The following is a 57,671-nucleotide window of genomic DNA, read 5'->3' as shown; positions in this document are numbered from 1 at the left end:
TAGCACAGGCAAGATGCCTGTGCCACGGGATTTGGTGATTCCATTGGGGGTGAGAGCAGGTTTGTTTCCTCAGAGATTGCGGGAATCAGAAGTGCCAATCATCTTATTTATGTCGCGAATTGAACCTAAAAAAGGGCTTAATTTGTTAATTCCAGCATTAGAAAGTATTTTGGCATCGGGCATAGAGTTTCACTTTATTTTAGCTGGTTCAAATCCCCAAGATGCTGATTATGAAACACAAATTAAAGTACAAATTCATAATTCAAGCTTAGCAAAATACACAAGAATAACTGGCTTTGTGAGCGGTGATTTAAAACTTGAACTGTTGACAAAAGCCGACTTATTTGTATTGCCTTCTTATTACGAAAACTTTGGCATTGCTGTAGCAGAAGCGATGGCCGCTGGTGTACCTGTCGCCATTTCCGATCGCATACATATTGCGGAAGACATACAGCAAGCAGAAGCTGGTTGGGTGGGGCCTTTGGAAGTAGGGGCGATCGCCAATTCAATCAAATCAGCACTTCTGAATCCACAGGAACGTCAACGCCGGGGATTGAACGGCCAAGAGTATGCAAGAAAGCATTATAACTGGGAGGCGATCGCCCAACAAACCATCGATGCTTACCAGGAGATTTTGTCATCTATAGCAGAAGGAAGAAGGAAGAAGGAAGAAGGAAGAGGGAAGAAGCAGTAAAATCTATCGTTTCAGCCATTAACAACGTCCTAACTGTCTTGACGGTTGCTATATTGACTAATGTGACTGGGGTTTACCTTTTACTTCTTCTCCTGCTGCGAGTTCTTGTACTGCTGCTATCAGAATTTGCAGGCGAGATTTTTTCAACGCTGCTACTTTAGGTGCAATACTTGTCAACAAAACTCTGCAATCCTGCCTGATATCCTGCTCCTACCGCTTGAAATCTCCACTCTCCATTCTTTCTATACAAGCGACCAAATTCTACAGCAGTCTCTCGCGAAAAATTATCTTTTAATTCATAACGAACAAGTTCGTTTCCTGTATCCAAATTTCTAATTTTGATAAAAGCATTTTTTATATTGCTAAAATTTCCATTAATTTTATCGGCTTCGTGAATAGTCACAACAAAAGTTATTTCCTCAATTTCAGGATTAACTCTTTTTAAAATAACGCCGTAAATCGTTTTATTCTCTTGACTTCTGTTGTTTTTATCTCGAATCACTTGCAGTACCGAACTGTCACCGGATTGCAGATTATTGTAAAATATCAAATATTTATCGTTAGGGATTTTGCCGTCAGCACCTAGCATAAAGGCAGAGACATCAATCTCGTAGCTTTGTCCTGCCTCTGTCACCTGCCAACCGAGGGCGATCGCCATTTTTTTCAAACCGGGCGCTTCTTTAGATATATTAAATCTCTCACCCTTACTTAATTGCATTACCATCTGCTTATTTGTTAAACATCAAACTTTATAGCGTTCATGTTAATATTAAGTGGGACAATAACTTTTCTTCTTTAAGAAAACTTAATATTTTCTCTCTAATAGCGGGTCTCATTAAAAATATGTGCTATTGCTCTCCGAATTTATTGAGATTTACTGAGAGAGGATTACGTAAGCAAAAACCGGGCTTTCTAAAAAACCCGGTTTCAACACGTGAACTTAATTTGACTCTAATTTTGAACATTTTCAGAACTAGGTGGCAGGGTAACAAAATTACCAAAAGCTCCAACCGTTTGATAGCTTTTTTTACCTAATTCAGTTGTGTAAATACTGGCAACGCCTAAATTCTGACGCTGCGTTGTATTGTCGAGCAAGCTTTCGATCGTGTCGCGCTGCGAAGTCAGCAAATTCTTGCAACTGCCGATCAAAGTATCTGTAATGCCGCTCAAAGCTTTCGGAACGCGAGAATCTTTACACACAGTGCTTTCCAACTCGGTTTGTAGCACCCCGGAAGCATAAGTTAGGTATTTGTCTCTCCCAGGATTTGTAAATGCCATACCGGCAGCTAGAAGAGTCAGCGCGATCGCAACTTTTCCCACATTGCCGAAAAAACTAGAAGTTGGTTGGTTAGTATTCATTGCGTTATCAATATTCATTTTTTTTAGCCCCGTTGATTTATAAGCTTCTCTTGATTTAAACTACACCTCCTCAGAAACAGATTTCCGAAAGGAGGGGACAGTTTTTAGATTGGAGGCCAGTTGTGAGTAAGTCTCTCACTGGTTTACCTTCCTTTTACGTTTCCCCCTCCCTCAAATCCGGTAAATCTTCAACAAACATTTAGCTGGTTCCCAGGCAGAGCCTGGGGACGAGGAAACTTAGTTTCGCTTTGATTTTTGCCTCTCGATCTCCCGCTGCAACTCTTCAATCTGACGGCGCAAAGCCTCCGTCTCACTGTTAGGCGTTTGCGACTTGACATCAACCGCGCCCTCGGATACAGCCCGCTTGTAGTTCCCCAGCTTAATTTGGCGGTATTCCTCGGAACTGGCCCAGTCTCGCAAATACCTCAGCCTTTCCACGGGGAAAGGGTGACTCAGCATCACGCCTTGGCCCCCGTTGTAAAGTAAAAATTTATACACTTGGTTGAGATTGTCTCGATCGAGCTCTTGATAGTTGTCAGACTGGCGGATAAATTCTTGCAAACTGCATTGGTCAGCATATTTACTGCTAACTCCCGCAAGTTTCATCATCGTCTTCATCACACTGTTCAAGTCATCCGTCACCAACAAAGCCGCCCGGTCTGCCGACAATTCAGCCTTGCGCCGCCACTCGTAAAAAGCGAAAATTAAACCGCTACCGACCATATTTCCCAAACCGAAAGTCATCTCGCCAATTGTCGAGGCAACGCTCATCGCCCACATCGCCATTTGATTTAAAGTTGGATGGCCGCATTTAATGTGTCCCAACTCGTGAGCCAAGACTACCCGCAGTTCCGCCTCGTCCAACAAGTCTAAAAGACCAGTGTTTAATTCTACATAAGGCTGGTTTTTTCCCAGGGCATAGCTGTTAACTGAGGGATTCTGAGAAACAAACAAACCCGGTTCTGGAAAAACATCTAAAGCCTGCACGCACTCGCGAAATATATGATAAATGCTGGCATATTGGCGCGGGCCGACTTGAATGCTATTTCCCATTAGGTAAACGAATTGTGGTCGTTCGTAGACAAATTCTACAAATTTGCTGGCAATTAAGTCAAATCCAGGCACACTGCGTAACGCTTCCTCAGCTTGGCGATCAAGGGGATGCTGAAATGCTTCACTAGAAATTCCCGTATAAGTAGGCATAGTTGTTGCAAAAGTTACATTTAAGATATCAGGATTGCCGATCGCTGCTGGTGCTAGCTGGCGCCTGACTTATCAATGTTATCGCGACAAATATTGAACTGTTGTGGAACAGGGCGGAAAGCCTGTTCAAATTAGCGTTAAAATTGTGAATCTGGTACAGGCGCGATCGACAAACATCTTTCACAGTGCCTGTGTATCGCCTCACCCAAAAATTGGAACGTGCAAAAATGGCTATCCTGCAACTCGAAAACGGTACAACCTACACTCAACAAAACGACATTACCCGCGAACTCGCTTCCTTAAACATTCAACTCAACCGCTGGCCCGTGGGTGACAGCGCTGAAATTCAAAATTTGTTAGCTAAAGATGCTCTTGACGACAATCAAAAAGAGCAAGTGCTGCAAGCCCTCGACGGCTACTTTCAACAATTATCGGAAAGTGCAGGCTATCAGTCGCGAGACTTAATCGTACTGCACCCAGACATTCCCAACCTGGACACCATGCTGTCCAAATTCAACAAGTGCCACATCCACGCCGATGATGAAGTCCGCTATATCGTAGCAGGCGAGGGCATTTTCGGCTTCGTGCGGCCCGACGGCAGCCAAGTCGAACTCACAGTGCAGCCGGAAGAATTTATCAACGTGCCGGCGAATACAGAACACTGGTTTTATTTGACAGCAGCCCGGAAAATTAAAGCGGTGCGCTATTTTACCACCACAGAAGGCTGGACGCCGGAGTACACGGATACGGAAATTCGATCGCGTTTAGCTGCTGTTTGAACACTTGACAGTTGACGGTTGACAGTTGACGGTTGAGGGCAATCTTCAAATCATCTAAAAATCCTCAAATCCAGCCTCAAATTTTGTGGTTTGAAGATTGCAAAATACTCAAAGCAACCGCCTCCGCCACCTTAATCCCATCAATCCCAGCCGACAGGATTCCACCCGCATATCCTGCACCTTCCCCAGCAGGATAAAGACCTTCTGTATTCAAACTCTGATAATCTTCCTTGCGTTTAATCCGAATTGGTGAAGAAGTGCGCGTTTCCACCCCAGTCAAAACCGCATCATCCATCGCAAATCCTTTAATCTGTTTGTCAAAAGCCGGAAGTGCTTCGCGGATAGCTGCGATCGCATAATCTGGCAAACTTTCGCTCAAATCAGTCATCACAACTCCCGGCGTATAAGACGGCTGCACACTGCCTAGCGCCGTGGAAGGACGATTCGCCAAAAAATCACCCACAAGCTGCCCAGGGGCGTTGTAAGTGCCACCTCCTAACTCAAACGCCCGTTCTTCTAAGCGACGTTGAAACTCAATTCCGGCTAAGGGATGACCCGGATAATCCTCCGGCGTGATACCCACCACAATCCCGCTGTTAGCATTCCGTTCATTGCGAGAATATTGACTCATCCCATTAGTGACAAGTCGCCCCGGTTCTGACGCAGCCGCCACTACCAAACCACCGGGACACATACAGAAACTATACACAGAACGATTGTTTTGGCAATGGTGAACCAGTTTGTAATCGGCGGCACCCAAAAGCTTATGGCCCGCGCGATCGCCAAAACGACAGCGATCGATAATAGTTTGGGGATGTTCCACCCGAAAACCAATAGAAAAAGGTTTAGCCTCGATGTAAACCCCGCGCGAAAACAACATTTCAAAAGTATCGCGGGCGCTGTGTCCCACCGCCAGAACTATATAATTACTAGCAATATATTCTCCGCTAGCGAGGGTAAGTCCCTGCACTTTTCCATTTTCGATGTGGATATCTTCTACACGACTTTGAAACCGAATTTCTCCGCCTAATGTTTCAATTTGGGCGCGTAGGCTTTGGACAATTCCCACCAGTTTGAACGTGCCAATATGCGGTTTATTAATATATAAAATTTCCGGTGAAGCTCCTGCATTCACAAGTTCCGTCAACACCTTGCGTCCATAATGCTGAGGATCTTTAACTTGGCTGTAGAGCTTGCCATCGGAAAAAGTACCCGCACCACCTTCGCCAAACTGGGCGTTAGATTCTGGGTTGAATTCTGTTTTTTTCTTCCAAAATCCAAAGGTGTCAGCCGTGCGATCGCGCACTGCTTTTCCGCGTTCTAAAAGGATGGGGCGAAACCCCATTTGTGCCAGCATCAGACCTGCAAACATCCCGCACGGCCCTGTACCAATCACAATGGGGCGAATCGTCAAATTGCTGGGGGCTTTGGCTACATAGCGATAACTCGTGTCTGGTGTCACCATTACATGAGGATCTTTTTTGAAGCGCGCCAAAAGTTGCTTTTCCTGTGTCGTTTCTACATCCACAATATAGACAAGGAGGATTTCTGCTTTTTTACGAGCATCATAGCTGCGCTTGAAGATGGAATAGCTGAGCAATTCTTCGGGGGGAATTTGCAGCTTTTTGAGAATGGCGCTGGCGATCGCATCTTGAGGATGATCGAGGGGGAGTTTTATTTCGGTTATTCGTAACATATAGTGGAAGGAAGTTCGGCAACGGATTATGTAACGGATGTAACGGATGTAACGGATGTAACGGATGTCAGGAAGAAGGAAGAAGGAAGAAGGAAGGAAGAAGGAAGAATAAAAATCCCGAACAGAAGTATTATAACTATTTAACCGGGCATCCTATGGGCGATCGTCATTGGGCGATCAATTTTTAATTTTTGAGTGGATAATTGCAGAAGCGTTATAATAAACAAAAAATTAAGTTTTGTAAAGACCCTTGACTGCAACATTCACCCCCAAAAACAGCCGCACCTGGCACGCTCTCAACCCCCTGTGGCAAGGAGCCGAAGACGCAGTACAGAAGGGTTTGCCCCACACCAAGCTCGCACCGGCGTGGCAAATACTGCTCTTGGGCGACGGTTCCCCCACCCGTCACCTGCAACTGCTGACAGGGGAACCAACAGAAGTAGATGTGATCGATATGTCTTTAGTGGGTGAAGACGCAGACGGCGCGCCCCAGCAAATTGTCGCGGTTCCGGGGCCGCGCCTGCGCCGACAAGTGTGGCTGCGGACTGCTTCGGGACAGCGCTTAGCCTATGCAACTTCTTGGTGGGAAGCGAGCCACGTAGACGAATATTTACAAAATAAATCTTTGCCAATTTGGGCTAGTTTAGCGAGACTGCGGACAGAATTGTATCGCGATGTGCAGGGCATTTATTGCGGTAATTCGGCTGCTTTGGAATCAGCGTTTGAAGAGTCGGGGCCTTTTTGGGGGCGACACTATTTGTTTTGGCATCACGGGAAGCCATTGACTCTGATTTATGAGGTTTTTTCTCCTTATTTAACTAAGTATTTGGGGCCGATGCAATTGGATGTTGATTGAGGCTGAGATCTTGCACCATTATCAATCAGGCTTTCAGGGCGGGCTCGCGTGCCCAACCCTTACTCCCCACAATAAAATTCATCTCTTGTGGAACAGGCATCTTGCCTGTTCTTAAGAATAGTTCCGCCGAAATTTTACTCGCAAACCATCGCGGGGATGGGGAGTCGGTACTCGGATTAAATTCAAATCCTGATCCGGTAAAAGCTCCCATTCAAACTCCCGAACAATCTTTGCCGCAAACAACTTCATTTCTAACCTGGCAAATTCTTTGCCCAAACATTCTCGCAAACCTCCACCAAATGGCACGTAACTGAACGGTTTAGCCGATCGCTCGGAGTTAAATCGATCGGGATCGAAGCGATCGGGTTCAGGATAAAGTTGACTATCCTGATGGGTTTGATTTATCTGAGAAAGCACAGTCCAGCCCTTGGGAATTTCATAGCCGCCGAACTCACAAGCATTAATGACTGTCCGAAAAATACCTCCCACCGGTGGAACTAAACGCAGCACTTCTTGCAGCACCTGTTCTAAATAGGTCATTTGTTTGAGTTGCTCCAATGTTAGGGGTTCCGTAGCGGGGAACTGCTGCTGTTCGGTGCGGACTTTTGCCATCACATCGGGATGTTGAGCTAGGAGAAGGCAAAAAGAGGCGATCGCCGAAGTTAAAGTTTCGTGTCCCGCAAACAGCAGCAACAGCACTTGATCTTTTAACTCATCCAAACTCAAACTATTTCCCTCGTCATCGCGAGCCGAAATCAGCAAACTCAAAGCATCATTGCCACTAGGGGTTCCTTGCTGGCGATCGCGAATAATCTTTTCAAGTTCTGCCAACAGCAGCTTTCGGCACTTTTTAGCTTTACCAAACTGACTCCACGGCACATCTAAAGGAATTGAAAATAAACCATTGCACCAAGTTTCAAAATAATGTCCCAGCGCCGTTTCCGAACCATTTTCAATCCCTACTAACAACTTACCCGCCACATCAAAAGTATAATTTCTCAGTTCGGGATACCAAGTTATGGTTTCCATTTTAGCCCATTTTTCCAAATAGCGCTGAGTGATATCTTCCATCCCGCCGATGTAGCCCGCCAGCGCTCGCGGCTGAAACGCTTGGTACAGCAACTTGCGCCGATTTTGGTGGTTAGCACCCGTTTGCAGTGCCAAGGAAAGCGACCCTAAAAGCGCTCTCGTGCTGGCAGGCCAAGTCACAACAAAATATCGGTTGTCATTGCTTAAAACAAACAAACTAGCCTCTTGGCCACGCATAAACACGGTAGGCTGTCCGAAAAGGCTGGTTTTGAAAATGGGCCCGTACTGCTGGTGGCGTTTTTTGGCAAATTGGGAATCTCGCAAAAAGTTGAGGCTATCGCCAATTAGGGGTAAACCGAAACTGCCGGGAGGTAATGCCATTTTAGATTTTAGATTTTAGATTTTAGATTTTTAATATCATATCAATTTTAGTTGGAGGGTGGGCAATACGCACCGACAAATTTCTGGTAAAATAAGTTTTCTCTGTTGGTAGCCTGTAGGGTGAGTCTTGAGATTTTAGATTTTAAATTTTAGATTTTAGATTTTTAATATCATATCCATTTTAGTTGTCTCGTGCATATTGTCAACCCGACAAATTTCTGGTCAAATAACTTTTCTCGGTTGGTAGCCTGTAGGGTGCGTCAGTCTTAAGGTTAGTAAAAAAAAATCCGGTTTTGCCAACTGATGTACCTTCGTATTTTTGCCGACAAACCAATTTAATTTTCTGTTCTTTTAATCGGAATCTCGATTATAAATTCCGTGCCTTTCCCCACCACCGAGAAACACTTAATTTCACCTTTATGTTTTTCGACAATAATTGAATGGGAAATCGCTAAACCCATCCCCGTTCCCGAACCGATACGTTTGGTAGTATAGAAGGGATCAAATATCCGTTGCTTGACTTGATCGGTCATCCCTGCACCATTATCAAAAATTTTAATCACAGCGAGAGTACCTTCTACCTCTGTACGAATGCGGATAATTCCCGGATTTTCGCGCGGTTCTTGTAACACGTCAATAGCGTTAGCAATAATATTCATAAACACCTGATTTAAGAGTCCGGCGTAGCACTCCACCAGTGGCAATTGTCCGTATTCTTTAACGAGTTGAATTGCGGGGCGCTCAGGCTGAACTTTCAGACGGTGTTCTAAAATCATCAATGTGCTGTCGATGCCTTCGTGAATGTTAACCTTTTTCATGTCAGATTCATCGAGGCGAGAGAAATTCCGCAAACTCCTCACGATATCCCGGATGCGAGTTGCTCCCACCTGCATAGAAGACAGCATTTTCGGCAAGTCGTCTAGCACAAAATCCAGCTCTAAAACTTCTATTTCCTCCTGAATCGCTGGAGAAGGTTCCGGGTATTCATCTCGATACATTTGCAGCAGTTTCATCAGGGTTCTGGTGTATTCTTCTGTGTAGGTAAGATTGCCGAAAATAAAGCTGACCGGGTTATTGATTTCGTGGGCAATTCCTGCTACCATCTGACCGAGACTCGACATTTTTTCTGCCTGCACGAGCTGAGTTTGAGCTTGCTGGAGTTCGCACAGAGTTACTTCGAGTTTGGCAGCTTGTTCTTGCGCTATCCGGGCTGAATCGACGCTTTTAGTGTAGAGTTCGGATTGACTGATGGCGATCGACAATTGATCGCAAATTGCCGATAGCAACTCCACTTCGTCTTTTGTCCACCTGTGCACCTCGCGGCAAGAAGTGCAGCCAACAACTCCAGTTAAACCCCCTGCACTCTTAACCGGCAAATCCAAGACAGACTTGTAACCCACCTGCAAAAAGAATTCCCTTTCTACTGGATCGCTGAAAGTTGTAACATCATCTATTTGATAGATTTCCAAATTAGCTATCTTTTGCGCCAGCGTCCCCGTTACCTCAGCAGGGTAATAACCCAAAAGCGACAGCAAGTCATCATTTTTAGCTTCGTGGATGATATCCCAAGCGGGCGTCTCGGCCTCGGGCGTATACCACATAAATAGACAGCGATCGAGTTGCAGCAAGTCGCGAATTTGCCGCACAGTTGTTGCCAAGATAGTATCTAAATCAAGAGAAGCGCGGATTTGACTGCCTAGCTGGTTGAGCAATTTTTGCTGCATTGCTGCTGCTTTTGATTCGGCGGCGGCGAGGCGAGATTTTTCGTAAAGTTCGGCTTGATTAATGGCGATCGCCAATTGAGTTCCTACTGCCATTAACAGTTCCACTTCTTCGTCTCTCCACAGCCGCACCCCGCTGCAAGAACCGCAGAGGATCGCGCCAATTTGACCCGACGGTGTTTGAAGGGGAATGTCCAGCAGAGAATTAAGCCCTACAGACATTAAAAATTCCCGTTCGGCTGGATCGGTTAATGCCTCAACATCGTCGATCTGAATTATTTCCAAATTGGCAATCCGCTCACCGATAGAAGCAGTTGGCTCGACAGGATATAAACCCAAACGCGAGGGCAAATCGGCATTCTTTGCCTCGTATCTCACATTCCAAACCGGCGGCGAAGCGTCGGGTAAATACCAGATAAACTGACAGCGATCGAGCAGGAGCAACTCGCGAATTTGCTGCACAGTTGTCGCCAAAATAGTATCTAAATCCAGAGATTGGCGGATATTGCTAGCTAGCTGGTTCAGCAGCGCTTCCTGCTCAGCTAATTTGCGGAATCTCGCTTCCGACTTTTGCAACTGTCTTTGAGCTTCTTTTTGTTTTGTAACGTCCAAACCCAAACCGATTAAGCCGATCGCGTTACCACAATCATCTTTGACCTTAGTTTTAATTGTGTCAAACTGGTGATAGTCACCATCAGTAAGCTCTATAATTTCTTCCGTATAACATGGAATATCTTGGCTCCACGCTTGCGCGTCAGATGCCATGCAGTTCGCAGATTGTTCTAAGCCCAAAACTTCGGAATAGTGAGAGGCTGCTAAAAATCTTGATTCAGGTATACCCACATCTTCGCAGAAAGTTTTGTTAACTAATAACATCCGCCCGCTAGCATTTGCCATCCACACCCAAATCGGAGCGTTGTCAATAATTGCCCTCAAAGTTTGCTTTTGTCTGGCGAGAGCTTCTTCTGTTTGTTTGCGCTTAATTCCCAGGGCGATCGCATCGGCACTTAACGCTAAAGCAACCAGCGTTGATTCGTTCAACTCCTGGCGAGCAAACATCGCGATTACTCCCAGCAACTGATTGTCAACAATTAGCGGATATCCAGCAAAAGCAACCATTCCTTCTCGTGAGGCCCATTCTTTGTCCTTGATTCGGGGATCTTCTTGCACAGAATTAGTGATGTGAGGTTGTCGCTCCAGGGCGATTAAACCAATCTTGAACTCACCGACAGGAATGCGGCTGTGAGCGCCGTCAATATGAGTATATATCCCCGCGCTTGCTTGCAGTTGCAATACATTTCCCTCTTCATTCAGCGTCCAAATCCGAGCAAAGGCAACATCCAAATGGCGCACAACTGCATCGGCGCAATATTGCAAAGTTGCAAGCAAAGTCTGGTTTTGAGTTAGAGCAATTCCCACATCTGCTGTGAATAGAGAAAGTTTCAATTGTTCTGCTAAAGCTTGTTCTGCTATTTTGCGCTCTGTAATGTCCGTAGCAGCACCGAGACGCTGCTTAATTGTTCCCTCCTCGGTTCTGCTAAATACAATATTCCGGCTGACTAACCAGTGCCAAGAATTTTGTCGATCGCGCACCCGATATTCGTACTCAATAACTTCGCCGTCGGGAGCATTTTCTAATTGCTGAAAATAGCCGGGAAATTTAGCTAAGTCGTCAGGGTGGATGATGGTGGGCAGTAGATTGCTGCCCATGTTTTCAACTTCTTCGGCGGTGTAGCCGAGGGTATCAGTGATTTCGCGGTTGCTGTAGACATTTCGCTGCTCGGTTTCGTCGTAAACAAAGAGAAGATTCGGACTGGTATTGGCAATTCGCTCAACAAAATGCTGACTCTCTTGCAGTGCTGCTTCTGCTTGTTTGCTATCGGTAATGTCGCGGCCAACACCATAGATCAATTCTTCCTCGCAGAAACGGGTAGCAGTCCAGGCTATCCACTTGTAATAACCGTTTCGACAGCGCCAGCGGTTTTCAAACCCAACGGTATTATTCCCCGCAGCAATACTTTCAGCTTCTTTTAAAGTAATTTCGCGATCGTCTGGATGCACGAATTCAATGAAGAGTTGGCCAATCATTTCTCCTGGGGAATAGCCGAGGATTTTTTCTGCTGCTGGGTTGATGAGTGTTATATAACCGTCAAAACTAAGGACGCACAGCATATCTAGCGAGAGGCTAAAAAAGCGATCGCCCCCGTTGGGTTCGCTGGATGGGCGATCGTTTTGGGCTACGACAGCAGATGCGTTTGAGCGCGCCGATACTGCCAAAAAGACAATATTTGCTATTGCCAAAAATCCCAGGGCGAGTTGGCTATCGTAGAAATTATCACCGCTGCCAGCTACGAGCCACCCGTTTAAGACAAGCAGTACAATTATCAAAATTGAGAATACACTGCCAGGGGCGATCGTCCCTAAGCTGATTTTTTTTTCATACTGCTTTCTGCCTTCTGCCTTTTCTATTCGGGTGACTGCTGCGGTAATTTTTATCAACAACAGTTGCAGTAGGTTCGATAGTTTAGTGCTTTTCGATTCTTCAATACGAACAGAAGATTTCATTTTTTTACTCTTGATTGCGTTTTACTTGCAGTGATTCAAAATAACCATAAAAATATTTAAATATTATAAAATTTTTCTAACTTGCAAAATCTAGCCTTTTAAAATTTGCGTAAATTTACGCAACCCGGCTAAACAATTAAGTGTCTTTACGGAAGTAGCAATCAATCTCTTTTTAGCTGGGGTAGGCATTTTCTAATTTTTCCGACTCAGAGAAAGAGAGTTTACATATAATACTACGCGACATATTGTTGTTAGTCATTGGACATTTGGCCTAATTTAGCTAGTCCTGGACGCAGAAACTCGCACTCCTGGGTGCATAACCTAATTATGTAGGCTAAGCCTGAAGCTGCTTACTGTGTTAGAGTAGCGTGTTATACCCCACTTTTTGCGTCTAGAAATAACAGGGTTTGATGTAGGAAAATACTGCGTGGAGTTCCCTGGCTGTGGCTTGAACAACCCGGAATGTTAGTCAAGTTCCAGCAGGTAGAATTTCACCAGAAATTATGAAGTTAAAATCAAGATAAACTGCTAATTTGGGAAGATAAAATGAAAAAAAATTTCGTAGCAGTTTTTGGTAGCCCGATATGTTCGCGCGTAATGGCTAATTAGTAATTGGTAATTGATACGAGTTTAAAACACTAAATATCAATTTTGTTCTGATTCATCTGCAGGCGACGGGGGCCACGCAGCTTGGCGACCTAGTTGCTGTTGCCGAATTCGCTCCAAATTCCCTGCTGGAATAGAAGCTATAAGTTGTCGCGTGTAAGCTTGCTGCGGTTGGCGGTAAATGCGCTCGGCAGTTCCAATTTCCTCGATTTTACCTTTGTTCATGACGATCGCGCGATCGCTCATAAACTTGACCACGCTCAAATCGTGAGAAATAAAAATATAAGTCAGTCCAAACTCTGTTTGCAACTCCTTCAGCAAATTTAAAACTTGCGCCTGCACCGACACATCTAAGGCCGAAACCGACTCATCGCAAATAATAAACTTAGGATTCAAAGCCAAAGCTCTAGCAATACAAATTCGCTGCCGCTGTCCCCCGGAAAACTCGTGAGGGTAGCGCCGCATAAAATCGGGATTTAAACCCACTCTATCCAACAAATAAGCCCCGCGATCGCGCTGTTCTTTCTGGTTCTTACCAAAGCGGTGAATCACCATCGGTTCCATCACCGCATCCCCAACATTTAGGCGTGGATCGAGAGAACTAAAAGGGTCTTGAAAAATAATTTGCATATCGCGCCGCAGCCAGCGCAATTTGCGATCGTACTCTTTTTTCATCCGATAATTAGCCATCCACTGCGATGCCGAACTACTTTTCGTAGGAGGCGTAATTTCTTGACCTTCAAAAAACACTTTACCGCTGGCGATCGGAATTAATTGCAGCAAGGCTCTCGCCAAAGTTGATTTGCCGCAGCCCGACTCGCCCACCAAACCCAAAGTCTCGCCCGGGTAAACCTCAAAAGAAATATCATTTACCGCCATAAACAAGCGTTGAGTTTCGCCAAATATCCCCTGCACCGGAAAACCGACGCGCAAGTTATTAACAGCTAGCAAAGGGCCGGAAATATGCGGCAGCCGAGGCGGTTTTCCTGTGACAAAAGCGGGATTTCCCCCGCTGTTGTCGCCGTCTAAATCGGCATTTTTCTCGACAATTACTAATTCGCCGCTAGCATTTGTGGTGACATCCATAAAATCGGAAACTGTCGGCAAGCGGCGCAGTTGCCGATCGAGAGTTGGGCGGCAAGCTAACAGACCTTTTGTGTAAGGATGTTGGGGATTGCTGAAAATTTGTTCGATCGCACCGCACTCAACAATCTTGCCTCGGTACATCACCGCCACCGTATCGCCAATTTCAGCAATGACGCCCAAATCGTGGGTAATAAAAATCATTGCCATGCCTCTAGAGTCGCGCAACTCGCGCAGCAAAGCTAAGATTGTTGCCTGCACGGTTACGTCCAAAGCCGTGGTAGGTTCATCAGCAATTAATAAAGTTGGATTGCAAGAAATGGCCATTGCAATCATCACGCGCTGGATTTGGCCGCCTGAGAGTTCGTGGGGATAGCGATCGAGCATAGCTTGTTTTTGACCGTTGACGAGCTGCATCAAATCGCGATCGTCCTCCATAAGTGCTTGATTCCCCGCAGCAGTCCGGGAATGCTCTTGCCGCAAAGCCAAACACCGCTGCCTGATCTCATCGTCGGCCGGTAGCAGCTTCACTTCTTGCAGCAGAGAAGCAGCTTGGCGCCGCGCTTCTGTCTGCGACACCTGTTGGTGCAAACAAATGGCTTCTGTGAGTTGAAATCCGATCGTATAAACGGGATTTAGCGAACTCATCGGCTCTTGAAAAATCGTCGCAATCTGGCTGCCCCGGTATGTTTGTTTTTCCCTGTCCGGCATTTCCAGCAGATTCACAGGCCCATTGCTAGCGCCGTCTTTTGTCGAATAAAACCAAATTTCGCCGTCGATTTTCGTTGACGAACTCGACAGCAAACCCATAACAGCGAGGGATGTTACCGATTTTCCCGATCCCGACTCTCCCACGATGCCCAGAGTTTGCCCTCGCTTGACCTCAAAGGAAATGCCGTCAACCGCTTTGACGGTTGCAGACGCATCGCCTGCGTCCGCAGATTGAAATTGAACCCGCAGGTTGCGAACTTCTAGGACGGTTTCACTCATGGAAGTCTATGGCAAAAATTAAAGGGAGATTAAGTGGATTGTAGCAGGGCCTGTTCAAGGCAGAAGGCACGGGGAAAGTTTTAAGATTGCTTCGTTCCTCGCGAAGCGTGGCAATCAGAAAACTCAGAGCTAGTTATAGCGGATCTCAACCAGGTGAGGTACTCGCCGGCTGTCTTAGCAATTTCGCAATTTCGCAATTTCGCAATCGAAAATCGAAAATCCCAATCAGTACCTCACTCAATTGACAATTGCCATAAGTGCCTTCTGCCTGCAATTTTCCTCAAAAACCGATGATTTGAGTGTCAGCAGGAAGTGCAGTGGCTTCGGAGACCTTTTTAAACACGGTTGCCTGTTCGTTTAAGGCATTAGGTCTCGCCTGTCCGGGATTGGTGCCTTGCAACTGAAGGCGCATTTGACCTTCAGCAGTCAACTCAAAAACAGTCTCAACGGTTTGTGTGCTGCTGAGGCCGACATCAAGGTGCATCGGTTTTTCACCGAGATTAACTTTGTACCTCATTTCTTGGGCGCGGACAGCTCCGTCGGGGCCTTTAGCCATGAGGAACAATTTGCCTTCTGGGGCAAAGATGAAGGTGAAAGACTGACCTGAGGCTGTGCCTTGCCATTGGCCTAGAAGTTGCGTGTCGATGTTGCTGGTGGCCGGGGCTGTAGCTTCAGCAATTGTTGGTGTTGCTGCTGATGCGGGGCCGAGTGAGGCGTTGAAGCTAATGAGGATGCCCAAGCAAAGGCTACCTGCGATCGCTTTACCAATCATTTTTGAATTAGACATGAGACAGATCTAAAAATTGGTTATTTGTTTTGTACACTGTAGCGGTAAAACCGTACATTAGTTTAGTTTAAATCCCTTTTAGGGACAGATATAGGTTGAGGTTCAAACCTGCAACGCAGTTGTCATCGCCGGACTAAAGCTTTTCCTGAGCTTGTTGAAGGGTCATTCGATTTTAGATTTTAGATTTTAGATTTTGGATTGACCCCACGGATAAATTTGGGGGCTTGAGGATTTTAGATTTTAGATTGTGGATTGATTCCACGGATAAATCACGTGGCGGGTACCACCTTTGAAATTCGCTTGTCACGGGGCTTTCAGTTTTTTTTATTGTTGTAAAATCCAATACAAATCCGGCTTAAGCTGCACAGTTCGCTGTTCTGAGTAGATTGTTCTTAACTCAAAACAGCTAATTGACTATTGCGTTCGATCGCACCCCCAGATAGTTTGGCAAATCGCTCGCATTAATAGTCTTTCATTAATTTTTTTCAGGATCGGGTTCGACTTGTTCTGTCGGAGATTCCGGCGCGGGTTGCTGTGGATTTCGCGATCGTTTCATTCGCTCCAATGCCTCTGCGTAAGACCAAGCCACGCTCACAAGAAAAGCTTTCGCCATGCCGGACAAATTTTGTGCATCCTCGGTTTCAGGCGCTTCAGCTTTTTGGTTGCCGTCGTTCATCATGTTTTTGTTTTCTCCCGGGCAGGTTTTTCTAGCGATTTTTTGCAGTGTGCGATCGATACCCACAAATTATGATTTTTCTTGCACCCGCACCCTACTTATCTTTGAGGATATGACCTTGATTACCACGAATAATATCATAAATACGCTGATTGGATGACCACATCAGAAAGAAACCTTAACTTCGCTAGTTGCCCGCAGCACTGACTCTTGCTGGAAAGTGCGCTTGTAAGTTTCGATAATTTCATGAATAGCTTGATTTTTTTTCACGACTACTTTCATAAATTAAAATAACTATTTTAGATTTTTCTTTAATCAGAATTCCCGAACTGTTGAGAAACTGCCTGGAGGCATCTAATACGGTTAGCCCTTCCCGAAAGCGAGGGGTAATAACTGCCTTGACAAACTCCTGCTATTCTGATTCATAAATTGTCTCGCATCCCGGTTTTGTTAAGCTAAAATACAGTTCATCTTTGAGGAGATTTGTTTGCTTGGCATTAGTCTCCGAAGTTTCGGGCAGTTGAGCGCGGGCAATTGTCGCAGGACAAACAGGCAGGATGAACAGCAGGCCGGTTAAGCAAAGACTGTTAAGATGTTTATTCATCAGGAATTACCTGCAACTTCTCTATGTAGGGTGCAACTGAGATGTTGCACCATTCTCAATAAGCTTTGTATCAACAGGCAAGATGCCTGTTCCTGAGAATGGTGCAAGATGTGAGGTGCAACCTAAGCGCTTTACCACTTATTTATTCGTCTAAAGGGAAAGAGACGAAAGTTTGCGTAGTTTGACCTCGAACTCGTATTCCAGAGGCTAGCTAAGTCACAATGGATTTGATTTAACATAAAAGACTTCCAACTCAAAAACCCAGTTTCACCTGAGAAACTGGGTTTTTGAGAATCTGTTCTAGTTTATTTATGCTCGCCTACTTGATTGCGTCTGTCGTATTAACTAGCTCAACCTATTTAAACGTCAAACTTTTCAGGTGTTAAGAAACCCGGAAGGGCGAGCTCTCTTGGCTGCGCCCGAAAGTAATCAGGTTTCTCAGTGTTATATTTTTTTAGTTGGAGCTACTAATCCTTTAATTCGCGGATACTTCTCTTAGCAGTGTCTTGATACATCTCCCCGAATTCTTTCACGGCTGCTCCTGCCTCTTGCCCAATCTTCTGAGCTCGTTCGCCGGGAGAGTCTGAGGTTTCGCGAGCTTCTTGCCTCCATTCCCGCGTTGTTTGGGGTCTTTCAGGATTGTTGAGCTCAGACTTTGAGCTGGCTTGCGCGCCAAAACCTTTGTTACTGCTTCCCGCATCAACATTTGTTGTTAGGAGCAGAAAACCGACTAGGACAACACTCAAAAAACTCTTGATTTGAAAACCCTTAAGCAGGGAACTGATGCGAGCAATGGCTGTGGAAATCAAATTCATCTCAGTAATACTCCCTAAGTTAATTGGTGATAATTTTCAACATTTTTTCATCTAATTGACTCGCTCCAAAATCAGCAGCTAATGCGAGGTAAAGCCAACTTAGCTTTAACTTGCGATTAACCACCTAAATAGAGTTATAGGTTAGCGATAAAATCTGGTTAACACGCCACCTATGTGTCAGCCAATTAGCTTTTTCACACATGAATATCACGTTAACAGCCGCCAAATATTTCTACCTCTAACTAAAGTCATAACTTAGTTAGAAGCAAAAAACATATTTTTATACACATGGTTAGACAATTTTTAATCAATCATGCTCTGCAGGGCAAATTCTTATTGCAAGCGATCGCCCGTTTTCACGTCAAACCAGTGCAGCAACTGAGGCGGAAAAACCAGCTCTACAATTTCGGAATTCCAGTGGCGGTCATTTGGCAGCAAAGCCCGCACCGTTACTGAGTCCACACCTTTAACTCGGACGCTAACTAAATTTTGCATTCCCAAGTTTTCCACTAAAAAAACCTCACCTTTAATTGCCTCTGGGGCAGACATCTTGCCGGCCTCTGCATCTGCAAAGCCGACGTGTTCGGGGCGAATTCCCAACACAATTTCTGGTGGCACAGTCGGCATATCTGGGAGTCGAACTCGAAAATCGCCCAACTGAGCAAAATTTCCCTGGCATTTAAGCACGAGCAAATTCATTTGCGGGCTGCCCACAAAACCAGCTACAAACTGATTAGCCGGACGAGTATAAATTAAGTGTGGCGGGTCTAGTTGCTGCACGTTGCCGCTGTTGAGAACTGCGACTTTGGTAGAAAGCGTCATTGCTTCGGTTTGGTCGTGAGTTACGTACACTACAGGAGCTTTTTGGGAGGAAAATAATTGTTTGAGTTCGGCCCTAACTTTTTCCCGCAATAATGCGTCAAGATTGCTCAAAGGTTCGTCGAGCAAAAATACTTCCGGTTGGCGCACTAATGCGCGGCCGAGGGCGACTCGCTGCCGCTGTCCGCCTGATAGTTTTCCTGGTTTGCGATCGATTAATTCCGTCAATCCGAGGGAAGTTGCAACTTCCGTCACTAACCGATTGATTTCGCTGGAGGGGATTTTGCGAAGTTTGAGGCTCGATGCCATATTCTCGTATACTGTCATGTGCGGATACAGCGCGTAACTTTGAAAAACCATTGCAATATCCCGATCGCCCGGTCTGAGATAAGTGACATTGCGATCGCCAATTCTAATCTCGCCTCTAGTTGGCTGTTCCAACCCTGCAATTAACCGCAGCGTCGTAGATTTGCCACACCCCGACGGCCCCAGCAAAGTCAGAAATTCTCCTTCGCTGACATCCAAACTAATGTCTTTTACGGGAACTACTTTAGGGCTGTAGGTTTTATTGAGGTTTTTGAGTTGCAATTTTGCCATGATTTTTAAAGTGTTGACTGTTGACTGTTAACTGTTAACTGTTGACTGTTGACTGTGTTGTTTGACTCGTTCCCAGCAAGAGCCCGGGAACCAGTTCAATCTAAAATCTAAAATCTAAAATCTAAAATCGATTTATCCTTTTACTGCCCCCGCAGTTAAACCCTGAACAATGCGCCGCTGGAACACCAAAACCAGCAAAACCAAGGGCAAAGTTCCCAAAACGGTAGCTGCGGCGATCGGGCCGTAAGGAATCTCAAACACTGACACCCCGCTGAGTTGAGCCGTGGCGACAGGAATAGTTTTCAGAGATTCGCGAGTCATAAATGTTAGTGCAAAAATAAACTCGTTCCAAGCTGAAATAAATGTTAAAATTCCAGTTGTGACTAACGCCGGAAATGTCATCGGTAGCACGATTTGCCACAGCATTTGAAAAGTGTTGTATCCGTCAACTTTAGCCGCATCTTCCAAATCTTTTGGCAACTGTTGAAAGAAACTTCGCATTACCAAAATTGTCAGCGGCAGATTGATAGCAGTGTAAGGAATAATTAATGCTAAATAATTATTGCCTAAATCCAAAGCTTTGACAATTTCTAGCAGTCCCAAAAATAGCAGCACTGCCGGAAATAGGGTAACTATCGTCACAGTTGCCAGGATGATTCTCTCCCCCCACAGCCGCAACCGGGCTAAAGCGTAAGCTGCGGGAGCGCCTACTGCTAAACACAGCAATGTTGAAGTAATGGAAACAAAAGCGCTATTTAAAATGTAAAGTGCAAAGGGGCGGCGCTGGAATAGGGACAGGTAATGCTCGAAAGTAATTCGTTTGGGAATGTAGACGTTTGGAATCGCTGAAATATCCGCATTTACTTTGAAAGAAGTTAGCACTTGCCAGATAATGGGTGCGAGAAAATATGCGACGATTAATATCGCTGAAATTGGCAAGATTAATTGCCGGATGTCAAAGGTTTTTTTGCTAGGTTGTTCGCGGGCGATCGACATAATTTATACCAATCAAATAAATGTGCAACTGTGGGTTATCTCAAATCTAAAATCCCCAATCTAAAATCGTCTTAGTTTCCTCCGGCTGCATTGGTGCGGGCTCTCGATAACAGGTAAGCTGCGATCGCAACTGCTGCCACTAACATCAAAAAAGTACACACCACCAAAGCCGCCCCGTACCCAAAGTCTAAATACCTCATGACCGTGCTGTAAATGTAGATAGAAACCGTCTCCGTTGCCCCCGCCGGCCCCCCTCCCGTCATCACCTGAATCAAGTCAAAAATGCCGAAAGATTGGGCAAATCGAAACAGCAAAGCAATCACAATTTGGGGCATCAGCAGGGGCAGGGTAACTTGACGGAAACTCTGCCAGCTACTCGCGCCGTCAATCGCGTGTGCTTCGTACAAATCACCGGGAATTGACTGCAATCCTGCTAGCAAAAGCAAGCTGACAAAGGGCGTAGTTTTCCACACATCTGCTGTAATCACTGCCATCATTGCCAAAGTCGGATCTCCCAGCCAGCTAATGCTATTTTGAATCAATCCCAAACGCCTTAAAATGTCGTTAATTACGCCGTATTGGTCGTTAAAAATCCACGCCCAAGCTACTCCCATCAATGCAGTCGGCAGCGCCCAAGGTAGCAGAGAGATTGTGCGAACAATGCCGCGCCCTGCGAAGGATTGATTTAAGACTAAGGCAATGCCCATACCGAGAATTAATTCCAGCACAACAGAGGCGACAGTAAATACAGTGGTGTTGCCTAAAGTTTGCCAGAAACGCCCGTCGCCTAACATTCGACTGTAGTTAGCAAAACCGGAAAAAACCAGTTTTAATTCAGTACCGAGGTTTTGGGTGAATAAACTCAGCCAAAAAGCGCGCAATATTGGGTAAGCAAATACTAGCATCAGAATTATCAAAGCTGGTGCTACTAATATCCATCCGGTTTTTTGTTCGCGCTGTCGCATCTTGTCTAATTGCATATTGTTCACCTTTTTCTCGTTTGATATTAATAAGATGGACTTTGTATCTCTCGCTTGTAGCCGAGTCGCGCTCCCCCTAAATCCCCCTTAATAAGGGGGACTTTGAAGGTTCCACTTCTTCCCTTTTTAGAAAATACTTTACAGGTTCCAGTCCCCCCCTTATTAAGGGCGGCTAGGGGGTATCGATCTGAAAGCAAGAAGTTACGAAGCTTGGGGTTGTTTCAAACTGCCTAATAAATTACGAGTTTCGCTAGCTGCTGCTTTCATTGCTTGTTCTGCACTCATTCTCCCGGTAAAAGCTGAACTCAAATAACGCTGCAAAATATCAGAAGCTTGAGCGTATTGTGCCAGGGGCGGGCGCAAAGCTGATCGTTCCACTACTTTTAGCAGTTGCGGGTAGTGGGGATATTTGGCGACTATTTCTTTGTTGGTAAATAGGGATTTATAACTGGGAACTAAACCGGTTTGTAAAATAAATTTGCGCTGGGTTTCCTCGCTGGTAAGGTACTGAATTGCTTTCCACGCTTGTTCTGGATGTTTTGAGGTTTTGGCAATTCCCCAGCCCCAGCCGCCCAAGCATGAACCGCCTGTTTTACCCGTACTGCTGAGCATTGGCTCGATCGCAATTTTGCCTCTAACATTCGATCCTTCGGCATTTGCCAGCTTCCAAACATAGGGCCAGTTTCGCAAAAAAAGCGCTTTGCCGTTTTGAAACAAAAGCCTGGTTTCTTCTTCGCCGTAGGTGGTGACACCCGGAGGAGAAATGCCAGAGGCGATCGTATTTTTGAGAAATTCCACTGCTTTAATTGCCTCCGGTTTATCTAACCCAACTTCAAAAGTTTGTGGGTTAGCCCAGAAGCCACCGAAACCGGAGAGCACTTCGACAAACATCGCAGATACTCCCTCGTATTGTTTACCTTGCCACAGATAACCCCAAGTTGCTTTTCCCTGTTTCTGCAAGTTTTGAGAGATTTTTACCATCTCTTCAAAAGTTTTCGGGGCTGGAATTTTCGCTTGTTCTAAAATGTCTTTGCGGTAATAAAGCATTCCGGCATCGGAAGCATGGGGAATTCGGTAAAGTTTGCCCCGATACCGCCCGCCTTCGACATTACCTTGGATGAATTTTGATAGTTGTTCGGGGGGAATTCTGTCTGTCAAATCGCTTACCCAACCTGCGGCTGCAAATTTGGGAACCCAGACAATATCCATGTTGATGATGTCGTAGGGCGATTCGCCTAAAAGAAAGGCAGATGTGTAAAGATTTTCTATGAGGTTGCTGTCAAAAGGCCCTTCTATGAGGTTGATGCGAATGTCGGGGTTTTTCTGTTCAAATTCTTTGACAAAGGGTTTCCAGTTAACAAGGTCTTGGCCTTGCATTAACATGGTGAGTACGACTGGCTGTTGAGTCAGTGCCGGCAGAATAAATAAAAGCAAGACGGCGGCTAATGTGACAGCGAATAAGGCTAAAAGACGGGGACGCTTCTGGCTTCGTTGCAGCAGGGAATTTATTTTTTGCATTTGCTTTTGAGAAATGGCGGTGCGATCGCCTTCTTTCTCTCATAACTCGCTTTCTTTTGTTTCGCTGGATTTACCGAGTTTATGCAATAAAAATTTAAGTAAACTTTAGCTTACTTAATAATGCTTGAGTGAAGAGTGCAAATTTTGATTTAACTAGCGAGAATGGGATTTAAGTAAACATCTATCTACAGATAGATATTGAGAGAATTGTCTGACTTGATAAAAGTCGGCGGTTGAAACAGCTCAAGAGTCAAACTTTCGTCCCTCTCGCTTGAGACTAAAGAATCAACGGGGTATTAAAGCCGGATTTTGTATTACACACTTTTGACACCCAGCAACCGGGTTTTGTATAGCAACCGCCAAGATGATTAGGACGTTCTTAATCGCACAAACATAAACGGTGGATTGCAACTTCTTCCCTATTCCTTCTTCCCTATTCCTTCTTCCCTTAGCTGTTCAACATTTAAATTGTGTGTCAAAAATCAATAAAACTTTTGTGGGACGGGCTTCTAGCCTGTCCCGAATTTCCAATTTAAATGCGTAACAGCTTATTCCCTATTCCTTCTTCCTTCTTCCTTCTTCCTTATTCCGTGTATCCGTTATATCCATTACATCCGTTACAGAATCCGCTGCCGAACTTCCTTCTTCCTTCTAAATACAAAAAACACCGCTCCTCAAAATAGGAGAACGGTGTATAGGGGGTGTTATGGGTTGTTGTCTGGGATTAACCTTAACAAATCACGATCGGCTGAGGCTATGCCTTGTGATGGTTAAAAAATTGGCACAAACCTGCACTATCGCCCGTTTATCGATCGACCTTGGCGATTAGCCCAACCATTCCACAACAGCATCCTGCTTTGTATTGGTGCGCCGTTCTGGGGTTTCGCGGTTGAATTTCAAGTGGATGGCGCGGTTTTGTTCGCCATCTGCGGCTACTGCAAAAATCGGATAGTCGATTAAGCCGTCTTGGAAGGACATCTGGAAGCGGAAAGTGCCGTCCGGATTGAGTTTAATCGGCTGTCCGCCTACGTAGACGGTAGCGTCGGGCTCGGTGGCGCCGTAAACGATCAGTTCGGCATCAGCAACTAACCAGAACTGGCGGGGGCGCATCGGGGCGGCGAAGCCAACTCCCGACATACCAACACCGGACATACCGAAACCGGACATGGTGAGGCCGGACATACCGACACCAGACATGGTGAGACCGGACATACCGACACCAGACGCTGTGAGGCCGGACATACCGACACCCGACGCGGTGAGGCCTGACATGGTGGGAGCCGCCCACATTCCGACGCCGGAGGGGAACACGTAGGAACTGAGAGCTTGTTCGTGGATGCCGACTTGCTGGACGGAACCGGCGACGTGCTGCATAGAACCGAAAATAGAACCGGCTACGCGCAGGGATTCGGCAGATTCTGCCATGCCGAAGATTTGTTCGTAGATAGCGTTTTCGGTGCTGTAACCGAAGCCATTGGCTGCTTGTGCCATTTTCTTGGCCGGAGGAACCAGTTCGGCGAAGGTTTTGCCTTGCAAGTCTTCTTCCCAGTCGAGGGTGATGAATTGGTCTTCAATCCAGTCGCTGGGATAGACGGGAGGAACGCGGACTTCGGCCGATCGAGCTAATACCAGCCAACGGCCATCTGCACAGCGGTAGCCGATGTCGATCGCGTAGTCCCGATCGCTCACGGGGATTGGCACGTACCATTCCCGCGCCAATTCGTCGCAGGGATATTCTTGAATGCTGTGCGGGCTTTGAATGTCGAGGTTAACATCTGTAACGTCGTAGATCCGCAGGGCTAGTTGCTGTCCTCCTTGGCGACGCAACTCTTCTTTGCGATCGTTGGGAATGTCCCAGTAAGTGTAGGCCCATTCTGGATCGCGTGGCATTAACACCACCCGGCTTTCGCCGTAGCCGTTGGGCAAATCTGCTAAACCTTCATCTACAGACGACAAAGAACCGCCTGTTCTATCTTCTTGACCTAGTTCAAACTTTGCTGCTTCCACTGCTTCTTGTGCCTCTAGTTTGCGAGATGGGCTGTAGGAAAATTTGGTGCGCTGAATTTCTTGAATTGATGCCAGGAGTTGCGATTTCCGCATTCGGCTGTAGCGAGAGACTCCACATTCGCTAGCAACTCTGCGGAGTTGTCGCAAAGTCATCTCTTCTAATGGTGGGCGTTCTTTTGCCATGAGTTGGTTCTCCACTAATTTAGGATTGCGGGTTAGATTTTTCCTTTCAACACAAATGTGTTGACTTTTTGAGTTAGAAACTCTTTTAAATCTACATATTATCGAGCTTCCAAATCTCTCCAACCTTTGAAGCCTTGCTTGTTTTTAGCTTGTCTTTTCCCGATGCGATCGGGGGTTTGGACTTATTGGCTTCTGCGCGCACCGTCCGATCTGAATAAAGCTTTATCTGTCGATTCTTGATTGACAAGATCGATTTTGTGAGTGCGATCGGTGCTGCTAGCAACGCTGTGCTGGCAGCACACGCGCTATTCGACTCCCAGGGCTGCTTAATCCAAGCATTTCTTTGGGATCGCTTTGTCATGACTTAATGTTGCAGACAACTTGCGATCGGGTCAAGGGGTCTTTTGCCTCAATCCTGGGTACTTATACGCATTTTCGTGATTTTGGGGATCGCATTGTCAGGGAATCTTGACAATGCAGTGCCGACGGGGATCGTTCCACACACTATTGTCAAGATTCCCTGATATGAATTAGATGTGAGATTGAGTCGGCTGGGACGGTACTATGGATAGAGGAGATTTAGTACCAAATTTGCTAGGCTGGCAGTTGGCAGATGGTATTTTGCAAGCTTCGCTAACTGACGATCGCCACTACACACCCACATTCCTAAACCCAAAAATGGTTTGACGCGCTACTGATACAGATAAGGTGGGCACTGCACACCCTACACATAGACGTTCTGCGTAAATCTTGTAAAATCTAAAATCTAAAATCTAAAATCTAAAATCGAATGACTCTAACGCTTTACAACAGCTTGACCCGTCGTGAATCACCTTTTGATCCCCTCGAACCCCCAAAGGTGCGGATGTACTGCTGCGGCGTTACGGTATACGATTACTGCCACGTCGGCCACGCCCGCGCTTACATTGTTTGGGACATGGTGCGGCGTTATCTAATGTGGCGGGGATACGATGTGCGCTACGTGCAGAATTTTACAGATATTGACGACAAAATTCTCAACCGCGCCCGCGAAACCAATTCCACAATGGAAGCCGTGGCGGAACGCTTCATCGATGAATATTTTGCAGATATGGACAAGCTGAATATTCTCAGGGCCGATGAATATCCCCGCGCCACCCATACAATGGACGGCATTAAACGGCTGATTCACGAGTTAGAAAATAAAGGTTATGCCTATGCTTCCGGTGGCGACGTTTACTACAATGTGAGGCAGTTTGCCGATTACGGAAAACTTTCCGGCCGCAAGTTGGAAGAAATGCAGGTCGGGGCTAGCGGTAGATTGGAAACGGCAGAAATAGAAGCTCAAAAAAAGCAAGATTCCTCGGATTTTGCCCTATGGAAAAGCGCTAAACCCGGTGAACCTGCTTGGGATTCACCTTGGGGAAAAGGCCGCCCCGGATGGCACATTGAATGTTCGGCAATGGTGCGCGATAGCTTGGGCGAAACTATTGACATTCACTGCGGCGGTTCCGATTTAACTTTCCCCCACCATGAGAATGAAATTGCTCAATCTGAAGCCGCGACGGGCAAGTCACTTGCTAATTATTGGATGCACAATGCTTTTGTGACTGTCAACGGCAAAAAGATGTCGAAATCTTTGCACAATTTTATTACCATTCGCGATTTGTTGGATGGGAATTGGTCGGGTGATTTGGAATCTAACCCCCCCCAACCCCCCCTTGGTAAGGGGGGGAGTAAGAATGGAAGCGAGAAGTCAAAAGCGGTGGAACCGATGGCGGTGAGGCTGTTTGTGTTGATGGCGCAGTATCGCAGTCAAATAGATTTTACCGAAGAGGCGATCGCTAGCGCTCGAAATGGCTGGAATACCATCAATGAAGGTTTGCTGTTTGGCCTTCGATATAATTCTCAACTGAGTTGGGGCGTTGAGAAAACTGGACAGGATGGCAAAGCTGTGCAGGAATTCCAATCAGCGATGGACAATGATTTCAATACTCCCGGCGCTGTGACGGTTTTGTTTGAATTGGCTAAGGAATTGGCCAAAGAAGGCAATATTTTAGTGCATCAGGGAAAAACAGAAACTTCGCCAGATTTGTTGCAGCAAAAATGGGTAACTTTGGTGAGTTTGGCGGGGGTTTTGGGTTTAGAAGTTCAGCCGGAAAGTGATAGCAATGATGCTGTTGACGGTTTGAGTGATGCGGAGATTGAAGCGATGATTCAGCAGCGGAAAGATGCCCGAAAAGCGAGGGATTTTGCTGAGGGCGATCGCATTCGCAACGAACTTAAGGATAATGGGATTACTTTGATCGATCAAAAGGATGGTACAACCATCTGGCACAGGAGTTGAAACTTAGAGTTTTTTAACCGCAGATGAACGCGGATGAACGCAGATGAAATTCTATCCGCGTTCATCTGTGTTCATCTGCTGATATCTGCGGTTAAAAACTCCCATTGACAAACTCCGCAACAGCCGCGACAAATTCTGCGGTTGATTCGTAGGGTAAAACATTGCGCCCCGGCATTAATAAACCTTCAGCATGGGGAAAAGTTGTTAAATATTGCGCTAATCTTTCATCCGGTTTCTCTTCCTTACCCGCTTGACTGATGCTGGAGGCTTTTTCTCCCATCACAATGAGTGCGGGGCGATCGAACTTTTGAATCGTATCGCTATAATCCTGGCGCCAAAACCCCGCTAAAAACGAGAAAACCGCGTGTCTGCTGTCAGGATTTGCCGCCCCTGCCTGCAAAGCATCCAACCATTCGCTGTCAACTTTTGCCGCATCGCCAAACAGTTGTTTCACTGAAAAAGAACGCAAAAACTCAGCGCGTCTGGCGTACCGGTAAAAAGCGTTTCCCAAGGGAGAATTTAACAAATTCCAGACAATTCGTTGCTGTCTTTCGGTCGAATGTTTGTTCATTACCGCCCAAGCTGGAGGCCCTGCGAGAACTAAGCCACGAATTAAATTTGAGCCTCTTTCCTGCTGCTTTTTTGCTAAAGCCAAGCCTACAGACAGTAAAGCACCTTGCACGAGTACGATCGCAGGTTTTTTGACTACAGTTTCCAAGAAATACTGCAACTGTGCGGCCCAATCGTCTGGATAGCAAGCCACAGCCGGCATTTCGCAATCGCCGCAGCCCAAAAGGTCGGGATTATAAATCGGATTAGTGTTCCCTGCTTTGTACCAACTCTCACAAAATCTATGCCAAAAGATTCTTGACAAACCAACTCCTATCGGATGAATTAACAACAAAGGGATGCTATCTTCTGTCGCAGTAGTTGGGTGATAAACTTCATAAGCACAGCGATAATTTTGCCATTCGTAAAACAGCGTTGGGGATTTGATAGATGAGATGGTGGAGAAATCTTGGGTTGAATATGGGGGTTGCATATTATTTTTTTTTGAACCGATGTTACTTTTTATTATAATATGAGTAAGTGCGGGTTTTACCCGACATATATTTGGTAAATGAGAATATAAATAAACCCGCCCTGCGGGATGACATAAGCCCGAATACAAACCTTGATTACTTAATCATGTCAGAACAGCGGATAACTATTTCTTTACCTAACTTGCTGCTAATTGTAGCATCGTCCTTGCTGCTAGTGCTGCTGTGGCAATTGCGGAGCCTGCTAGTAATTCTAATGATATCAGTTGTGCTGGCCGCATCGATCGTCCCGATCGTTAATTGGGCCCAAACGATGCGGGTTCCCCGCTGGCTGGCGGTGATTATGGTTTATTTAACTCTCATCGGCGGATTTAGCGGGACGGTAGTGTTAATCGGGCCCACGGTAATCGAACAAATAGAGTTACTGCTGCGGCAGTTACCAGTTTATGTCGAAAGTTTGCGAACTGTGGCAACTAATGTATTGAGTCGCTTAAGCGACGATGCCCCAACCTTGGTGGGTCTGGTGGACACTCAATCGCTGACTAATTGGCTGATTCGATCGAGCCAACAACTGGTTTTGCGATCGTACAGTTTAACCAGAGGCATTCTCGGCGGTTTCTTCAGCTTAGTTTTAGCATTATTTATTTCAGGTTACATGGTTGCCGACAGCGACACATTAATCAAAAGTTTGGTGCAGTTTTTCCCGAAACCTTGGGATGCAAAATTAGCTTCACAAGCGGCGCCAATCGGTCAAAGAATGGGGAGTTATATTCGAGGCAGAGTCTTAGTTTCGGGCATTTTAGGGATATTTATTACCACAGGTTTGAGCATTTTGGGAATGCCGGAATTTGCTTTAGGCTTGGGTGCGATCGCCGGTGTGACAAACCTGATTCCCTTCATCGGGCCAGTATTGGGAGCAGTACCAGCATTAATCGTAGCATTAGCTAAAGGTGGCTGGGTACTTGTGTGGGTATTGCTGTTATTTGTAATCATCCAAAACTTGGAAACTTACGTCCTCGATCCTTTGCTTGTTGGTTCGTCGGTTGGGGTGCATCCTTTGTATCAATTGCTGTCTGTGTTGGGAGGCGTTCAAGTATTAGGAATTATTGGAGCTGTAATTGTGCCACCTTGGTTTGCGGGAGTGGCAGCTTTGATTGAAAACTTGTATTTAAAACCGAAACTTAGGAGCGAACATCGAGAAGCAATAGATCAGGCTAAAAATAATTCTGACTTGCCACCTCTTACACCTTCGGCGTGACAGCAGGGGAGAAGAGGAAAAGGGGAGAAGTGGAGAAAAGGAGAAGGGGAGTAGGGAATTGAAACATACAATTTATATCGTTTCTGTTGGCATCGGAATAATAATTTTCGGAGTTCAGCGCTTACGTGACCGATCGCGGGGACACTCGTACTTGGGTATAATTCCGTAGTTGCCAGGTTTGATCTTAAATTCAAAACAGCAATTTTAACATCCCAGAAGCCGTTCGATATCAAATCCGTTGGCATCGGAATTATTCATCTCTCTCTTCTCTTCCTCTGCGTCCTCTGTGCCCTCTGCGGTTAAATAATTCCGGTTCAACCGGATGTGATATGACTCCAATTATTCGATCGCTACCATTGACACTTCAACAGTATCTACAAGTCTGCCGACTGATAACTGATGACTGATGACTAAAAACTAAGGACTAATTGCCACCTCAATGCGGCGGTTGCGCTGCCGATTAGTATCAGAACTATTATCCACCGAAGGGCGACTTTCCCCATAGCCGATCGCCACCCAATGATACTTCTGACCGAGCACACCAGACAAATACTGCACCACCGCCTGAGCCCGGGCAAACGACACATTGCGATTATCCGCCGCTTCCCCCGCGTCGTCAGTGTGGCCCGCAACCCGCACAGTTGCCCCCTCGTGATTGCTCAACTCCGCCACCAAATTGTCCAAAATCGCACTTGTTCCCGCGCGCAAAGAAATGCTGCCAGTATCAAACAAAACATCGCTAGGCAGAGTCACCATCAGCCCATCCCCCCCAAACACCGGATTATTGGCATTCTGTGGGGCAGTATTCACCGTTTCAGGGTTCAGACTGGGGCTGCTGCCGATCGCCGGTAAAGCAGGGGCAAGAGTTGCCGCCGTTTCCGGCGCCGCCAATTCCCGCGACATCAACTGCAAACGCTTTTCCAAAGTTTCCGTCGGGCGGCTGCTGCCCAACTGACTCTCCAAAGCCGCCGTGCGACCAATCAGCGCGTTGAGTTCGCCCTGCAACTGTCTCAAATCCGACTGCAATTTCTCTCTCTGGGCAGGACTGACTTTTGACTGCGGAGTCGGTGTAGCGGTTGGTGGCGGGAGCGCCGGAATTGGCGTTGCTGGGGCGCGTTTCGGGCTGGAGGTCAAATTTTGAGTTACACGCAGCAATCTCTCTGCCAGCGGCATCTCCGTCGCCCCTGACGGATAAATTTGAGCGATCGCCATCCCCAAAACCCACGCAAAACCGCTGCCCACCCCCAGCAGCAGCAGTCGAAAAATCAGCGACAGTACAAGCAAACCTTTTCCCCGCGACTTAGAGACGCGAGTGGGGGGGATTGAAGGTTTTTGGTTAAAAGATTGCGTCATATTTCATCCCTCTTGGTGTACATACCAGATTAATTTCGATACTATCTTACCTATCCGATTTGAAATTTGAGATTTGAGATTTGAGATTTATCCTCCCATCTAAAATCTCAAAAAGAAACCCGGTTTCTATAAATCGGGGGTTTAGTGGCGAAGCATTGAGGCAGAAACCAGGTTTCTAGTCTGTTGCGTGCCAGCCTGAATCTGTTGGATAATTCAGTAAAATTTTTGGAAAAAAAACCGATGACTGACCCTTTAAATAGCCCTTATCCGGTTCCTTGGGAATGGATTACTGCCACTCATGCTAAAGTGAGTTCTACTGCCGGCACAGGCCTCCGCTATTATCGCAGTCCATCCCTAGTTTCAACTAACGGCCAATACGCAGCTTACAGTCGAATTGAGTTGCAAGTGCAGCCGGAATTCTCCCGGTGTCGGGTTAGCAGTGTCATGTTTGTGGAAAATCTCAAAACCGGCGAACTGCAAACAGTGGCGGCTGCTTCGCCACTGGCAGAAAGTGGGATGTATGCTGGCGATGATACAGATATGTCCGGGACGATCGCGATTTTAGTGCCTGTTTCTTGGAATCAAGACGGTTCCCGCATTCTCGCCCGCGAATTTGAAGCACTTTTCAACTCTTCCGATATGTCCGACTACGGTGTCATTTGGGACAAAAATGATAACTACACTTATACCGTTGCTCCCGCTCGCAGTCTTTACACTCATGCTGTATTGTTGGGTTGGAGTCAAGTTTGTCCCGGAAAAGTTCTGTTCCGCGCCGGCAATTTGGGCGATCGATCTTGGCCTCTTTGTGCAGTTGATATGACAGGGCAAACGGTAGCAGTCACCGAGGACAAACCCTTAGTTTTCGGCAGTCAAGCCAGCACAGACTGGATCGAACCTAAAACTCGTTTTTAGATATTATGGCGGCATTTCCTTGGATCGGGCCAACCATTTTTTTACTGTCAGGTCAGTCTTTCAACCAATTCATTTTGACCCTAGGGCTGATTATTTTAGCTGTTGTTTTTGGTTTAACAGCGTTTATTTTTCTTCGCATTTTCCTCAATTGGTTGCAGGCAAAATTCGAGAACAATCACCTATTTAGGCGATCATTCACAAAAAAAACTGGTCATTTAACCCCTAATATTTCACAACCTGAAAAAGTTTTTTTAGAACCCAGATTTGTAGAAAGCGACGGCAATTTAACTGCTACTATTTTTGGAGGCAAAAGCGATATTTCAATAGCTTTAGAGCCGGAGATAATCTGCGAGAATTCAGCATCAGTTGCCTATCTCTATAAGCCGATCGCCCTTTGGCACGGACGCTTAATTTTGCCCTCAAACGAACAGCGCCAGCCCTACGGAACAGTGTTTTTTGAAGTAATAAATGCCCCCAAAAAGTATAAAAGTTTTATTGGCAAAACAGCATTTTTGAAATGGAGTACAAATCGCGAAGTACAGTTTTTTGTCCACGCAGTCAGTCAAGATATAAACTTCACACAAGAAACTAAAAAAAGTCAAAAAGCTGGCAATATCCATCCAGAAAGATTGAACGGCTGGCGAAATGTCGGCCCTTTAGAAACTCTAGCAGGCAGCAGACTTGAAGACAGCGTGACTGTGATGCTACGCAGACCCGTGATTGCGGTTAATTATAGCAGCAGCGATCGCCAGGAACTCACGATCGATCGCGAACCAGTACAAATTATCGGACGTTTCTGCGCCTTAGTCTCAATTTTACAGCGAAAAGAACCCGACAGCGACAAATTTATTGTCCGGCATTTCAACAAAACATCTCGACAATTTGACGGCGCCGCCGAAGTTATTCGGATTCCACAAGTACAGCCAGACAAAAATGGCGTAGCGAGGTCTACCAATCACCTGATCGAAAAATCGCCATTAAATCCAGACGGTTGGTACATTTACGGCGAAAGAGACGCAGACAGTGTATTTGTAGTGCAGGCAATCGAACCCCGCAAAATTGCCCAATTAACACCCGATGAAACACATTTAGGACTGAAAAAATCTCTCGCTTATTTAAGCAACAAAAATTGGGAAAATGCACCAGCCCAAAAAGGGCAAGCAAAAAGAGTATTGTTAACGCCAAATGATGCTAAAGAAAACGCTTCAATCCCCCCTTGGCAAGAAGGAGATATCGGGATAGTGATTCACAGTTTCGGCGGTATCGGCGGCAAAAAAGGCGAACGGCCACCGTTGGGAATTGTCACCGGACATTTTGCTTTCGGAGTAGCAAAAGTGGTGCGCGATCGCTTTACCAGCGAACTGCGTTTTGACATAGAATACAAACAAGTTTACGCCCACAATCCCGACGGAATTGTTGCCGGTTCCAGCAAATGGCAAAGTTATATGGGAGACTTGCATCGCGGCTGGTTGGGCGATCGCCCGGTTTGCGATATCATCTGTAAATTAGACTGCGTGTGTTGCGACTACGATTTTGACGGGATAACCTTGTCGCCTTTAACCGAATTAAACCAGCAACTAGATATCATGATGGCCCGCTACCGCAGCGGAGACGGCACCGGTGCAAGTTTAGTCACCCCAGCCACTTCTTGCGTCCAAGATTCAAGTCAGGCAATTTACGCGACAATTAAAAAAATCACTTCCGAAATAGAGTCAAATCCTCAGATTCAAGACTGGTTGAAAACACATCCTACGGACGCACAAACCCAAAGATTTCACCAGTTAGTAGCATTAGGAGAAAGTTTAGAAACAGTATTAATGCCCCTCGGTATTGTTCGTCCAGATTGGCGAAAAAATTCGAGATTAGCGGGGATTGATTCTGAACTGAAAAAAACCTTTTTTGCTGGTATAGCAACCCTGATAAAAGCTGCTATTAGTTACCGAACAATGTTGCCGAGGCGCACCCAAGATGAAATCGCCAAAGTTTTATTAAAACAGGGAGCATTTTTGTGGATAATTCGCACAAATCAAGTCGGAGGATTTGACCCAGATATTGAGCCGATAGCACCAACAGGCCTTTAAATCAGCAATCGGTTTGTAGATGATTCGGCGATTGATATCAAATCCGTTGGCATCGGAATTATTGATCTCTCTCTTCCCTTTCTCTGTATCCTCTGTGTCAAGAGCGGTTTCATCATTCCGATACAACCGGAATTGATATGACAACTGACTGTTTGGACATTTGAACAATACCGATGCAACCAGAAACGATATGAAATCGCTACTAGAAAAACCAAGTCTGCCTCCGCCGACTAAGAGATTGAGGCAGTATTTAAGCGGGATTTGGTATCAGTCAACCGTTAACAGTCAAGAGTTAACCGTTAACAGTCAACAGTTAACCATTACCAAGGAGTGACTTGAACTTTGCCGTCTGGTGCCAAAACTACGCGGAAATCAGCCAGCGGTTCCGCAGGGGGCCTGGTGCCAATGGGTTTGTAAAGCAACTCCGACAACGGCGTTTCGGATCGATCAACTGCTGCCGAATTTTCCGGCTTGTAACCGACAATCGCCCCGTCTGGGGCCACACTCACCCGATAAACCAACTCCGCATCAACCGGAGGCTGATTCTTCACAACTCCATCAATTTGCTGGGAAAGTTTGCCCCTCAACAGGTCAATTTCCCCTGGATCGGTAATTGGCAGGGCTGCCACATCTGGGCTTGCCAAACCTTCAGCAACAGGGCTGGGCGTGCTTTCCGGTGAAGTGCTCGACTGCGGTGTGGCGCTAGGTGAAGCGTCCGGCTGCGGGGCGGGGATCGGAGTCGGCGAAATCGATTCAGCGTTCGGAGTTTGATTCCCAGGCAGCAAACCGTCAGCAGGGGGCGTGGGATTGGGATTAGGCGAACCCGATCCGCCCGGATTCGGCGTCCCCTGATTCTGGCCCGCTGGATTGGGCTGCGGCACCGGATCTCTCTGGCGCTGGACTTCCGGCACCGGCACCAAGAAAAACGCCATCGCCGCCAAAGCCAAACTCGACACCCCCACCACAGCAGGTAAAGTCCGCTTCGCCAAAGGTTCGGCCGACTTGATATAACGCCTGGAAATTGGGGTTAATTGCAGGGACAATTCCGGCAGTGTCTGCGTGTCGGCAAAAAACTGATCGATCGCCTCTACCAAGTCAAATAGCTGTACCGTCGTCAAATCAACTTTTGCCGACAGTTCTGTTTTTTGATCGATTTGGGTGGCGCTGCCTGTGGAGGCGGGTAAAACGGTCAACCGATGCACATTCCCGTCAATTCTGTGTAACTGCACCATACCCACATTCGGGCCGTAGCGATCGGGATAATGCACTCCGCTCATAAATTCTTGAGCGTAGCTGCTGACGGCCCTCACCAAGCTTTCAAAAAACTCCCGTCCCCCGCTTAGGGGCTCGCCAAGACCTGTAACATAGCATTCAGCGCTCATTAATATGGAAAGCACCGGCCGTAGATCTAACTGGCTGGCTGCCGATCCATCGCTCAACCCTTCTAGAACCAGGGTGCAATTTGGCAGACTGTACTGACGCCTAATAGTCATTTTTTATTCAACTTCTCCATCAAACAGGCTAACCCAGAAGCGCTGCATTCCGGCTGTGCCTGTACAAAATAGCAGTTTGCTCAACAAGTTCAAAGCTAGTTCGTTGAGCTTGTCATCGGAATCGTAAGCTGCAACTAGCGATCGCTTGGGGTTCATGCGCGATCGAAAGTGAGCTCGAAAGCGTTCTAAATACTCGGCCAGCGGCAAGTGCTGGTTGAGGGGGATATTTTTCGATCGCAACTGCTGCGAGTCTAGCAGCAACTGCCGAATTGTCGCGGTTAACTTACGCGCCATATTACAGGCGATCGCCACCAGCGCTTTTGCCTCCACCATCGTAAGGGAGCGGCGCTGCGTGTAGCGTCTCAGCGGGTTAGTATTACGCATCAGCCAAAGGGCAACCCGATTTTTGATAATTGATTGCAATTCCAGGTCCTTTGACACGGCCAGCATTTCTTCCGCACCTCCGAGATACAAGGCTTCGATCGCCAGCAACATCAAGTCAATTTGCAATCTGGCTCGGCGGGGACATCCCCCATCGGAGGGCGACAAGTCTGGCAAACTGTCTAAAATTAACGGGTTTGACTGGGTAAGCGAAGTTTCTGACGGCATTAATATCACGGCAACATCCATTCCAAACAAACTATACGGGCACGGGGGGTCTTGAGCAAGACAAATTCTCAACCAAGAACTTCTCTGGGATACTTTATTTTTATCATTGACTTTTAGGTATATTTTCTAATTTAGCAGCAACCGACCGTCACAGGCGAGCTCCGGCGGCCGGAGTTCGATCGCCCACTCCCCCACCCCGCCGCAACTTTGTGATTCCTTGGTTCATGAGGGGAGAAGGGGAGAGTCGGAAAGCGACAAAGAATTACCCATTTCCCATTTCTTATTCTCTATTGGGATCAATCAATGTTCCTGCTTCTGGGGTTGCACCACCGCTTCTCTTTGAGCCGTAAAATCAGTAGCCGCCGCCTTATCAGTTAGACTAATTTTTCCCTTGAGGCTTTCTTGCTCCACAATTCCGCGCATTTTAACAGAACTGTTTTGACCGGTTGCTGTGGAGTCGCTGCAACCAGCTAAATTAGGAACCGCACCCGACAAGTTCAATCCTTGAGTTTCCCACTTACCAAATAGAGAAGGTTTCTCCTCGGCTGTTTTTTCCCTGCCCTCCCTGCTGCCCGATCGCAAATTACCGCTCAAATAAACCCCCGATTGCTCCATTGTCAATACCAAAACATCAGAATTTAGACATTCGGGCAAATTTTTAGGATCGAAGCGATAAGTTCCCGCAATTGCCGGGGCCGCCTTTAAATTTGTTTCCCCATAAGCAGTTACTACTTTAAACAGCAGTGCAACTGAGCCGATCGCAATCCCGTAAAATGCCAGTGATTTCAGGCTTAAATGATTCATCATCTTGCTAATTAATAATTGGGCATTGGCCAAACAGGGCATTGGGCATTGGCCAAACAGGGCATTGGGCATTGGCCAAACAGGGCATTGGGCATTGGTACTAACTCACCAATAACCAATAACCAATAACTAATAACAACTGCCACCAGTCAACAGTCAACAGTCAACAGTCAACTGACTACATTTGAGGCAGTACCGATGCCAAGTGCGATCGAACTCTAACGTAACACCGCGCAATCAGTAGCGAAGAATGACACTGCACAGCCAATTCATCAGTATACTGTCCCAAAGTTTGCCGCTCAATTCCCCACTCCCGACTCGTACCCGCAATAGTCAAATCAGCATTAGCAGAAGCCGCTACTACTGCTTGAATGGGTTCAGCAGCCTCCACAATCGGAGTTTCAATGCGCGATCGTACCTCAACCGGTAACTGCTCCATCACTCGCTGAAAATCGTAACTCAGCTCGTTTTCAGCTTCCCCGTCAACCGCCACCCGCAGCACCGTCAAACGGCGTTCCTCGCTATTAACTAACAGTCTCAGCGCCAATTCTAAACCCAAATCATCGTGAATGTTTGCCGCGTAAGGTACTAACAAGTTATTCAACCTTTCCCGGCCTCTGTCAACAAAAATTGCTACATCCACCTTAGCGTTGCTGAGAATTTGGCCGACACGTCCTCCCAAACGGTTGCTGCTAAAAGTAGGTCTGTGCCACCCTACTAAAATCAAATCCGCGCGATCTATTTCCGCAATTTGTGCCGTCTCCCTGGCTACATCATTAGTAACCCGAATGATGGGATGTACGAATTTTCTCGCCTCCGGCAGTTCCAAACTCTCAATCAATTCTGATAATTTCGAGCGACGTTCTTGAATAATGCGATCGGCTTCCGCAGGCGTACTTTCAAAGGCATAGTCATCATTTAATTCTATCAAACTCAGAGGATGAACTGCCGCCGACTGTAAATCCTCACCACCCATACCAGCAGCCGGCTGCGCCAGCGCTACCGCTAGTCGCAGTAAACCTTTCTGCGTGCTGGGATTGGCAACAGGTACTAAAATTCGGTAAGTGGGCAGCAATTTATTAGCAGTTTCTTCGCTGCTGTCAGCGATTTCTAAATCTTCTAATTCTGAATCCTCAGAGTTAACTTCTGAAATATCTAACCGAATTAACCGTTTTGGATAAGTCCACTCCAACAGAGGCGAAGTCATAAAAGTTGTCACTAAAGCCATGATGACTAACATCGTAAATAGCAGCGGCGAAACTACGCCCAAGGAAAGACCGATATTCAGCACAATTAGTTCAGTCAAGCCGCGAGTATTCATCAGCCATCCCAGCGCTGAAGCTTCGCGGTTGCTTATACCACAGACTCTGGCGGCAACGTAAGTCCCGACGTACTTGCCGACAATAGCCACTCCCAAAACTGCGGCGCACAGCAGCCACAATTCGGGGCTGTTGAGCAAGCCGATTTGAGTCCGCAACCCGCTATAAGCAAAAAATATGGGCAGCAGAAATATTAGTACAAAGTCTTCGGTTTTTTCAGCTAATTCTCTGGTTAAGCCCGCATTTTTAGGCATAGCAGCACCCAGCAAAAATGCACCGAAAATTAAATGAATGCCGATCAATTCAGTAATTAAGGCAGAAGCTAAAACTCCCATGTAAATGCCGGAGAGCACTAACTGTGTTAATCTGCCAGTGCGGTTGTAGTGTTTGGAAAGCCGCTGCAAAAACCAGCGGACTACAGTCAGCATGAAACCGATGTAAATTAAAGACTCAATAATTGTCGGCAAAGCACCGATCATCGAATTAGTACGAGTAACTGCGATCGCCACCGCTAACAAACACCACGCCGTTACGTCATCTACCGCAGCGCAAGTTAGGGCCAGCGTCCCCAATTTTGTATTCTGCAAGTTGTGTTCTGTAATAATTCTTGCCAGCACCGGAAAGGCAGTAATTGACATGGCCGCGCCCAAAAATAGGGCAAAGGCTGTAAACGAAACGCTATTATTTGAAACGATGGGATACAGCAGCAGTGCTAGGATGCTTCCCAGGGAAAACGGCACTAGAATGCTGACGTGGGAAGTTAAAATCGCTATATCTAAATTGCTTTTGAGGTACTTGGGATTCAATTCCAAACCAATCAAGAACATGAAAAAGATCAGCCCCACCTCAGACAATACGTTGAGGAAGGGAACGGCTTCGGCTGGAAAAAGTGCTGTTGCTAAATCTGGTGCAACTAAGCCAAATAGAGAAGGCCCAAGCATAATTCCTGCGACAATTTCTCCAATGACTTGAGGTTGTTTTATCGCTCGAAATCCTAAACCTACAAGTCTCGAAAGTGCGATGACAATTAGAACTTCAAGCAGAACGAGAATGGGTATGGGCATGACGTTTTTAGCTTTGGGATTTTTGCGGATCGAGAGGGCAGGGTACTAAAGCTGACTGAATTGGCGATCGAAAAAAATGGATACCAGCTCGATCGAAGGTAAAAGGCACAAGAGGCGCACCAACAACGCCATTCTCTCACAAGCCAACAAAGGCTTTGGCAACCTCCCATCTGGATTTTTCGTTTTTAAGAAGCGCTTGCAAGTAACTTTAACCGCAGCCTGCGTACCCCGCACCCAACCCGCCCATTAAATCTCACCTCCGGGTGTCAAGCCAACCCTACGGATATCAGATTGTCAGAAAAAGTAGCGCGCGCTGTGATAAACTAGAAAAGTTGTTTAAATTCGCACATCCGGGTTTTCGGGTGTTTCTAGGGCGCAAACCTTCAGAAATACGACCGGGTGGAGGATTAACCCGAATTAGGAGTTAAAAATACAATGCCAGTAGTCAGTTTGGCTCAAATGTTAGAGTCAGGGGTTCACTTCGGACACCAAACCCGCCGGTGGAACCCAAAAATGTCTCCATACATTTTTACAGAGCGCAACGGGGTTCACATCATCGACCTCGTGCAAACCGCTCAGCTTATGGAAGACGCCTACGAGTACATGAGAGTTGCCTCAGAAAAAGGCAAAAAGTTTTTGTTCGTGGGTACGAAGCGCCAAGCTGCCGGGATTGTAGCCCAAGAAGCTCAACGCTGCGGTGCTTATTACGTCAATCAGCGCTGGTTGGGGGGAATGCTCACCAACTGGACGACGATTAAGTCCCGCGTGGAGCGCCTCAAGGATTTGGAGCGCCGCGAGGAAATCGGTGCCCTCGATTTGCTGCCGAAAAAAGAAGCTTCGGTACTGCGCCGAGAAATGGCAAAACTCCAGAAATATCTGGGCGGGATTAAATCTATGCGGAAGATTCCCGACGGAGTGGTGCTGGTAGACCAACGCCGCGAGTATAATGCGGTGTTGGAATGCCAAAAGTTGGGAATTCCGATCGTGTCTCTGTTGGATACCAACTGCGACCCGGATTTGGTTGACATTGCGATTCCGGCGAATGACGATGCTATTCGATCGATCAAGCTGATTGTCGGCAAGTTGGCTGATGCCATCTACGAAGGTCGTCACGGTCAGCAGGGTGGCGACTCTGAGGAAGACTACGACTACGATGGTGGTTACGAAGGCGCTGAATATGATGTCGAAATCGAAGAATTGGATGACCCCGATTATGTAGATCCCGACGACGCCGCTGAAGCCGAGGGCGAAGAAACCGAGAGCTAGTATTGCCCTCGGAATCTGACACCAGAAAATTAAAAATTAAAGATTGAAAATTAAAAATAATTATTATTTTTAGTTGGATATTTTTAATTTTTAATTGTACATAAGCTGGTCTGCATTTAAATTGTATCTCAAAAAAGATTAAAGTCTTGTGGGGTGGGCGTGCCGCCCGCCCTGAATATACAATTTAAATGGGCGACTGCTTAGCACGAGTCTAAGTCATTAGTAGAGCTCTGGCAAAAGCATTCATTGTGTGAGGGCCAGAATTCATTCTGGCGCTACACTTACAAAGTCGGTACTAATATCCACTGGGTATTTATTCACTTTGGTCTAATCATTAACATTAAAATTAGTGACTAATGACTGATGACTAATGACTGATGACTAATGACTAATAACTAATTTTGATTGGGAACTTAAAGAAGATGGCGGACATATCTGCAAAACTTGTTAAAGAACTGCGCGAAAAAACTGGCGCGGGCATGATGGACTGCAAAAAAGCCCTCGTTGAAAACGAAGGCAATATGGAAACATCCATCGAGTGGCTGCGGAAAAAAGGTCTGGCTTCGGCAGGTAAAAAAGGTGGACGAGTTGCCTCAGAAGGACTTGTAGGTAGCTACATTCACACGGGCGGCCGCGTGGGAGTGCTCGTGGAAGTTAACTGCGAAACAGATTTTGTGGCACGTCGCGAAGAATTCCAAAAGTTGGTGCGGGATATTGCGATGCAAATTGCAGCTTGCCCGAATGTGGAATACGTGAAAGTTGAAGATATCCCCGCCGAAGTTGTCGAAAGAGAAAAGGCAATTGAAATGGGCAAAGATGACTTGGGCAACAAGCCGGAAAACATCAAAGAAAAGATTGTTCTAGGGCGGATTGAGAAGCGCATGAAAGAGTTATCTTTGATGGATCAGCCTTTTATTAAAGATCAGAATATCTCGGTGGAAGAGTTGGTGAAACAAACGATCGCCCAAATTGGAGAAAATATCCAAGTGCGCCGATTCGTGCGTTTTGTCTTGGGCGAAGGCATTGAAAAGGTAGAAGCTAACTTTGCCGATGAAGTGGCAGCCCAAATGGGTGTTCAATAATCCCAAATTAAGATAGAGAATTAAAAATTAAAAATGTGAAAAATCAATTTTTTGCATTTTTAATTTTTAATTTTTATAGGACTTATCGACAGACTATATTTGTAGTGTGGGCACTGCAAACCTTACTACTACAGACAGCCTAAAAATGGAAAACTTGCGTAATATCAAATCCGTTAGCATCGGCATAGTAAATTAGAGTTCACTGTTCACTGTTCACTGTTCACGGCGTCAACAGTCAACCGTCAACAGTCAACATCATTCTGGTGTAACCGGAAATGATATAAGTCCTATTTTAATTTTATACGAGAGATATGGTGCGACCAAGAGAGCGAATAGAGCAAGATTTGGCAGGACTCGAAGAGGCTTTAGCAGCCTTGAAGTTGGAGTTTAGCAGTACCTACGAAGGTTATTTAACTGCGTTGGGACAAGCGGTGCGGCAGCAGTTAATTTTGGCTTGCTATCACCTTTGCACTCAAGCAGTACCGGAGTCGTTTCTCAAGTTGTCCTTCGAGGCGCGGCAAAAAATGCAGCAGTCTGTAAGGGCTTTGGCTGCGGCGTCGGAGGAAAAATTGCGATCGCTGGTGACTGAATCACAAGCAGATGAAGAAATAGAGGAAGAGGAAGAAGAAGACGAAGAGGAAGACGACTTCGATGAAGAGGAAGACGACTTCGATGAAGAGGAAGACAAATCAGACGACAAGGAAGAAGACGAAAAGGAAAAAAACCAAGTTTCGGCCATTAACTATCTATTTTCATTGGCAAATTATCAATTGCCAAACGCCAATTCCCCTGAAAGTTTGGCACGCTGGCAAAATAGTATTGAAAAGTCGATCGCCCATATACTCAAGCTGCTTTCTCGCGACAGCAACCGCTTGCTGCAACAGTCGGGAATCTTGCCGAGTCAATTGCCTGAACCGGTTCTAGAAGCTGCTTCTCAAGCTGAATCCTCCGGCGATAGTGTTGCCGGGCCGCCGAACTTATTAAACTTAATCATTGAAACCGATGCCTCATCAGCATCGCGAAAATTGGCAGCAACCTTTGGTAGTAGGGCGCTGCACATTACAGCGATTAAACTGCGGCTGTCGGAAATAGAGTTTGCCGATGCGGGAACCTCGGCTTGGCGCCAGCAAATTCGTAACCTGTCTGTAAAGTTGAACTCGCTGGGCCGCGATTACCAGAAAAAGCAGCGGGAACTCGCTGTGGTGGAGGCTGAGTCGGCTTGGCGATCGAGTTGGTTTGAAGATTAGTCAGTTGACAGTTGACAGTTGTCAGTTGACAGTTGTCAGTTGACAGTTGCCAGTTGTCAGTTGTCAATTGTCGGGAATTCTTGAGCTATGATTAATAACTAATGACTAATGACTAATGACTAATAACTAATAACTAATGACTAATTACTAATGACTGATGACTAATAACCAACCCGAATGGCAGCGATTGCAAAAAGCTCTTTCAGTAGAAGCCGATCGCGGATTTAACGACATCCAAGGCAGTCAATACCGCTTCAGCGAGTTTCTGGGCCTGAGTTTGAGACAACTTGCAGGTTCTGTGGCGGCTTCGGCGCGCGATCGAGCCAGACAACTAGCCGCTGAATTTGACATCTACCCTCAGAAAGATCTCGAACAGCGCCAACATTCGATCGCCATTACGGTCAGTTTTCTGAGGCAAATGGAGCAAGTTTGGGAACAAGAAACTCGCCACCAGCAAGAACAAGCAAGAGAAGTCAGACCCGCAAACGCTAACGCTTCTGAACTAACCGCCCCAACACTTTCCGTTCCCCGAACAGTACCCCTGAGTACAGCCCCGCCACCGCCCAGCCTGACTCTCGACCAACAGTTAACCCGCGTCACCGGCATCGGCCCCGCCAACGGCAACCGCTTGGTAAAACTGGGTTTATACACTGTATATGACTTGCTTTACTACTATCCCCGCAACCACATCGACTATGCAAAGCAAGTACAAATTCGCGAGCTAATAGCCGGGGAAACTGTCACTTTAATCGCAGAAGTAAAGCGCTGTAATTGCTTTTCTAGCCCGAAGAATAAGAAGTTAACCATATTAGAAGTAATTTTAAAAGACCGCACCGGAGAAATAAAAATTAGTCGTTTTTTTGCAGGCCCTCGCTACAGTAATCGCGGCTGGCAAGAATTTAAAAAGCGCGAGTATTGTACTGGTGCGGTGCTGGCAGCTTCCGGGTTGGTGAAGCAAGGTAAATATGGAATTACTTTAGAAAATCCTGAGTTAGAAGTATTAGACGACTCCGGCGGTGCGATCGAATCAATGAAAGTCGGCCGCCTGATACCAGTTTATCCGCTGACGGAGGGGGTGGATGCTGGTTCGGTGAGGCGATCGATTTTGGCTGCAATGCCGGCGGCAAAAATGTTGCCAGAATCCCTACCAGAGGATTTGCGCGAGCGTTACGGTTTAATGGGTTTAGCCGATGCCGTGACTAATATTCACTTTCCGCTCGATCGAGATTGTTTGGCCGCCGCCCGCCGCCGCTTAGTTTTTGACGAATTTTTCTACCTGCAATTAGGACTTTTAAAGCGCCGCCAAACCCAAAGGAAAGCTCAAGCGAGTGCAGTCATCATTCCGACTGGCAAATTGATCGAACATTTTTATGAAATATTGCCTTTTGCCTTGACTAATGCTCAGGAAAGAGTAATTAACGACATCCTCAACGATTTAGCTTCGTCGCAACCGATGAATAGATTGGTGCAAGGCGATGTCGGCGCCGGCAAAACTGTAGTAGCAGTCGTGGCAATGCTAGCAGCAATTCAATCCGGCTATCAAGCCGCTTTAATGGCACCGACAGAAGTTTTGGCAGAACAGCACTATCGCAAATTGGTAGGTTGGTTTAACTTGATGCACTTGTCTGTCGAACTGTTAACTGGTTCCACAAAAATAGCCAAGCGCCGCGAAATTCACAACCAATTAGAAACCGGAGAATTGCCCGTTTTAGTGGGAACTCACGCGCTAATTCAAGATACGGTGAATTTCCATAAATTGGGTTTGGCGGTAATTGACGAACAGCACAGATTCGGTGTACACCAGCGCGCTAAATTGCAGCAAAAAGGCGAAGCTCCCCACGTTTTGACGATGACGGCAACTCCCATTCCCCGGACGCTGGCGCTGACGCTGCACGGGGATTTAGATGTGAGTCAAATTGATGAACTTCCCCCCGGCAGGCAGGCGATTCAAACAACTGTACTGTCGGCAAAAGAACGCATCCAAGCTTACGATTTGATTCGGCGGGAAGTGGCGAGCGGGCGTCAAGTTTATGTGGTGCTGCCGCTGGTGGAGGAGTCGGAAAAGTTAGATGTGCGATCGGCAATTGAAGAAAAAGAAAAACTTGAAAAAAGTGTATTTCCTGAGTTTAAGGTAGGTTTGCTGCACGGTAGAATGAGCAGTGCTGACAAAGATGAAGCAATTTCTAAGTTTCGAGACAAAGAAACTGATATTTTAGTATCTACTACTGTCGTCGAAGTGGGAGTAGACGTGCCGAATGCCACGGTAATGCTGATTGAAAATTCGGAGCGTTTTGGACTGTCGCAACTTCACCAGTTGCGGGGTCGAGTCGGTCGGGGCAGCAACCGTTCTTATTGTTTGTTAATGCCCGGTTCCAAATCGGGGGAAGCTATGCAGAGAATGAAGGTTTTAGAACAATCTCAAGATGGCTTTTTTATTGCGGAAATGGACATGAGATTGCGCGGACCTGGTCAGGTTTTGGGAACTCGGCAGTCGGGTTTGCCTGATTTTGCTTTGGCGAGTTTGGTGGAGGATCAGGAGGTTTTGGAGTTGGCGAGGGCGGCGGCTCAAATGGTAATTGAGAATGATGAAAGTTTGAATCAGTGGCCGGTGGTGCGGGATGAATTGGAGCGGAGATATCAGCGGATGATGAGTGGGTCGATTTTGACTTAGATAGTTTTGAACGCAGCAACGAGGTTTTTAATAATATTTGGTAGTGGCCGGTTAAGCGAATATATATCAAAGCCTGCTGTTTATTGCTGCCAAACCAGCCCTCTTCCCGTAGGGCGGTTTATTTGCATTTGCCTATTTAATGTCAGAAAGCGGGTTTCTTGCCACAAAGTCACGTAAAATCATAGTTTTTTTGTCAAGAAACCCAGTTTATAGGGTTTTGCTGAGAATGGTGCAAAATATCAGGTTGAGCGAAGCGTCAAAAACACGAATTTCTTGGGTAGGAGTGCCTCAACCCAACCTACTTTCGGAGACGATTTTTCCCTTGGTCTAGGGTATTTTTATGAGTTGTCAGGCTTGGGGCACTTATTAAACCCAGAATCCTTCGCAGGAATGACGGAGAAGTGTCAAAATTAAGATAGTCCTGCCAGAAACCGGGAAACGGAAATCCGGCCTGTACTGGCCTTACCAGGCAACATTGATTCCTCGCTTGTCACGCTTGCAGGTGGTCGCCGACGGTTCGTCGCATTTAATCTCAACAGTAATTATGAAAGATCTCACTCGTTATCGAAATATCGGCATCTTCGCCCACGTAGATGCTGGCAAGACCACCACAACAGAAAGAATCCTGAAACTGACAGGTAAAATCCACAAAATTGGTGAAGTTCACGAAGGCGCGGCGACTACTGACTTCATGGAACAGGAGCAAGAGCGCGGTATTACGATTCAGTCCGCTGCTACCACCTGCTTCTGGAACGAGCATCAGCTCAACATCATCGATACCCCGGGACACGTCGATTTTACGATCGAGGTTTACCGTTCTTTGAAGGTTCTCGATGGTGGCATTGGTGTGTTCTGCGGTTCGGGTGGAGTTGAACCGCAATCGGAAACCAACTGGCGCTACGCTAACGATTCCAAAGTCGCTCGCGTCATCTACATCAACAAGCTCGATCGCACCGGTGCAGATTTTTACCGCGTTGTCAAGCAAGTTGATAAAATCCTTGGCGCTAAACCGATGGTGATGGTATTGCCGATCGGCATAGAAGAAAAGTTTTGTGGCGTAGTCGATTTGCTGACCCGCAAAGCCTGGATCTGGGATGACTCCGGCGATCCGATGAACTACGAAATTAAAGATGTCCCCGCCGATATGGTCGATGATGTCGAAACTTGGCGCGAACAGTTGATCGAACTGGCAGTAGAGCAAGACGACGCTCTGATGGAACAATATCTCGAAGGCAATGAACCGAGTATTGATGACCTCAAGCGCTGTATTCGCAAAGGTACTCGCGATCGGGCATTTTTCCCCACCTACTGCGGCTCATCGTTTAAAAACAAAGGCGTACAGTTGGTTCTCGATGCCGTAGTTGACTACCTGCCAAACCCGATGGAAGTCACACCACAGCCAGAAGTCGATCTCGATGGAAATGAAACCGGCGAGTTTGCCCTTGTCGATCCCAATCGGCCATTGCGGGCACTCGCGTTTAAGATCATGGACGATCGCTACGGTGCTTTAACATTCACGCGCCTGTACTCCGGTAAGTTGTCCAAGGGCGACACCGTACTCAACACCGCCACAGGCAAAACCGAGCGGATCAGCCGTTTGGTGGAAATGCACGCCAACTCGCGCGAAGAAATTGAATCTGCCCAAGCAGGGGACATTGTGGCGATCGTCGGTATGAAAAACGTCCGCACCGGACACACCATCTGCGACCCCAAAAATCCCGCCACCCTAGAGCCGATGGTATTCCCCGATCCCGTTATTTCGATTTCGGTCAAACCGAAACAAAAAGGCGGCGAAGAAAAAATGGGAGCAGCCCTCACCAAAATGGTGCAAGAAGACCCATCCTTCCACATGGTGACGGATCTAGAAAGCGGCGAAATGATTCTTAAGGGGATGGGCGAGTTACACCTCGACATCAAAGTAGACATTCTCAAGCGCACCCACGGCATCGAAGTAGAAGTCGGCGAACCACAAGTGGCTTACCGCGAGTCGATTACCAAGCGCCTCGAAGACGAATACACCCACAAAAAGCAATCAGGTGGTTCCGGTCAATTTGCGAAAATTGGCTATGTGATCGAGCCTGGTGAGGTGGGAAGTGGCTTCCAGTTTGAGTCCAAAGTGACTGGTGGTAGCGTGCCGAGAGAATATTGGCCAGCGGTCGAAAAAGGCTTTGAAAGCTGCATCGACAAAGGCGTCTTGGCTGGATTCCCCTGCCTAGACTTGAAATTCACCCTACTAGACGGCGGTTTCCACCCCGTTGACTCGTCAGCAATGGCCTTTGAAATTGCTGCCAAAGCGGCCTATCGGCAGTCTCTGCCTAAAGCTGCGCCTCAGTTGCTCGAACCGATTATGAATGTCGATGTATTCACTCCAGATGATTACATGGGCGACGTGATCGGCGACCTCAACCGCCGCCGGGGGATGATGAAATCTCAGGAGACAGGACAAACAGGAGCACGGATCAAGGCAGATGTACCGTTGAGCGAAATGTTTGGTTACATTAGCGATTTGCGTACTATGACATCTGGCCGCGGTCAGTTTTCCATGTCCTTCTCGCACTATGCTCCTTGTCCGAATAACATCGCTGAAGAAGTGATTAAGGCGGCAAAAGAGCGTCAAGCCGCGAAGTAGTGCATTTGACTCCTGGTAGGTGCTATCTGGAGTCAAACAGAAAAATTAGATCCCCGCTTTTTGAAGAAATCGGGGATCTAATTTTTGTAAACTATCGGTTAGAATAAGTCAACAAAACATATTAGATAGTAGAATCACGAGCAGACTTTAACAACATCTTGATTTCTTCAAGACTTAATGGTGGTGAACTACGATGAATCATAGCGTGACAATTTGGGCAAACAGGACGCAAATCTTTTATAGGATCAATTTCATACTCTTCTGCAATTTCTGAAAGGGGTCTTAGATGATGAACATGAATGAAACCTTTTCCCAGTTGCCCAAAAGCTCTGCCAAAATCGAAATCACAAATAGAGCAACTTGAACCGTAATAATCAATACATTTTTGCCGAGCTTTAGGCTCTCGTTCATAGGCGTTGACTGAAACTTGCCGTACTGCCCCCTCACGAAATGTTTGTACTGAATCTACTTCATCAGGAAAGTATCTAGTAGTAGTTACAGATTCCTGAATTTGAAGCGGATTTTGCCAATCCCTCAAACATTTTAGGTAGTCCTCAAAATGGTCTTCCTCACCAAGATACACATTTATTGCAGCACGAAAGATAGCAAAGAGTTCGACAAAGTTATCAATCACTGGCTGAGTTGCATCTAGGTCTTTAATAGGAAGAACTAGGGATGGACTCAGAATATAAGTACCTTTCCACTCTCGTTCAGGAACCAATTGCAGCTTCTTAATTAACTCATCATACTCTAAATTTTCATCTTCTTTCGGTGCAATAGTTTCAGAGTAAACTTCATATTCACCCTGCTCCCAAATCTGAGTAACATCTTTCAAATGCTTCTTCAGGACTTGAACAATCGGATTCCCTTCTAGTCCTCTTAATCCAAAAAAGTTCACAAATAAACTATCATAAGTACACTCGAATCTCAGTTGGAAATACCAAGTTCCTTTTATAGTCAAGCCAGCGCTTGCTATTTTGAATGGCTTGGTTTTCTTGGCTCCAGAGCGATGAGCTGGTGTAGTCGTTATTCGACAATCTGAGAGTACATCTGTGCCATAAACTTGGTGAATTTGGTCACAAGCTTGTTTAATGATTATTTTAAGCTTAGGGACAAGTAATTCTTTTAGCTTATCAGCACGCTCTCGATTGTCTTCGACTGAGAAGAGATATTGTTCAGCAGACCCTATCAGTGGCAAGTCAACGATTTGTGACAATCCGGTCTCCTCAACTGAATTCATATCTCCTCTCCGACATGACAAGTCCAACGAAAACTAATCGATATTTTAGCTTTTTTTCTACATATCCTGAAATAGGTCATGCTTCCCCGGCTCCTAAAACTTGTGCTGGGGTGAGTTCCAGCCTTGTAGGGTGCGTCAGTTAGAATACTTACTGGACAAGGGAAACGCTTATGGACTGACGCACCCTACTATCGTCTTTTAAATGCCGAACAGCTTATGACTCAAATAAATCCCGATCGCACTACTGGAACAATTGCGATCGACGTTTGCGCTCAATCAAACGGGCAGTATCTTTGTCAAATATCATCATCTCTGAGCGATCGGCCTGATGATACCATGAATTTTTACGGACAAACGAAAGAACACGCGATCGCGATCGCCTTAGAACATTTAGCCTCTCGCTACCGCCAGCAAGCCGAAGACTCTCAAAATATAGATTGGGACGCGGTGGAAATTTCGGATTCGGGAGAGCCGATTGAAAAGCGTTATCACGTAATTCTGCACTACGAACGAATTACTAAAGATGAATCTAAGTTTGAGGCAATGCACAATACAATGATGGGAAATACAGTAGTTGAAAATGCCAAAATTTCAATAATTGAGATCGCTCCCGATATCGAAATCGAGGCCAGAGGGCTATCAAAATATTGAGCCCTCGGGACTTAGGTGCAGATGGGCATCTTACCCTACCCATCAACGCTCGAAACGTGAGTTTGAGGCGGCGATCGACTAGAAGCGATCGCATAATTTCAAATCCCCAAAATTTCTTTTCTATTAGTCGCCAGCCAAATCAGCGCGAAACTTCTCCACAACTCGATTTAACTCCACCGAATGAGAGGCCTTAAATAAAATACGATCGCCCTTTTCGACAAATCCCAACAACCGCTTTGCTAAATCTTCCCGCCCATCCTTGGCTGTAATATCTCCTACCTCCACAAAAGGCAAACCCGCCGCACCAGCAGCCATCGCCGCCGCTTCCTCAAAATCAGCAAAAACAAACAAAGCATCGAGATTCAAATCTCGCGCCGCCCTTCCCACTTGTCGGTGAAATTCGATCGCCCTATCGCCCAATTCCTTCATCGTTCCCAACACCGCAATCCGGCGCTTTCCAGGAGTATCTGCTAACAGTCTCAGGGCCGCCAGCATCGACTCCAAACCAGCATTGTAAGTCTCATCCAGAATCACAATATCCTGCGGCAAATCGTAGCGGCGCGCCCGTCCATCCGGTAACTGCACAGACAAACCTTGCTTTAAAACTTCCCAATCAATACCTAACACTTTTCCTACCGCCAACGCCGCTAAATAATTTACAGCATTGTGGCGTCCAGCCAGCGGCAGCGGCAATTCCACACCTTCTATTAACATTGTATTATGATTCAGCAATTCTCCGCACAAATCCCCGCCTTCTAAACCATAAGTTAAAGTTTTTCCCTGCCAAACTTTTGACGCAGTTGCGATTAATCTGTCACCATCGTGATTTAGAATAGCAATGCTATCCGCAGGCATTTCTGCTAATAGTTCGCACTTAGCTTGGGCGATCGCCTCTTCCGATCCTAATCGCCCGATATGTGCCGTTCCTACATTAGTAATTACCGCCACAGTAGGACGCGCAATTTGCGACAGCAGCGCAATTTCGCCACTCCCGCGCATTCCCATTTCAATTACAGCATAATTGTGGGTCGGTGAAAGCTCCAACAGAGTTTTTGGTACGCCAATTTCATTGTTGTAGTTATATAGAGTTTTAAGAACATTTCCCGTCGTTGACAAAAGCGCCGCAATTAACTCTTTAACAGTAGTTTTACCTACAGACCCAGTAACAGCAACTATAGGTATACTGAATTGGTCACGCCACCAGCGGGCGATCGACTGATAAGCTTTTAAAGTATCATCTACGCGCAACAGCGGAAAATTAGGTAATTCCTCTTGCCAATCTCGATCGACTATCGCCGCAATCGCCCCCAAATCCCGGGCTTTTGCCACAAATTGATGGCCGTCAAAATGCTCTCCCCGCAGCGCCAAAAATACTTCGCCCCCCTCAAGAGTGCGCGTATCTGTGGCAATACCTGTCCCTAAAGCTGTCAAAACGCCCTCAGACACAGCAGGCAAAGGTACACTGAAAATTTCAGATAGTTGGGCGATACTTACACGACAAACCATAACCAGCACTCACATTTCAAATAATTATTTTCACAGCTAATTCTACCCCGCCCAACCTCAAATTTAACTAACAGCGGGCTGCGGATCAGGATTGACCTTGATCATCCTAATACTAAATCGTCTGCCCACTAAGAAATTATCCCGTACCCACCCACAATCTTTACCAATACTTTACACAGTCGATGGTGATTTAAGGCCTTGCTAATTACCAACAATTCATGTCATGCTGGTGTTGATAAATAGTTTAACTAAGCAAAAAATATCGATCGGCTTAAGCTGCTGACAGCTTCTACCCATAAGTCTCAGCCGGCGAGAAGCTTGGTTGATTCAATTATTGCGATTCATTTGCCAATTCATCAAGCTAATAGCGCTGAAAGCTCCTGCCCCACCCTCGGAGGGTTAATCCACAGTGAACGACTACAACAGACAAAGCCACGAAGAAGAACAGCTACTTTACAAGCATTGGCTGGAGTTGGTACAACGAGAGCAGCCGGCCGAACTCATCAGCCGCTTTCGCACATTGTTTATCCAGGGTACGGGATATCCCGATCGCTCGATCGCCGACGCACTCGATAAAATAGCACGCTCAGAACACGCCGAACAAGAATTCAAATACATCCTCAACCGCTGCTGCCACATCCTGATCAACCGCTGGCAAACATACCCCAGCAAGCAAGCCGCCATCCCTGAATTGATCGCTGTGTTTGAAGAAGCGCCCAAAATATTATTTGGATACAATCGATCGCGGGGGCGAGGCTCCATCCCCCAATTAGTAAATCAATTTACCGAAAGCGAACAGTACCTCACCCTCCAACGCTTAGCGAAAGTCATAACTCACAGCAATGAAGATAGCAGCAACAGCAAAACCCCTGCTACCCTAGCTCTCGGAACCTTAATTCCCCGCTACCCTTACCTCTACAAACACTGCCTCCTCAGCGACGACAGCACCTACGAACAGCAAAAGATCATTAAAAAAATCCAAGCTCAAAAGCAGCAGCAATTTGAGATCAACCTCTCACAATATGTCGCCCACCAAGTGAGAAAGGCTCACATAGCGCGTCGGGAAACCTCCCTTTCCTTCGGCAGAAATATACAGCCTATAAAAAATCCGACCCTGTTGACCGACCCGGAACTATTCTTTGCCCTCAAGCAATTTGTCGGAAAAGTAGAAGGAGCCGATACTTACAGACAGCTAGCGGGCCGTTTCACGGCGAACGCCAGCACATATCAGTCCTACCGCTCCTTTAAAGACGACTTGTACGAATACCTGATTTCTTCTGTCACCGACGATCGCTACGGCAAACGTCTCTTTAACGAAAAATTGTATAAGCAACTACAAAATACCCTGCCCCACAGCGATGATCAGAAGTTTAATGAATTTTTAATGATCAGAACTTGCAGCCAGTTATTGAACTTTTTAGTAGTAGAGAGTCCTGTGCGGCCCAACCACTTTGTCTTCATCGACCTGATCTCAAACCTCGGGCCGACCCAAACCACAGGTTTGCTGCTGAAAATCGTACTAATTTGCGGCAAAGTCAAGCCCTACCTAGAAAAGCGGCTGGCAATTTTGTTCGGTCACTACGAATGCAGTACCCGAGAAGGCGTGGTGTGGTTAGTTAAAGCCCTGGAAAACGTAAACCTAGCTTTGAGTACCAACTTTGGCAAGGTGGATGTATCTTTCCTGCGGTGAGAGCGGGGGGCATAACTTTCTCTGCTTCCAATGCAGGCAAAACATCACACCCATCGACCAGGTTTCTGAATACCCTAAAAGTTTTACCTTTAATTAGAACGACTTAATTAACTCCTGAAACCTACTCAAAAGACATTATTCTATGTTAAAGTACCAAGTGTGAATCAGATTCAGTTGCAGGCTTTGTTCATTGCTACAGAATTGTCTAAAAACTTGCCCTTCTGTATCGGCAGGGGACTCTCCGAAACTGAAATCTTCGCACTGTCTAAATTTTGGAGTTATTCCTCATGTCGATATACGTCGGTAACTTATCCTACCAAGTTACCCAAGAAGACATCACCACCGTCTTCGCCGAATACGGAACCGTTAAGCGAGTACATCTACCTACCGACAGAGAAACCAGTCGCCCCCGCGGCTTCGGTTTTGTAGAAATGTCCACAGATGCAGAAGAAGATGCAGCCATTAGTGCTCTCGACGGAGCAGAGTGGATGGGTCGCGACCTCAAAGTTAACAAAGCTAAGCCCCGCGAAGATGAAGGCGGCCGGGGTGGCGGCAACCGGGGCGGCGGCCCTGGAAAATTTGGTCGCGCAGGAGGGGGAGGCGGAGGAGGACGTTATTAATTTCCTCATTAATTTCCTCGGATAAAGATTTGAGATTGGAGAGTTGAAATTGGCGCGAGAGCTCACCTAGCTCCGAACCACTTCCGGCCGTTCCGAAAAACCTATGCTCTTCAAATTTCCATCTCTACCGGATTAAATATACCAAAAAGCCAAGGGCCTAACCCTTGGCTTTTTGGTATGAGGGTTGACGGTATGAGTCTGAAACCTGCTAAGCGAATCCGTTGCAGTACCGTCAGGTTCTAATCGTCAGGTTCAATGCTGCTGCTCAATCCGTGATTATTGAGCGTTTCAGCGTAAAACTCAGCGTGTTCGAGAGCGCAAACAATCACCAATCCCATCCCGTTAGTATGGGCTTCCATCATCACATTTACCGCCTGTGGCTGAGTCAGACTCGGTACCGTCGCCATCAAAGTCTGCACCACGTACTCCATAGGATTGAAATCATCATTGTGCAGCAGAACGCGGTAGCGCGGTGCAAGCTTGCGGACTGTGGAAGGCTTTTGAATAATTTCGACAGACACTAATCTATACCTCCTGACTTGTAAAATGTTAAAATTTGTCAACAATCTTGAGCCGGATTCCTCCGCTGTGCAAGACTATCTCACTTTCAGCTATTTTATTGAAATCTGAAAATTCAGACAAGGCAGCCCCTTGGTCGATCGCGAGCTGTGAACCCAACACCAAACCCACAGGGGGTGTCCTGGGCCCTGGGCAACCACCTTCCTAGCGCCATAATATTAGAAAGGCGCGATCGGTTAAAAATAACAAACTACTACCTGTTAAGTCTCCAGAACTGAGGGAACGAACATTATATGAAACGCAAACCTAAATCCTACAACGACAGATTCAGCGGCGACCCATCCCGAGCAGATGAAGACTCCGACTACCCAGGCTCCTTTGGCGGACAGTCGCGGCGTCAACCTCAGTCCGGCAAACCCTCTTTTCTCAATTCCGCCACCCTAGGGATTTTAACAGCCGTCTTTATTCTGGGAATTGGCATTGGCATTGCCTTTAGCTCCACAGCTACAATTAGCCCAGAGAACGTAGCCTCCCGCGAATTTATCGATCGCAGTGCCCCGAACCCAGAACTTTGCGTGCAGTTTGGAGCAAGCGCGATGGTGACAGATATGCGCCTCTACGTCACCCTCAACCCTTTCAACGTCTACATCTCGCAGCCGAGTATGCGCCCCGGATGCGTCCTGCGAACCAATAACTGGGCAATTCTCGAACAAAGAAAACTTATCAGCCAAGACCAAGTGCGCGATTGCAAAAATCGCATGAATACCTTTGGCTTCACCGGCCCCCTGGAAGCTCAACCCGAAATTAACTGTATCTACCAAAACGACGGCGCTAAAAACCTGTTCCTCAACCAACCGGGTTCGATAGCTCCAACCACGGAAGGTCAAAATTTCTAAATCCGCGATATAGCGGTTTTCAGTTGAGTGAAGTACAGATATGGGGTAGGGATTTAGGCAAAGCCTAAGTCCCTACTTTATTTCATACAAGGGAAAACTGCTCTCAGAAAATATTGAACTAAGAGGTTCGAGGGAAGAAAAAAGTCTGCCTTCTGCCTTCTTCCTGACATCCGTTACATCTGTTACATCCGTTACATCCGTTACATCCGTTACAAAATCCGTTGCCGAACTTCCTTCTTCCTTCTTCCTGACATCCGTTACATCCGTTACAAAATCCGTTGCCGAACTTCCTTCTTCCTGACATCCGTTACATCTGTTACATCCGTTACATCCGTTACAAAATCCGTTGCCGAACTTCCTTCTTCCTTCAAAAACCAAACTGGGGGAAATCTTCCGTTAACTGAACTTGCAAAATTTGACCGGGTTGAATCGTAGCAGGTTGAGGAGCAGCCACGTAAGTTGTAGCAACACCACCGGCGGCTCCCGCCAACAAACCGATACCAGAAAAGCCGCTCAGCAAGAACAAAGCTAAGCCACCAATACCAGTATTTCGCAACAAACTGCGATCGGAAGGCTGAGCTCGTCGGCCTTCCACGGGTTCCGAGCGAGCCACCAAAGGGATATTGCGGCCGTTGAGACTAATAGCTTCGACCACAAATCGACTGCCGATGTTGGTTGTTTCAAACCGACCGATGACCGGCGTATTAGCAGGTACGATCGTATTACCGAGACCGTCGAGAATTCCCCCTTGCAGCAGCAACACTTCCTCTCGGCTGGGCTTCGCTTCCAGTCGCAAAGCCCGATCGCCGGGGTATAGCAAACTGAGCTCCGTGCCCGCCGGCAACAAGACATTCGCCCCAGTCGCAGCCTGCAAAGGAGCATTCGAGCGGCCGCGAGGAAGTGGTTCACCAAAAGTAAGCGTCCGCTGTTGGGGTGCAGCAGCAGCCGTTATTTGAGGGTCTAGGCGGGGTAGAGCAGCAGCTTGTACCCCACGGCGTTCGTCAAGGCGAACATTGACTAAAGGCACTCTTAGCGGTCGGATTTGGTCATTTGGAGTTGGCGGCTGCGAAGAATTTGTAGCGGGATTCGGGGAAGTAGGAGATTCAGGTCGATCGACCTCTGTGGCCGCATTTGAGTTGGAATCTGTCGGTGGCTGGTTTTGCGGTACTTGTATTGCAGGCTGGGGTTGAGTTTCGGAAGTTTCCATAATTGGAGTCGGTTCGATCGAAGGACGCAACACCCAGCGATTTTCTACCCCACTTCTTTGGAATTGAACTTGCCCTGCGCTGAAACCGACTCCAGGAGCCAAATTGACCAGAATTCTCGCCGTTCCCGGTTGAAGTTGACTCACTCCCACAGAACGCACTCTACCTTGTGGGTATAGCTGAGTTGCATCTACTCCGATCTCAGTATTGGGCAAATCCACAGCAATCTGAGACGGGTTGAGTAGAGAATATGTGGGGGTTGTTCCCTCTGGGAGAGTAATTTCTAGCTGATTGGTCGCCGGATCGAATTTCCAACTTGTGACTGTAGAAGCATTTGCTGGTTCCAGTGTTGCCGGCACTGTCGCAACTGCTGCGACGACTGCTAGACTCAGACTCAGTGACTCGATCGCAAACAATCCCGCTGGTAGAGAATTAACAGTCAATTTTTGTAAGTCTTCCCCAAATCTGGTGAGTAATTTTTTGTATGGCATGGCGGCTGGGTGAAAATTTTGATCTGAAATAGATTATGGATGGGAAAATTTGGCCTTCGGAGGACGCTGAAAGTTTAACATTATTGCGATATGAAAAATTTAACTAAATGGAAATTATTGCGATCGCGCTTCGTTCTTAACAACAAGTGGTGTCAGGTTAGACAAGATGAAATAGAATTGCCAAGCGGACAAATTATAGACGACTTTTTTGTTAATGTTCGACCCAATATCGCCCTCGTATTTGCCACGACAGAGCAGCAAGAACTTGTATTAGTGCGCCAATACAGACACGGAGTAGGGGAAATTTTGCTGGAACTGCCTGCCGGATCTTTCAATCCTGCTGAAGAGAGCGGGAAATCGGCAGCAGCCAGAGAACTTGCCGAAGAAACGGGATATGTTGCTGAAGAAATTTTGGAACTAGCAACCTTATATGATAACCCCGTAAAAGATACCAATTCTATCTACCTCTACTTTGCTAAAAATGTCAAACTTGCCAGCAAAATACAATTAGATATTACCGAAGATATTGAAGTAGTTTTAGTCCCCATTGCCGAAGTTTCATTAAAAATAGAAAACCGAGAAATTTGTGTAGCCGGAAGCATCGCAGCTATTTTTTTAGGATTAGATTTTTTTAATAAACAGCGGTAAGGTGCTGTGTTAATGGAACCTTACACGCTGTTTAATGCGCTTTGTTATTAAGGAGAAAGAGTGAGAAAATCCAGAGCAGTGAGAGAATTATCAGCACCAAAAACCTG

Annotated in this window: 50 protein-coding genes (1 of these 50 running past the window's edge); 21 read left to right on the top strand and 29 right to left on the bottom strand. The window is 46.5% G+C overall.

Annotated features, from left to right (window positions below):
- Positions 1 to 694 carry the 3' portion of a hormogonium polysaccharide biosynthesis glycosyltransferase HpsP gene (gene hpsP, locus QUA07_RS18365; RefSeq protein ID WP_333327619.1) on the top strand. Its footprint begins 527 nt before the window's first position, so only the last 694 of its 1,221 coding nucleotides appear in the window; its start codon lies beyond the left edge, outside the window; the stop codon is at positions 692 to 694.
- A gap of 157 nt (positions 695 to 851) precedes the next feature.
- Here hpsP and QUA07_RS18360 read toward each other — a convergent pair whose 3' ends face one another.
- The 3 genes from QUA07_RS18360 to QUA07_RS18350 all read right to left on the bottom strand — a co-directional run bounded on the left by QUA07_RS18360 (position 852) and on the right by QUA07_RS18350 (position 3,256).
- Positions 852 to 1,418, bottom strand: coding sequence for a TerD family protein (locus QUA07_RS18360; RefSeq protein ID WP_333327616.1), 567 nt, complete (start codon positions 1,416 to 1,418; stop codon positions 852 to 854).
- Positions 1,419 to 1,645: 227 nt separating this feature from the next.
- Positions 1,646 to 2,071, bottom strand: coding sequence for a DUF4359 domain-containing protein (locus QUA07_RS18355; RefSeq protein WP_333229976.1), 426 nt, complete (start codon positions 2,069 to 2,071; stop codon positions 1,646 to 1,648).
- A gap of 219 nt (positions 2,072 to 2,290) precedes the next feature.
- Positions 2,291 to 3,256, bottom strand: a complete 966-nt coding sequence (locus QUA07_RS18350; protein ID WP_333229975.1) for a M48 family metallopeptidase — start codon at positions 3,254 to 3,256, stop codon at positions 2,291 to 2,293.
- A gap of 227 nt (positions 3,257 to 3,483) precedes the next feature.
- Between QUA07_RS18350 and QUA07_RS18345 the strand changes: the two genes are divergently transcribed.
- Positions 3,484 to 4,035: an acireductone dioxygenase gene (locus tag QUA07_RS18345; protein ID WP_333327613.1), complete on the top strand. Its 552-nt coding sequence runs from the start codon at positions 3,484 to 3,486 to the stop codon at positions 4,033 to 4,035.
- A gap of 76 nt (positions 4,036 to 4,111) precedes the next feature.
- Here QUA07_RS18345 and QUA07_RS18340 read toward each other — a convergent pair whose 3' ends face one another.
- Positions 4,112 to 5,731, bottom strand: a complete 1,620-nt coding sequence (locus tag QUA07_RS18340; protein ID WP_333327610.1) for an NAD(P)/FAD-dependent oxidoreductase — start codon at positions 5,729 to 5,731, stop codon at positions 4,112 to 4,114.
- A gap of 3 nt (positions 5,732 to 5,734) precedes the next feature.
- Here QUA07_RS18340 and QUA07_RS18335 point away from each other — a divergent pair, with 3 nt between their 5' ends.
- Positions 5,735 to 5,875, top strand: coding sequence for a hypothetical protein (locus QUA07_RS18335; RefSeq protein WP_333327608.1), 141 nt, complete (start codon positions 5,735 to 5,737; stop codon positions 5,873 to 5,875).
- A 106-nt stretch (positions 5,876 to 5,981) separates the two neighbouring features.
- Complete coding sequence (locus QUA07_RS18330) at positions 5,982 to 6,587, top strand: chorismate lyase (protein ID WP_333072653.1); 606 nt, start codon at positions 5,982 to 5,984, stop codon at positions 6,585 to 6,587.
- A gap of 111 nt (positions 6,588 to 6,698) precedes the next feature.
- Here the strand turns inward: QUA07_RS18330 and QUA07_RS18325 are convergent, their stop codons facing one another.
- From QUA07_RS18325 to QUA07_RS18260, 14 genes are all read right to left on the bottom strand, one after another.
- Positions 6,699 to 7,997 carry a cytochrome P450 gene (locus tag QUA07_RS18325; RefSeq protein WP_333327605.1) on the bottom strand — a complete coding sequence of 433 codons (1,299 nt, stop codon included), beginning with the start codon at positions 7,995 to 7,997 and terminating at the stop codon, positions 6,699 to 6,701.
- A gap of 335 nt (positions 7,998 to 8,332) precedes the next feature.
- On the bottom strand, positions 8,333 to 12,283 hold the full coding sequence (locus tag QUA07_RS18320; protein WP_333327603.1) for a GAF domain-containing protein: 3,951 nt from the start codon (positions 12,281 to 12,283) through the stop codon (positions 8,333 to 8,335).
- Positions 12,284 to 12,928: 645 nt separating this feature from the next.
- A complete protein-coding gene (locus QUA07_RS18315; RefSeq protein WP_333327599.1) occupies positions 12,929 to 14,962 on the bottom strand; it encodes an ABC transporter ATP-binding protein in 2,034 nt (677 codons plus the stop codon).
- A gap of 280 nt (positions 14,963 to 15,242) precedes the next feature.
- A complete protein-coding gene (locus tag QUA07_RS18310; protein WP_333327596.1) occupies positions 15,243 to 15,749 on the bottom strand; it encodes a hypothetical protein in 507 nt (168 codons plus the stop codon).
- Positions 15,750 to 16,224: 475 nt separating this feature from the next.
- On the bottom strand, positions 16,225 to 16,428 hold the full coding sequence (locus QUA07_RS18305) for a hypothetical protein (RefSeq protein ID WP_333327593.1): 204 nt from the start codon (positions 16,426 to 16,428) through the stop codon (positions 16,225 to 16,227).
- Between the two features lie 162 nt (positions 16,429 to 16,590).
- Positions 16,591 to 16,707, bottom strand: coding sequence for a DUF3574 domain-containing protein (locus QUA07_RS18300; RefSeq protein ID WP_333327590.1), 117 nt, complete (start codon positions 16,705 to 16,707; stop codon positions 16,591 to 16,593).
- Entirely contained in the window at positions 16,670 to 16,816 is a 147-nt protein-coding gene (locus tag QUA07_RS18295) for a DUF3574 domain-containing protein (RefSeq protein WP_333327709.1), read from the bottom strand. Before QUA07_RS18295 ends, QUA07_RS18300 begins: the two co-directional genes overlap by 38 nt.
- A 21-nt stretch (positions 16,817 to 16,837) precedes the next feature.
- Positions 16,838 to 17,029 (bottom strand): hypothetical protein, encoded by a 192-nt coding sequence (locus QUA07_RS18290; protein WP_333327587.1) that lies wholly within the window; start codon positions 17,027 to 17,029, stop codon positions 16,838 to 16,840.
- Positions 17,030 to 17,496: 467 nt separating this feature from the next.
- Positions 17,497 to 17,844 (bottom strand): hypothetical protein, encoded by a 348-nt coding sequence (locus QUA07_RS18285; protein ID WP_333327584.1) that lies wholly within the window; start codon positions 17,842 to 17,844, stop codon positions 17,497 to 17,499.
- Positions 17,845 to 18,177: 333 nt separating this feature from the next.
- Entirely contained in the window at positions 18,178 to 19,260 is a 1,083-nt protein-coding gene (locus QUA07_RS18280) for an ABC transporter ATP-binding protein (protein ID WP_333327581.1), read from the bottom strand.
- Between the two features lie 132 nt (positions 19,261 to 19,392).
- Complete coding sequence (locus QUA07_RS18275) at positions 19,393 to 20,256, bottom strand: carbohydrate ABC transporter permease (protein WP_333084392.1); 864 nt, start codon at positions 20,254 to 20,256, stop codon at positions 19,393 to 19,395.
- Positions 20,257 to 20,327: 71 nt separating this feature from the next.
- Positions 20,328 to 21,236, bottom strand: coding sequence for a sugar ABC transporter permease (locus tag QUA07_RS18270; RefSeq protein ID WP_333327578.1), 909 nt, complete (start codon positions 21,234 to 21,236; stop codon positions 20,328 to 20,330).
- A 201-nt stretch (positions 21,237 to 21,437) separates the two neighbouring features.
- Positions 21,438 to 22,754, bottom strand: a complete 1,317-nt coding sequence (locus tag QUA07_RS18265; RefSeq protein WP_333327575.1) for an ABC transporter substrate-binding protein — start codon at positions 22,752 to 22,754, stop codon at positions 21,438 to 21,440.
- A gap of 825 nt (positions 22,755 to 23,579) precedes the next feature.
- Positions 23,580 to 24,944 (bottom strand): DUF4912 domain-containing protein, encoded by a 1,365-nt coding sequence (locus QUA07_RS18260; RefSeq protein WP_333327573.1) that lies wholly within the window; start codon positions 24,942 to 24,944, stop codon positions 23,580 to 23,582.
- 236 nt (positions 24,945 to 25,180) lie between these two features.
- Between QUA07_RS18260 and QUA07_RS18255 the strand changes: the two genes are divergently transcribed.
- The 3 genes from QUA07_RS18255 to cysS all read left to right on the top strand — a co-directional run bounded on the left by QUA07_RS18255 (position 25,181) and on the right by cysS (position 27,270).
- Entirely contained in the window at positions 25,181 to 25,312 is a 132-nt protein-coding gene (locus QUA07_RS18255; protein ID WP_333327570.1) for a hypothetical protein, read from the top strand.
- 196 nt (positions 25,313 to 25,508) lie between these two features.
- Positions 25,509 to 25,631, top strand: coding sequence for a hypothetical protein (locus tag QUA07_RS18250; protein ID WP_333327568.1), 123 nt, complete (start codon positions 25,509 to 25,511; stop codon positions 25,629 to 25,631).
- Between the two features lie 103 nt (positions 25,632 to 25,734).
- On the top strand, positions 25,735 to 27,270 hold the full coding sequence (gene cysS, locus QUA07_RS18245; RefSeq protein WP_333327566.1) for a cysteine--tRNA ligase: 1,536 nt from the start codon (positions 25,735 to 25,737) through the stop codon (positions 27,268 to 27,270).
- 91 nt (positions 27,271 to 27,361) lie between these two features.
- Here the strand turns inward: cysS and QUA07_RS18240 are convergent, their stop codons facing one another.
- Positions 27,362 to 28,312 carry an alpha/beta fold hydrolase gene (locus tag QUA07_RS18240; RefSeq protein WP_333327563.1) on the bottom strand — a complete coding sequence of 317 codons (951 nt, stop codon included), beginning with the start codon at positions 28,310 to 28,312 and terminating at the stop codon, positions 27,362 to 27,364.
- A gap of 146 nt (positions 28,313 to 28,458) precedes the next feature.
- Between QUA07_RS18240 and QUA07_RS18235 the strand changes: the two genes are divergently transcribed.
- Positions 28,459 to 29,568, top strand: coding sequence for an AI-2E family transporter (locus tag QUA07_RS18235; protein ID WP_333327560.1), 1,110 nt, complete (start codon positions 28,459 to 28,461; stop codon positions 29,566 to 29,568).
- Positions 29,569 to 29,985: 417 nt separating this feature from the next.
- Here QUA07_RS18235 and QUA07_RS18230 read toward each other — a convergent pair whose 3' ends face one another.
- Positions 29,986 to 30,921 carry an OmpA family protein gene (locus QUA07_RS18230; protein ID WP_333327558.1) on the bottom strand — a complete coding sequence of 312 codons (936 nt, stop codon included), beginning with the start codon at positions 30,919 to 30,921 and terminating at the stop codon, positions 29,986 to 29,988.
- A 240-nt stretch (positions 30,922 to 31,161) separates the two neighbouring features.
- On the opposite strand from QUA07_RS18230, the gene QUA07_RS18225 reads away from it, so the two are divergent.
- Together QUA07_RS18225 and QUA07_RS18220 are read left to right on the top strand one after the other, a co-directional pair.
- Positions 31,162 to 31,833: a hypothetical protein gene (locus QUA07_RS18225; protein ID WP_333327553.1), complete on the top strand. Its 672-nt coding sequence runs from the start codon at positions 31,162 to 31,164 to the stop codon at positions 31,831 to 31,833.
- 5 nt (positions 31,834 to 31,838) lie between these two features.
- The gene (locus tag QUA07_RS18220) at positions 31,839 to 33,914 is read left to right on the top strand and encodes an abortive infection protein (protein WP_333327550.1); all 2,076 of its coding nucleotides are present in this window, start codon (positions 31,839 to 31,841) and stop codon (positions 33,912 to 33,914) included.
- A gap of 320 nt (positions 33,915 to 34,234) precedes the next feature.
- Here QUA07_RS18220 and QUA07_RS18215 read toward each other — a convergent pair whose 3' ends face one another.
- The 4 genes from QUA07_RS18215 to QUA07_RS18200 all read right to left on the bottom strand — a co-directional run bounded on the left by QUA07_RS18215 (position 34,235) and on the right by QUA07_RS18200 (position 39,203).
- Positions 34,235 to 35,407 carry a DUF4335 domain-containing protein gene (locus tag QUA07_RS18215; protein WP_333327548.1) on the bottom strand — a complete coding sequence of 391 codons (1,173 nt, stop codon included), beginning with the start codon at positions 35,405 to 35,407 and terminating at the stop codon, positions 34,235 to 34,237.
- A gap of 3 nt (positions 35,408 to 35,410) precedes the next feature.
- A complete protein-coding gene (locus tag QUA07_RS18210; protein WP_333327545.1) occupies positions 35,411 to 36,037 on the bottom strand; it encodes a DUF3038 domain-containing protein in 627 nt (208 codons plus the stop codon).
- Positions 36,038 to 36,316: 279 nt separating this feature from the next.
- The gene (locus tag QUA07_RS18205) at positions 36,317 to 36,823 is read right to left on the bottom strand and encodes a hypothetical protein (protein ID WP_333327542.1); all 507 of its coding nucleotides are present in this window, start codon (positions 36,821 to 36,823) and stop codon (positions 36,317 to 36,319) included.
- 175 nt (positions 36,824 to 36,998) lie between these two features.
- Entirely contained in the window at positions 36,999 to 39,203 is a 2,205-nt protein-coding gene (locus QUA07_RS18200) for a cation:proton antiporter domain-containing protein (RefSeq protein WP_333327539.1), read from the bottom strand.
- Between the two features lie 76 nt (positions 39,204 to 39,279).
- On the opposite strand from QUA07_RS18200, the gene QUA07_RS18195 reads away from it, so the two are divergent.
- The 6 genes from QUA07_RS18195 (at position 39,280) to fusA (ending at position 48,098) form a co-directional block, all read left to right on the top strand.
- A complete protein-coding gene (locus QUA07_RS18195) occupies positions 39,280 to 39,453 on the top strand; it encodes a hypothetical protein (protein ID WP_333327536.1) in 174 nt (57 codons plus the stop codon).
- Between the two features lie 185 nt (positions 39,454 to 39,638).
- Positions 39,639 to 40,469, top strand: a complete 831-nt coding sequence (rpsB, locus tag QUA07_RS18190) for a 30S ribosomal protein S2 (RefSeq protein WP_172187021.1) — start codon at positions 39,639 to 39,641, stop codon at positions 40,467 to 40,469.
- 422 nt (positions 40,470 to 40,891) lie between these two features.
- A complete protein-coding gene (gene tsf / locus QUA07_RS18185) occupies positions 40,892 to 41,551 on the top strand; it encodes a translation elongation factor Ts (protein ID WP_333081940.1) in 660 nt (219 codons plus the stop codon).
- Between the two features lie 311 nt (positions 41,552 to 41,862).
- Positions 41,863 to 42,798, top strand: a complete 936-nt coding sequence (locus QUA07_RS18180) for a hypothetical protein (protein ID WP_333327531.1) — start codon at positions 41,863 to 41,865, stop codon at positions 42,796 to 42,798.
- A 157-nt stretch (positions 42,799 to 42,955) separates the two neighbouring features.
- Positions 42,956 to 45,469, top strand: coding sequence for an ATP-dependent DNA helicase RecG (recG, locus tag QUA07_RS18175; protein ID WP_333327528.1), 2,514 nt, complete (start codon positions 42,956 to 42,958; stop codon positions 45,467 to 45,469).
- Between the two features lie 544 nt (positions 45,470 to 46,013).
- A complete protein-coding gene (gene fusA / locus QUA07_RS18170; RefSeq protein WP_333081945.1) occupies positions 46,014 to 48,098 on the top strand; it encodes an elongation factor G in 2,085 nt (694 codons plus the stop codon).
- Positions 48,099 to 48,219: 121 nt separating this feature from the next.
- On the opposite strand, the gene QUA07_RS18165 is transcribed toward fusA, so the two are convergent.
- Positions 48,220 to 49,338 (bottom strand): HNH endonuclease, encoded by a 1,119-nt coding sequence (locus tag QUA07_RS18165; protein WP_333327524.1) that lies wholly within the window; start codon positions 49,336 to 49,338, stop codon positions 48,220 to 48,222.
- A gap of 216 nt (positions 49,339 to 49,554) precedes the next feature.
- Between QUA07_RS18165 and QUA07_RS18160 the strand changes: the two genes are divergently transcribed.
- Entirely contained in the window at positions 49,555 to 49,989 is a 435-nt protein-coding gene (locus QUA07_RS18160; protein ID WP_333327521.1) for a hypothetical protein, read from the top strand.
- Positions 49,990 to 50,112: 123 nt separating this feature from the next.
- On the opposite strand, the gene QUA07_RS18155 is transcribed toward QUA07_RS18160, so the two are convergent.
- Positions 50,113 to 51,495, bottom strand: coding sequence for a UDP-N-acetylmuramoyl-tripeptide--D-alanyl-D-alanine ligase (locus QUA07_RS18155; protein WP_333327518.1), 1,383 nt, complete (start codon positions 51,493 to 51,495; stop codon positions 50,113 to 50,115).
- A gap of 409 nt (positions 51,496 to 51,904) precedes the next feature.
- Here QUA07_RS18155 and QUA07_RS18150 point away from each other — a divergent pair, with 409 nt between their 5' ends.
- Entirely contained in the window at positions 51,905 to 53,185 is a 1,281-nt protein-coding gene (locus QUA07_RS18150) for a hypothetical protein (protein WP_333081948.1), read from the top strand.
- A 287-nt stretch (positions 53,186 to 53,472) separates the two neighbouring features.
- Positions 53,473 to 53,805: an RNA-binding protein gene (locus tag QUA07_RS18145; RefSeq protein WP_333035208.1), complete on the top strand. Its 333-nt coding sequence runs from the start codon at positions 53,473 to 53,475 to the stop codon at positions 53,803 to 53,805.
- A 239-nt stretch (positions 53,806 to 54,044) separates the two neighbouring features.
- Here QUA07_RS18145 and clpS read toward each other — a convergent pair whose 3' ends face one another.
- Entirely contained in the window at positions 54,045 to 54,326 is a 282-nt protein-coding gene (clpS, locus tag QUA07_RS18140) for an ATP-dependent Clp protease adapter ClpS (RefSeq protein ID WP_015178019.1), read from the bottom strand.
- Between the two features lie 291 nt (positions 54,327 to 54,617).
- Here clpS and QUA07_RS18135 point away from each other — a divergent pair, with 291 nt between their 5' ends.
- Positions 54,618 to 55,220, top strand: coding sequence for a DUF3172 domain-containing protein (locus QUA07_RS18135; RefSeq protein ID WP_333327515.1), 603 nt, complete (start codon positions 54,618 to 54,620; stop codon positions 55,218 to 55,220).
- A gap of 72 nt (positions 55,221 to 55,292) precedes the next feature.
- Here QUA07_RS18135 and QUA07_RS18130 read toward each other — a convergent pair whose 3' ends face one another.
- Both QUA07_RS18130 and QUA07_RS18125 read right to left on the bottom strand, forming a co-directional pair.
- Positions 55,293 to 55,598 (bottom strand): hypothetical protein, encoded by a 306-nt coding sequence (locus QUA07_RS18130; protein WP_333327512.1) that lies wholly within the window; start codon positions 55,596 to 55,598, stop codon positions 55,293 to 55,295.
- Positions 55,588 to 56,916: an AMIN domain-containing protein gene (locus QUA07_RS18125; RefSeq protein WP_333327509.1), complete on the bottom strand. Its 1,329-nt coding sequence runs from the start codon at positions 56,914 to 56,916 to the stop codon at positions 55,588 to 55,590. The genes QUA07_RS18130 and QUA07_RS18125 overlap by 11 nt, the downstream gene beginning before the upstream one ends.
- 90 nt (positions 56,917 to 57,006) lie before the next feature.
- On the opposite strand from QUA07_RS18125, the gene QUA07_RS18120 reads away from it, so the two are divergent.
- Entirely contained in the window at positions 57,007 to 57,564 is a 558-nt protein-coding gene (locus QUA07_RS18120) for an NUDIX hydrolase (protein WP_333327506.1), read from the top strand.
- Positions 57,565 to 57,671: the final 107 nt, after the last annotated feature.

The organism is Microcoleus sp. T3_A4 (assembly GCF_036700465.1).
GTDB lineage: Bacteria > Cyanobacteriota > Cyanobacteriia > Cyanobacteriales > Microcoleaceae > Microcoleus.
This window is presented reverse-complemented; position numbering and strand designations above follow the sequence as displayed.

What these genes read in the sequence shown, in the direction of transcription:
- QUA07_RS18360 (WP_333327616.1), bottom strand. Translation starts at nt 1,418, where the DNA reads ATGGTAATGCAATTAAGTAAGGGTGAGAGATTTAATATATCTAAAGAA.
- QUA07_RS18355 (WP_333229976.1), bottom strand. Translation starts at nt 2,071, where the DNA reads ATGAATATTGATAACGCAATGAATACTAACCAACCAACTTCTAGTTTT.
- QUA07_RS18350 (WP_333229975.1), bottom strand. Translation starts at nt 3,256, where the DNA reads ATGCCTACTTATACGGGAATTTCTAGTGAAGCATTTCAGCATCCCCTT.
- QUA07_RS18345 (WP_333327613.1), top strand. Translation starts at nt 3,484, where the DNA reads ATGGCTATCCTGCAACTCGAAAACGGTACAACCTACACTCAACAAAAC.
- QUA07_RS18340 (WP_333327610.1), bottom strand. Translation starts at nt 5,731, where the DNA reads ATGTTACGAATAACCGAAATAAAACTCCCCCTCGATCATCCTCAAGAT.
- QUA07_RS18325 (WP_333327605.1), bottom strand. Translation starts at nt 7,997, where the DNA reads ATGGCATTACCTCCCGGCAGTTTCGGTTTACCCCTAATTGGCGATAGC.
- QUA07_RS18320 (WP_333327603.1), bottom strand. Translation starts at nt 12,283, where the DNA reads ATGAAATCTTCTGTTCGTATTGAAGAATCGAAAAGCACTAAACTATCG.
- QUA07_RS18315 (WP_333327599.1), bottom strand. Translation starts at nt 14,962, where the DNA reads ATGAGTGAAACCGTCCTAGAAGTTCGCAACCTGCGGGTTCAATTTCAA.
- QUA07_RS18310 (WP_333327596.1), bottom strand. Translation starts at nt 15,749, where the DNA reads ATGTCTAATTCAAAAATGATTGGTAAAGCGATCGCAGGTAGCCTTTGC.
- QUA07_RS18305 (WP_333327593.1), bottom strand. Translation starts at nt 16,428, where the DNA reads ATGATGAACGACGGCAACCAAAAAGCTGAAGCGCCTGAAACCGAGGAT.
- QUA07_RS18300 (WP_333327590.1), bottom strand. Translation starts at nt 16,707, where the DNA reads ATGAAAGTAGTCGTGAAAAAAAATCAAGCTATTCATGAAATTATCGAA.
- QUA07_RS18290 (WP_333327587.1), bottom strand. Translation starts at nt 17,029, where the DNA reads ATGAATAAACATCTTAACAGTCTTTGCTTAACCGGCCTGCTGTTCATC.
- QUA07_RS18285 (WP_333327584.1), bottom strand. Translation starts at nt 17,844, where the DNA reads ATGAATTTGATTTCCACAGCCATTGCTCGCATCAGTTCCCTGCTTAAG.
- QUA07_RS18280 (WP_333327581.1), bottom strand. Translation starts at nt 19,260, where the DNA reads ATGGCAAAATTGCAACTCAAAAACCTCAATAAAACCTACAGCCCTAAA.
- QUA07_RS18275 (WP_333084392.1), bottom strand. Translation starts at nt 20,256, where the DNA reads ATGTCGATCGCCCGCGAACAACCTAGCAAAAAAACCTTTGACATCCGG.
- QUA07_RS18270 (WP_333327578.1), bottom strand. Translation starts at nt 21,236, where the DNA reads ATGCAATTAGACAAGATGCGACAGCGCGAACAAAAAACCGGATGGATA.
- QUA07_RS18265 (WP_333327575.1), bottom strand. Translation starts at nt 22,754, where the DNA reads ATGCAAAAAATAAATTCCCTGCTGCAACGAAGCCAGAAGCGTCCCCGT.
- QUA07_RS18260 (WP_333327573.1), bottom strand. Translation starts at nt 24,944, where the DNA reads ATGGCAAAAGAACGCCCACCATTAGAAGAGATGACTTTGCGACAACTC.
- QUA07_RS18250 (WP_333327568.1), top strand. Translation starts at nt 25,509, where the DNA reads ATGGATAGAGGAGATTTAGTACCAAATTTGCTAGGCTGGCAGTTGGCA.
- cysS (WP_333327566.1), top strand. Translation starts at nt 25,735, where the DNA reads ATGACTCTAACGCTTTACAACAGCTTGACCCGTCGTGAATCACCTTTT.
- QUA07_RS18240 (WP_333327563.1), bottom strand. Translation starts at nt 28,312, where the DNA reads ATGCAACCCCCATATTCAACCCAAGATTTCTCCACCATCTCATCTATC.
- QUA07_RS18235 (WP_333327560.1), top strand. Translation starts at nt 28,459, where the DNA reads ATGTCAGAACAGCGGATAACTATTTCTTTACCTAACTTGCTGCTAATT.
- QUA07_RS18230 (WP_333327558.1), bottom strand. Translation starts at nt 30,921, where the DNA reads ATGACGCAATCTTTTAACCAAAAACCTTCAATCCCCCCCACTCGCGTC.
- QUA07_RS18225 (WP_333327553.1), top strand. Translation starts at nt 31,162, where the DNA reads ATGACTGACCCTTTAAATAGCCCTTATCCGGTTCCTTGGGAATGGATT.
- QUA07_RS18220 (WP_333327550.1), top strand. Translation starts at nt 31,839, where the DNA reads ATGGCGGCATTTCCTTGGATCGGGCCAACCATTTTTTTACTGTCAGGT.
- QUA07_RS18215 (WP_333327548.1), bottom strand. Translation starts at nt 35,407, where the DNA reads ATGACTATTAGGCGTCAGTACAGTCTGCCAAATTGCACCCTGGTTCTA.
- QUA07_RS18210 (WP_333327545.1), bottom strand. Translation starts at nt 36,037, where the DNA reads ATGGATGTTGCCGTGATATTAATGCCGTCAGAAACTTCGCTTACCCAG.
- QUA07_RS18205 (WP_333327542.1), bottom strand. Translation starts at nt 36,823, where the DNA reads ATGATGAATCATTTAAGCCTGAAATCACTGGCATTTTACGGGATTGCG.
- QUA07_RS18200 (WP_333327539.1), bottom strand. Translation starts at nt 39,203, where the DNA reads ATGCCCATACCCATTCTCGTTCTGCTTGAAGTTCTAATTGTCATCGCA.
- QUA07_RS18195 (WP_333327536.1), top strand. Translation starts at nt 39,280, where the DNA reads ATGGATACCAGCTCGATCGAAGGTAAAAGGCACAAGAGGCGCACCAAC.
- rpsB (WP_172187021.1), top strand. Translation starts at nt 39,639, where the DNA reads ATGCCAGTAGTCAGTTTGGCTCAAATGTTAGAGTCAGGGGTTCACTTC.
- tsf (WP_333081940.1), top strand. Translation starts at nt 40,892, where the DNA reads ATGGCGGACATATCTGCAAAACTTGTTAAAGAACTGCGCGAAAAAACT.
- QUA07_RS18180 (WP_333327531.1), top strand. Translation starts at nt 41,863, where the DNA reads ATGGTGCGACCAAGAGAGCGAATAGAGCAAGATTTGGCAGGACTCGAA.
- recG (WP_333327528.1), top strand. Translation starts at nt 42,956, where the DNA reads ATGACTAATAACCAACCCGAATGGCAGCGATTGCAAAAAGCTCTTTCA.
- fusA (WP_333081945.1), top strand. Translation starts at nt 46,014, where the DNA reads ATGAAAGATCTCACTCGTTATCGAAATATCGGCATCTTCGCCCACGTA.
- QUA07_RS18165 (WP_333327524.1), bottom strand. Translation starts at nt 49,338, where the DNA reads ATGAATTCAGTTGAGGAGACCGGATTGTCACAAATCGTTGACTTGCCA.
- QUA07_RS18160 (WP_333327521.1), top strand. Translation starts at nt 49,555, where the DNA reads ATGACTCAAATAAATCCCGATCGCACTACTGGAACAATTGCGATCGAC.
- QUA07_RS18155 (WP_333327518.1), bottom strand. Translation starts at nt 51,495, where the DNA reads ATGGTTTGTCGTGTAAGTATCGCCCAACTATCTGAAATTTTCAGTGTA.
- QUA07_RS18145 (WP_333035208.1), top strand. Translation starts at nt 53,473, where the DNA reads ATGTCGATATACGTCGGTAACTTATCCTACCAAGTTACCCAAGAAGAC.
- QUA07_RS18135 (WP_333327515.1), top strand. Translation starts at nt 54,618, where the DNA reads ATGAAACGCAAACCTAAATCCTACAACGACAGATTCAGCGGCGACCCA.
- QUA07_RS18125 (WP_333327509.1), bottom strand. Translation starts at nt 56,916, where the DNA reads ATGCCATACAAAAAATTACTCACCAGATTTGGGGAAGACTTACAAAAA.
- QUA07_RS18120 (WP_333327506.1), top strand. Translation starts at nt 57,007, where the DNA reads ATGAAAAATTTAACTAAATGGAAATTATTGCGATCGCGCTTCGTTCTT.